The sequence below is a fragment of the Tessaracoccus massiliensis genome (genome assembly GCF_000826065.2).
Taxonomy (GTDB): Bacteria; Actinomycetota; Actinomycetes; order Propionibacteriales; family Propionibacteriaceae; genus Arachnia; species Arachnia massiliensis_A.
Genome location: NZ_LN623542.1, coordinates 340249 through 397919 on the forward strand (window position 1 = coordinate 340249; position 57671 = coordinate 397919).

At 68.9% G+C, this 57671-nt stretch carries 48 protein-coding genes and 1 pseudogene (2 of these 49 only partly in view); 26 read left to right on the forward strand and 23 right to left on the reverse strand.

What is annotated here, in order from left to right; genetic code table 11:
- The 3 genes in view from BN1186_RS08650 to wecC are tightly spaced (at most 35 nt apart) and all read left to right on the forward strand, a layout consistent with a single transcriptional unit that may run on beyond the window.
- Positions 1-564: the end of a hypothetical protein gene (locus BN1186_RS08650; protein WP_139650980.1), read on the forward strand. It extends 951 nt beyond the left edge of the window; 564 of the gene's 1515 nt are visible here — the last part of the coding sequence; its start codon lies beyond the left edge, outside the window; it ends in the stop codon at positions 562-564.
- Positions 561-2090 carry a hypothetical protein gene (locus tag BN1186_RS08655; protein ID WP_040283646.1) on the forward strand — a complete coding sequence of 510 codons (1530 nt, stop codon included), beginning with the start codon at positions 561-563 and terminating at the stop codon, positions 2088-2090. Before BN1186_RS08650 ends, BN1186_RS08655 begins: the two co-directional genes overlap by 4 nt.
- Before the next feature lie 35 nt (positions 2091-2125).
- Positions 2126-3352 (forward strand): UDP-N-acetyl-D-mannosamine dehydrogenase, encoded by a 1227-nt coding sequence (gene wecC / locus BN1186_RS08660; RefSeq protein ID WP_218975440.1) that lies wholly within the window; start codon positions 2126-2128, stop codon positions 3350-3352.
- A gap of 92 nt (positions 3353-3444) precedes the next feature.
- On the opposite strand, the gene wecB is transcribed toward wecC, so the two are convergent.
- A complete protein-coding gene (wecB, locus tag BN1186_RS08665) occupies positions 3445-4587 on the reverse strand; it encodes a non-hydrolyzing UDP-N-acetylglucosamine 2-epimerase (RefSeq protein ID WP_040283967.1) in 1143 nt (380 codons plus the stop codon).
- Positions 4588-4769: 182 nt separating this feature from the next.
- Between wecB and BN1186_RS08670 the strand changes: the two genes are divergently transcribed.
- The 8 genes from BN1186_RS08670 to BN1186_RS08705 all read left to right on the forward strand — a co-directional run bounded on the left by BN1186_RS08670 (position 4770) and on the right by BN1186_RS08705 (position 17685).
- Positions 4770-6773 (forward strand): acyltransferase family protein, encoded by a 2004-nt coding sequence (locus BN1186_RS08670; RefSeq protein WP_040283648.1) that lies wholly within the window; start codon positions 4770-4772, stop codon positions 6771-6773.
- A gap of 135 nt (positions 6774-6908) precedes the next feature.
- Positions 6909-7670, forward strand: coding sequence for a hypothetical protein (locus tag BN1186_RS08675; RefSeq protein ID WP_040283649.1), 762 nt, complete (start codon positions 6909-6911; stop codon positions 7668-7670).
- A gap of 5 nt (positions 7671-7675) precedes the next feature.
- A complete protein-coding gene (locus BN1186_RS08680) occupies positions 7676-9241 on the forward strand; it encodes a CgeB family protein (RefSeq protein WP_052459967.1) in 1566 nt (521 codons plus the stop codon).
- Positions 9238-11583, forward strand: a complete 2346-nt coding sequence (locus tag BN1186_RS08685) for a CgeB family protein (RefSeq protein WP_040283650.1) — start codon at positions 9238-9240, stop codon at positions 11581-11583. The genes BN1186_RS08680 and BN1186_RS08685 overlap by 4 nt, the downstream gene beginning before the upstream one ends.
- Before the next feature lie 32 nt (positions 11584-11615).
- A complete protein-coding gene (locus BN1186_RS08690) occupies positions 11616-14588 on the forward strand; it encodes a polysaccharide pyruvyl transferase family protein (RefSeq protein WP_052459968.1) in 2973 nt (990 codons plus the stop codon).
- Between the two features lie 246 nt (positions 14589-14834).
- Positions 14835-15053 carry a WhiB family transcriptional regulator gene (locus BN1186_RS08695; RefSeq protein ID WP_052459969.1) on the forward strand — a complete coding sequence of 73 codons (219 nt, stop codon included), beginning with the start codon at positions 14835-14837 and terminating at the stop codon, positions 15051-15053.
- A gap of 114 nt (positions 15054-15167) precedes the next feature.
- Complete coding sequence (locus tag BN1186_RS08700; protein WP_052459970.1) at positions 15168-15374, forward strand: winged helix-turn-helix domain-containing protein; 207 nt, start codon at positions 15168-15170, stop codon at positions 15372-15374.
- A gap of 145 nt (positions 15375-15519) precedes the next feature.
- Complete coding sequence (locus BN1186_RS08705) at positions 15520-17685, forward strand: glycosyltransferase family protein (protein WP_052459971.1); 2166 nt, start codon at positions 15520-15522, stop codon at positions 17683-17685.
- A 1-nt stretch (position 17686) separates the two neighbouring features.
- On the opposite strand, the gene BN1186_RS08710 is transcribed toward BN1186_RS08705, so the two are convergent.
- Positions 17687-18493 (reverse strand): Cof-type HAD-IIB family hydrolase, encoded by an 807-nt coding sequence (locus tag BN1186_RS08710; protein WP_040283651.1) that lies wholly within the window; start codon positions 18491-18493, stop codon positions 17687-17689.
- A gap of 143 nt (positions 18494-18636) precedes the next feature.
- Positions 18637-19905 (reverse strand): serine--tRNA ligase, encoded by a 1269-nt coding sequence (gene serS, locus BN1186_RS08715; RefSeq protein WP_040283652.1) that lies wholly within the window; start codon positions 19903-19905, stop codon positions 18637-18639.
- A 256-nt stretch (positions 19906-20161) separates the two neighbouring features.
- On the opposite strand from serS, the gene BN1186_RS16270 reads away from it, so the two are divergent.
- Genes BN1186_RS16270 through BN1186_RS08725 form a run of 3 tightly spaced genes read left to right on the forward strand, consistent with a single transcriptional unit; the run spans position 20162 to position 22471 of the window.
- Complete coding sequence (locus tag BN1186_RS16270) at positions 20162-20296, forward strand: hypothetical protein (RefSeq protein WP_281278455.1); 135 nt, start codon at positions 20162-20164, stop codon at positions 20294-20296.
- A gap of 52 nt (positions 20297-20348) precedes the next feature.
- Entirely contained in the window at positions 20349-21539 is a 1191-nt protein-coding gene (locus tag BN1186_RS08720; protein WP_040283653.1) for an MFS transporter, read from the forward strand.
- 2 nt (positions 21540-21541) lie between these two features.
- Positions 21542-22471, forward strand: coding sequence for a diacylglycerol/lipid kinase family protein (locus BN1186_RS08725; protein WP_052459973.1), 930 nt, complete (start codon positions 21542-21544; stop codon positions 22469-22471).
- Here the strand turns inward: BN1186_RS08725 and pheA are convergent.
- Positions 22417-23331 carry a prephenate dehydratase gene (pheA, locus tag BN1186_RS08730; RefSeq protein ID WP_040283654.1) on the reverse strand — a complete coding sequence of 305 codons (915 nt, stop codon included), beginning with the start codon at positions 23329-23331 and terminating at the stop codon, positions 22417-22419. The genes BN1186_RS08725 and pheA overlap by 55 nt on opposite strands.
- 79 nt (positions 23332-23410) lie before the next feature.
- Here pheA and BN1186_RS08735 point away from each other — a divergent pair, with 79 nt between their 5' ends.
- Positions 23411-24718, forward strand: a complete 1308-nt coding sequence (locus tag BN1186_RS08735) for a S8 family peptidase (RefSeq protein WP_040283655.1) — start codon at positions 23411-23413, stop codon at positions 24716-24718.
- A gap of 54 nt (positions 24719-24772) precedes the next feature.
- On the opposite strand, the gene eccCa is transcribed toward BN1186_RS08735, so the two are convergent.
- Positions 24773-28801 carry a type VII secretion protein EccCa gene (eccCa, locus tag BN1186_RS08740; RefSeq protein ID WP_246043278.1) on the reverse strand — a complete coding sequence of 1343 codons (4029 nt, stop codon included), beginning with the start codon at positions 28799-28801 and terminating at the stop codon, positions 24773-24775.
- A 118-nt stretch (positions 28802-28919) separates the two neighbouring features.
- Between eccCa and eccD the strand changes: the two genes are divergently transcribed.
- The gene (gene eccD / locus BN1186_RS08745; protein WP_040283657.1) at positions 28920-30350 is read left to right on the forward strand and encodes a type VII secretion integral membrane protein EccD; all 1431 of its coding nucleotides are present in this window, start codon (positions 28920-28922) and stop codon (positions 30348-30350) included.
- 88 nt (positions 30351-30438) lie between these two features.
- Here the strand turns inward: eccD and BN1186_RS08750 are convergent, their stop codons facing one another.
- Both BN1186_RS08750 and eccE read right to left on the reverse strand, forming a co-directional pair.
- A complete protein-coding gene (locus BN1186_RS08750) occupies positions 30439-31107 on the reverse strand; it encodes a hypothetical protein (RefSeq protein WP_040283658.1) in 669 nt (222 codons plus the stop codon).
- Positions 31104-32276 carry a type VII secretion protein EccE gene (gene eccE, locus BN1186_RS08755; protein WP_040283659.1) on the reverse strand — a complete coding sequence of 391 codons (1173 nt, stop codon included), beginning with the start codon at positions 32274-32276 and terminating at the stop codon, positions 31104-31106. Before eccE ends, BN1186_RS08750 begins: the two co-directional genes overlap by 4 nt.
- A gap of 126 nt (positions 32277-32402) precedes the next feature.
- Between eccE and eccB the strand changes: the two genes are divergently transcribed.
- The 3 genes from eccB to BN1186_RS08770 all read left to right on the forward strand — a co-directional run bounded on the left by eccB (position 32403) and on the right by BN1186_RS08770 (position 34613).
- Entirely contained in the window at positions 32403-33800 is a 1398-nt protein-coding gene (gene eccB / locus BN1186_RS08760; protein WP_040283660.1) for a type VII secretion protein EccB, read from the forward strand.
- 174 nt (positions 33801-33974) lie between these two features.
- On the forward strand, positions 33975-34283 hold the full coding sequence (locus BN1186_RS08765; protein ID WP_082031203.1) for a WXG100 family type VII secretion target: 309 nt from the start codon (positions 33975-33977) through the stop codon (positions 34281-34283).
- Between the two features lie 36 nt (positions 34284-34319).
- Positions 34320-34613 carry a WXG100 family type VII secretion target gene (locus tag BN1186_RS08770; protein WP_052459974.1) on the forward strand — a complete coding sequence of 98 codons (294 nt, stop codon included), beginning with the start codon at positions 34320-34322 and terminating at the stop codon, positions 34611-34613.
- Between the two features lie 128 nt (positions 34614-34741).
- Here the strand turns inward: BN1186_RS08770 and BN1186_RS08775 are convergent, their stop codons facing one another.
- The 4 genes from BN1186_RS08775 to aat are packed head-to-tail and all read right to left on the reverse strand — an operon-like array spanning position 34742 to position 37851.
- Entirely contained in the window at positions 34742-35089 is a 348-nt protein-coding gene (locus BN1186_RS08775; protein WP_082031205.1) for a DUF1206 domain-containing protein, read from the reverse strand.
- Positions 35064-36239 (reverse strand): alpha-amylase family protein, encoded by a 1176-nt coding sequence (locus tag BN1186_RS08780; protein WP_040283662.1) that lies wholly within the window; start codon positions 36237-36239, stop codon positions 35064-35066. Before BN1186_RS08780 ends, BN1186_RS08775 begins: the two co-directional genes overlap by 26 nt.
- A gap of 6 nt (positions 36240-36245) precedes the next feature.
- Positions 36246-37109: a DNA-formamidopyrimidine glycosylase family protein gene (locus tag BN1186_RS08785; protein WP_040283663.1), complete on the reverse strand. Its 864-nt coding sequence runs from the start codon at positions 37107-37109 to the stop codon at positions 36246-36248.
- Positions 37102-37851, reverse strand: coding sequence for a leucyl/phenylalanyl-tRNA--protein transferase (gene aat, locus BN1186_RS08790; RefSeq protein ID WP_074436980.1), 750 nt, complete (start codon positions 37849-37851; stop codon positions 37102-37104). The genes BN1186_RS08785 and aat overlap by 8 nt, the downstream gene beginning before the upstream one ends.
- Before the next feature lie 138 nt (positions 37852-37989).
- Between aat and BN1186_RS08795 the strand changes: the two genes are divergently transcribed.
- A complete protein-coding gene (locus tag BN1186_RS08795; protein WP_052459976.1) occupies positions 37990-38670 on the forward strand; it encodes an EcsC family protein in 681 nt (226 codons plus the stop codon).
- Positions 38671-38674: 4 nt separating this feature from the next.
- Here BN1186_RS08795 and alr read toward each other — a convergent pair whose 3' ends face one another.
- Both alr and BN1186_RS16045 read right to left on the reverse strand, forming a co-directional pair.
- Positions 38675-39361 carry an alanine racemase gene (alr, locus tag BN1186_RS08800; protein ID WP_052459977.1) on the reverse strand — a complete coding sequence of 229 codons (687 nt, stop codon included), beginning with the start codon at positions 39359-39361 and terminating at the stop codon, positions 38675-38677.
- Positions 39362-39447: 86 nt separating this feature from the next.
- Positions 39448-39618 (reverse strand): annotated as a pseudogene (locus tag BN1186_RS16045) (alanine racemase); the annotation flags it as partial.
- Positions 39619-39709: 91 nt separating this feature from the next.
- On the opposite strand from BN1186_RS16045, the gene BN1186_RS08805 reads away from it, so the two are divergent.
- The gene (locus BN1186_RS08805) at positions 39710-40558 is read left to right on the forward strand and encodes a DUF4282 domain-containing protein (RefSeq protein ID WP_052459978.1); all 849 of its coding nucleotides are present in this window, start codon (positions 39710-39712) and stop codon (positions 40556-40558) included.
- A 541-nt stretch (positions 40559-41099) separates the two neighbouring features.
- Here the strand turns inward: BN1186_RS08805 and BN1186_RS08810 are convergent.
- Genes BN1186_RS08810 through pdhA form a run of 3 tightly spaced genes read right to left on the reverse strand, consistent with a single transcriptional unit; the run spans position 41100 to position 44755 of the window.
- A complete protein-coding gene (locus BN1186_RS08810; protein ID WP_040283664.1) occupies positions 41100-42683 on the reverse strand; it encodes a dihydrolipoamide acetyltransferase family protein in 1584 nt (527 codons plus the stop codon).
- A gap of 6 nt (positions 42684-42689) precedes the next feature.
- A complete protein-coding gene (locus BN1186_RS08815; RefSeq protein WP_040283665.1) occupies positions 42690-43667 on the reverse strand; it encodes an alpha-ketoacid dehydrogenase subunit beta in 978 nt (325 codons plus the stop codon).
- Positions 43664-44755, reverse strand: a complete 1092-nt coding sequence (gene pdhA / locus BN1186_RS08820; protein ID WP_342777358.1) for a pyruvate dehydrogenase (acetyl-transferring) E1 component subunit alpha — start codon at positions 44753-44755, stop codon at positions 43664-43666. The genes BN1186_RS08815 and pdhA overlap by 4 nt, the downstream gene beginning before the upstream one ends.
- A 271-nt stretch (positions 44756-45026) precedes the next feature.
- On the opposite strand from pdhA, the gene BN1186_RS08825 reads away from it, so the two are divergent.
- A complete protein-coding gene (locus tag BN1186_RS08825) occupies positions 45027-47471 on the forward strand; it encodes a bifunctional metallophosphatase/5'-nucleotidase (RefSeq protein WP_052459979.1) in 2445 nt (814 codons plus the stop codon).
- A gap of 160 nt (positions 47472-47631) precedes the next feature.
- Here BN1186_RS08825 and argF read toward each other — a convergent pair whose 3' ends face one another.
- Positions 47632-48624 carry an ornithine carbamoyltransferase gene (gene argF, locus BN1186_RS08830; protein ID WP_040283667.1) on the reverse strand — a complete coding sequence of 331 codons (993 nt, stop codon included), beginning with the start codon at positions 48622-48624 and terminating at the stop codon, positions 47632-47634.
- Positions 48625-48846: 222 nt separating this feature from the next.
- Positions 48847-49302 (reverse strand): low molecular weight protein-tyrosine-phosphatase, encoded by a 456-nt coding sequence (locus BN1186_RS08835; RefSeq protein WP_040283668.1) that lies wholly within the window; start codon positions 49300-49302, stop codon positions 48847-48849.
- A gap of 93 nt (positions 49303-49395) precedes the next feature.
- On the opposite strand from BN1186_RS08835, the gene BN1186_RS08840 reads away from it, so the two are divergent.
- The 4 genes from BN1186_RS08840 (at position 49396) to BN1186_RS08855 (ending at position 52523) form a co-directional block, all read left to right on the forward strand.
- Positions 49396-50082, forward strand: a complete 687-nt coding sequence (locus BN1186_RS08840; protein ID WP_040283669.1) for a response regulator transcription factor — start codon at positions 49396-49398, stop codon at positions 50080-50082.
- The gene (locus BN1186_RS08845; protein WP_040283670.1) at positions 50079-51497 is read left to right on the forward strand and encodes an ATP-binding protein; all 1419 of its coding nucleotides are present in this window, start codon (positions 50079-50081) and stop codon (positions 51495-51497) included. The genes BN1186_RS08840 and BN1186_RS08845 overlap by 4 nt, the downstream gene beginning before the upstream one ends.
- Before the next feature lie 184 nt (positions 51498-51681).
- Complete coding sequence (locus BN1186_RS08850) at positions 51682-52218, forward strand: AzlC family ABC transporter permease (RefSeq protein ID WP_052459980.1); 537 nt, start codon at positions 51682-51684, stop codon at positions 52216-52218.
- Positions 52215-52523: an AzlD domain-containing protein gene (locus BN1186_RS08855; protein ID WP_040283671.1), complete on the forward strand. Its 309-nt coding sequence runs from the start codon at positions 52215-52217 to the stop codon at positions 52521-52523. Before BN1186_RS08850 ends, BN1186_RS08855 begins: the two co-directional genes overlap by 4 nt.
- A gap of 18 nt (positions 52524-52541) precedes the next feature.
- Here BN1186_RS08855 and BN1186_RS08860 read toward each other — a convergent pair whose 3' ends face one another.
- The 5 genes in view from BN1186_RS08860 to BN1186_RS08880 are tightly spaced (each overlapping or abutting the next) and all read right to left on the reverse strand, a layout consistent with a single transcriptional unit that may run on beyond the window.
- Positions 52542-53759 carry a CbiX/SirB N-terminal domain-containing protein gene (locus tag BN1186_RS08860; protein WP_040283672.1) on the reverse strand — a complete coding sequence of 406 codons (1218 nt, stop codon included), beginning with the start codon at positions 53757-53759 and terminating at the stop codon, positions 52542-52544.
- The gene (gene cobJ, locus BN1186_RS08865; RefSeq protein ID WP_052459981.1) at positions 53756-56158 is read right to left on the reverse strand and encodes a precorrin-3B C(17)-methyltransferase; all 2403 of its coding nucleotides are present in this window, start codon (positions 56156-56158) and stop codon (positions 53756-53758) included. Before cobJ ends, BN1186_RS08860 begins: the two co-directional genes overlap by 4 nt.
- Entirely contained in the window at positions 56155-56985 is an 831-nt protein-coding gene (gene cobM / locus BN1186_RS08870) for a precorrin-4 C(11)-methyltransferase (protein ID WP_040283673.1), read from the reverse strand. Before cobM ends, cobJ begins: the two co-directional genes overlap by 4 nt.
- A complete protein-coding gene (gene cobI, locus BN1186_RS08875) occupies positions 56982-57659 on the reverse strand; it encodes a precorrin-2 C(20)-methyltransferase (RefSeq protein ID WP_040283674.1) in 678 nt (225 codons plus the stop codon). The genes cobM and cobI overlap by 4 nt, the downstream gene beginning before the upstream one ends.
- Positions 57656-57671 carry the final stretch of a cobyric acid synthase gene (locus BN1186_RS08880; protein ID WP_040283675.1) on the reverse strand. Its footprint extends 1445 nt past the window's final position, so the window shows 16 of its 1461 coding nt (coding positions 1446-1461); its start codon lies beyond the right edge, outside the window; its stop codon occupies positions 57656-57658. The genes cobI and BN1186_RS08880 overlap by 4 nt, the downstream gene beginning before the upstream one ends.

Genomic DNA, 57671 nt, shown 5'->3' on the forward strand with positions numbered 1-57671 from the left:
TACGAGCTCGTGCCTACCGAGTACACGGTCGACGACAGCAAGCTCAACCTCGCGTACTTCGGCGAGTTCTACGCCACCCGCGGCATCGGCGACGTGACCTCCGCCATCCGGCTGCTTCCGGACGAACTGCGCTCCCAGATCCACCTCCACGTGTTCACCAACTTCGTCCCGGCCGGCCACGGCGGGCGCCGCCCCGCGCACATGACCGAGGCCGCCTACAACGAGCTGGTCAACCGGGCGGTGCAGGGTGTGGGGGCCGACGGCATCGAGGACCAGGTCTTCATCAACCCGGCGCGCCCGTTCCTGGAGTTCCTCAACCTCACGCAGCGCTTCGACTATCTCATCGTCTGCGACGCACTCACTGCGGGCCACCACGAGCGCAACCCCTACCTCCCCTCCAAGTGGAGCGACTACGCCAACTCCGCGGCCGGCACCTGGGCGCTGGTGGAGGAGGGCTCGATGCTCAGCACCAAGCCCGCCTCCGCCATGAGCCCCGTGGGCGACCCCGAGGCCGCGGCCATCGTCCTCAGGCAACTGCTCGCGAAGCGGGAGGCGCGCCCATGAGCCGCGAACTCGGCGCCCAGTTGCGCGACCTCTGCCGCGACGGTGACCTCGTCGCCGCCAAGGCGCTCCTCGAGGCCTCCGCCGACGAACTGCTCACCGCCCAGCAGGACCCCGCCGCCGACGGCGCCCGTCTGGTGCTGGACCATGCGTCGTACCTGCGCGGCTGGGCGACGCTGCAGCTGCGGCTGGGACGCATCGTCGGGTCCGGGCCGGCCGCCCTCACCAGGCCCACGCCCGACCTCCTGCTCGTCTCTCACCCCGGCACAGACGTGCTGCGGCACTGGGTGGGTACTGCCGCGCGCATCACCCACCTGACGGTGGAGCAGTTCCGGGCTGAACTCGACGGCGAAGCCGACCCCAGCGCAGACCTCAGCGATGCCCTCGGCCTGCCGCTCGACCGCTATGCGGACCAGGCCATCGAGGCGATCACTGCGCAGGCGATCCAGCTGGGCGCGCCGTTGATCGTGGTGCAGGGCCGCCCCTGGCTCGCGGTCGCCGCCTCGGCCGCGGCCCATCGTCTGGGTCTGCCGCTCTGGTGGGATCTGCGGGGCGACGCCGTCGCGCTGAGCCAGATCCATGACGGGCGCCCCTACTCGGCACCGGTCCCCTCCCCGCCGGCCGACGCCGCCTTCCGCGCCGCCGCCTCCACCGCCCGCTTGGTGCTCGACGGCACCCAGGTGGCATACCTGCGGTCCCACCCCGAGCTCCGCGACCGCCTGCTGGCGATCAGCACGGGTCCGCACGGCACCGTGCCCACCCAGCCGAACGTCTGGGCGGCGTGGCGCGCCGTGCAGGACGGTCAGCTCGCCTCGGCCCCGCGCCGCCACTACGTCGGCGGGCTGCGCGCCGCCTCATCGGTGCCCTCGGTGCCCCGCATCGCGGTGCTCGGTACCTTCGACGGGTTCCCGCACTCCGACGTCGTGCTGAACCCCGCCGAGATCGTGCCGGAGGAGGTCGACGCCTTGGTGATCGACGCGCGGACGCCCGGGCTGTGGGATGAGGCGAAGGAGCGGGCCATCCAGGCCCGCACCGCCCACCTGCCGATCGTGGCGATCGGCCTGCCGGAGCCGGCGGAACGGCCGTTCGCCGACATCGTGGCCACCATCGGCCCCATCCCTCGCGAGGCACGCACCAGCGGGCACCAGCCGCAGTGGGGCTTCGCCGCGATCAGCGACAACCCGACGGGCTACCGCATCGCCCTCAGGGCCGCGTCGCTGGCCGTCGGGGCCGCGGCCTTCGCGCCCCGTCCGGCGGAACCGCCACGGCTCGAAGCTCTGGGCTTCAGCGCTCCCCGACCGCAGCTCACCGTCGTCATCGAAGAAGGCGAGCGCGCCGGGCACCAGATGACCCTCGACGACCTTGCCCGACAGACGCTGCACCGCTCCCTGTTCGAGTGCGTCGTGACGGAGCCTGGCTCGCCCCTCCAACAGCAGGGCCCAGCCGTCGTGAAGGTGGAAGCGGGTGCCCGGTTAGCCCCTGACTTCCTGCTCAGCCGCTGGCTGAGCGGCCCGGAAACCGTGGTGTAAAGTCCACTTCTGCTGATCTACGGAAGGCTATGAGCATGTTCTCGCACGTATGCGTGGTGGGGTTGGGGTACATCGGACTGCCCACCGCAGCGATCCTGGCGGCCCAGGGGATCAGGGTCACAGGTGTCGACGTCAACGAACGATCCGTCGCCGAGATCAACCAGGGCCACGTGCCGTTCGTGGAGCCGGATCTCGAGGCCTTCGTGGTGAGCGCCGTCAACCGCGAGCTCCTCACCGCCCAGACTGAGCCCGCGCCCGCTGATGCGTTCATCGTGGCGGTTCCCACCCCGTTCCACGCGGACAAGTCCGCAGACCTCTCCTACATCGAGGCCGCCACCCGCGCGATCGCCCCCCACCTGACGGGCAACGAACTGCTGGTGCTCGAGTCCACCTCCCCGCCCGGGGCCACGGAGTTCATGGCGGACGTGGTCTTCCAGGAGCGCCCGGAACTGAAGGACGCGGACCTCAAGTTCGCGCACTGCCCGGAGCGCGTGCTCCCCGGCCGCGTCATGACCGAACTGGTGGAGAACGACCGGATCGTCGGCGGGCTCACCCCTGAGGCAGCCGAGGCCGCGGCCGAGCTGTACCGCACGTTCTGCAAGGGCGAGATCCTCCTCACCGATGCGAAGACCGCTGAGATGGCCAAGCTGGTCGAGAACAGCTTCCGCGATGTCAACATCGCCTTCGCCAACGAGTTGTCGATCATCTGCGACAAGCTGGGCATCAACGTGTGGGAGCTCATCGAGTTGGCCAACCACCACCCGCGCGTCAACATTCTGCAGCCCGGCCCCGGCGTCGGCGGCCACTGCATCGCGGTGGATCCGTGGTTCATCGTTTCCGCCGTACCCGACGAGGCGCGCCTCATCCGCAGCGCGCGCACCATCAACGACGCTAAGCCCCAGTGGGTCATCGACCAGGTCAAGGCGGCCGCCTACGGGCTGGACCAGCCCGCCGTCGCGCTGATGGGCCTGGCGTTCAAGCCGAACATCGACGACCTGCGGGAGTCGCCGGCGCTGTCCATCGCGGCGCAGCTGGCCGACGAGATGCCCACGGCCCGGCTCCTGGCTGTCGAGCCCCACATCGAGGAGCTGCCGAAGGCGCTCGCGGGCCGCAGCAACGTGGCCTTCACCCAGACGGAGGACGCCATCGCCACCGCGGACATCGTGGTGGTTCTGGTTGATCACGACGCGTTCAAGCAGCTCGACCCCGAGCTCTTGGAGGGCAAGGCCCTCGTCGACACGCGCGGCCTCTTCCGCGCCTGATCGGTCCCTGAGCCAGCCGCCCCACGGCTGGCCGAAGGGCCCTCAACGTAGAAGCTGAGCCACCCAGGTGCCGCTGCCTCAGCCCCTGACCGTCAGCCCTCGAACTCGTCGATCCGCTGACCGACGCCCAGGAGCTCGGCAATCGCGGCGACGCTGCGCTCTGCTGCGCGCCCGTCGCCGTAGGGGTTGACCGCGTTACTCATGGCCGCGTACGCCTCCGCATCGTCGAGCAGGCGGCTGGCCTCGTCGACGATGGTCTGCCTGGCGGTGCCGATCAGCTTGACGGTGCCTGCGGTGACCGCCTCAGGCCGCTCAGTGTTCTCCCGCAGCACCAGCACCGGCTTGCCGAACGACGGCGCCTCCTCCTGCACGCCACCCGAATCAGTCAGCACGAGCTTGGCCCACTTCTGGGCATGGACGAACTCGGGGTAGTCAAGAGGCTCGACGATCACCACGTTCGGGAAGTCCTTGATGGCGGGGAAGATCACCTCGCGCACTGTGGGGTTCTTGTGCGCGGGGAAGACGAACAGCGTCTCCGGGTAGCGCGCGGCGAGTTCGGCCACGGCTGCGGCGATGTCCGCCATCGGCTCGCCCCAGTTCTCCCGACGGTGGGTGGTGAGGAGCACCATGTCGCGCCCGGCTGCGGCCTCGTCACGCAGCCGTTGGTCGCTGAACTCCACCGGCTTCTCCGCGGTCCAGTTGAGGGCGTCGATGACGGTGTTGCCCACCACGGCGACGATGCCGGGGTCGATGCCCTCGGCCAGCAGGTTGTCGCGCGACATCGTCGTGGGGGCCAGATGCAGCGCCGTCACCTGGCCGGCGAGGCGGCGGTTGGCCTCCTCCGGGAACGGCGAGTAGATGTTGCCGGAGCGCAGACCTGCCTCCAGATGGACGACGGGGATCTCCTTGTAGAAGCAGGTGATGGCACCCATCGCGACGGTGGTGGTGTCTCCCTGGACGACCACGGCGTCCGGCCGGTGCTCGTCAAGCACCTGTGGGAGGCGCTCCATGATCCGGGCCGACAACTCGGTGAGGCTCTGCCCCGGCTTCATGACGTCGAGGTCCGCATCCGGCTCCACGACGAACCACTTGTTGACCTGGTCGAGCATCTCCCGGTGCTGGCCGGTGCTCACGACGACGGGAGTCAGCGCGTCGGACTCCTCGAGCGCCTTGATGAGAGGGGCCACCTTGATGGCTTCCGGGCGGGTTCCGTAGAGGACCATGACCTTCTTCACGCGCACTCACCTTTCCTGGTTCCCGCGCCTTCGAGCGGCACGCTTTCTCGTGCGCAGTCTAGCCAGTGGCCCACCGTTCTCACGGATGCCACACCTGCCCGCGTTTCCCGCTCTGTGCACGCATCGGTTATCCTGTCGGCCGCTGTGCGCCCAGCGCAACATCGTAGAGAGCGGGGGGCCCTTTGTCTGTCATTGCTGAGGCACGACGTGCCCAGGCTGCTGCCGACGAGCCGAAGAAGCAGTACCTGTACGGGGTGCAGGGCCTGAGAACTGTCGCCGCCCTGATGGTGGCCGTCTATCACATCTGGTTCAACCGGGTCTCGGGTGGCGTCGACGTGTTCTTCGTGGTGGCGGGATTCTTCGCAGCGGGCTCGCTGCTGAAGATCACCACGCGCCCGTCGACGCAGGGCCGGCTCGGCGCCGCCGGCCAGTATCTGCTGCGGACCGCACGACGGGTCATCCCCTCCGCAGCGGTGGTCATCGTCGGCACTGTCGTGGCGGGTGTCCTCTTCCTGCCGAGGTCTCTGTGGCAGCCGACCTTCGCGCACGGGTGGGCCAGCCTCCTGTACGTCGAGAACTGGTATCTCATCCAGGCTGGTCATGACTATCTGCAGCAGGGCATGGCCGCCTCCCCCTTCCAGCAGTTCTGGGCGCTGGGCATCCAGGTGCAGAGTTACGTGCTGTTCGTGGCGGTGGCTCTGCTGGCGGCAGCCGCAACCCGCTTCCTGCGCGGTTCTGTGCAGAGGGGGCTCTTCCTGGCCTCCGCCCTCATCCTGGGCGCCTCGCTGTGGTGGTCCGTCACCATGACCGCTGAGGCACAGCCCGTGGCCTACTTCCATCTGGGTACCCGTTTCTGGGAGTTCCTGGCGGGGGTGCTGCTGGCGCTGGTGGTCACCAACCCGCGCGCCCCCAGGGCTGTCATGGCAGCCGTGGGCTGGGCGGGGCTCGTCGCAATGCTCCTGTTCGCCGCCGTGGCTGACCCCTCGTCACAACTGCCTGGCTTCCTCGCGCTGGTGCCGATCCTGGCTGGTGCCGCCATCATCGTTTCTGCCCAAGCTGGCGTTGACCCCTTCATCCTGCGCTGGCGCCCGCTGGTGTGGTTCGCGGATTCCTCCTTCGCGTTCTATCTCTGGCACTGGCCGGTCCTGGTGTATTACAAGTGGCAGTTCCGCGAAACGGTCGGGCCGCTGTCCGGCATCGCCATCATCGTCGTGTCGGCGGGCCTCGCCATCGCCACCACCTGGCTGGTCGAGAAGCCGGTGCGGCGCTGGCCGCTCCTGCAAAAGCGCCCGATGCTGTCCATCCTCGTCTCGGTGGCTCTCATGATGCCACCGGCACTGTCTCTGGCCGCATGGGAGAAGCTCGACGAGTGGCAGACCCAGGACGATCTGGCCGCGGTCGCGGCCGTCTTGGAGACCGGCACCGCTCCCTCCGGTGGGCTCGTTCCCTCCACCGCTGTCGCAGCCCTCGACAAGGCCGAGGCGTACTACAACGGTTGCCACACCCCCGGGCACTCCGCGGAGGTGAAAGCGTGCGAGGGGGGCGACCTCAGCGCCAGCACAACGGTGGCGATCGCCGGGGGATCCCACGAGGCCCAGTGGATCGATTCGCTCGCCCGCTTCGGCGAAGAGAGCGGCTTCCGCCTCGTCTCCATGACGAAGAGCGGCTGCCCCTTCGGCGATGTCGCCGATGCCGGTTTGAATGTGACCCCCTCCTGCGTGGAGTGGCAGGAGAGCATGCAGGACAAGCTCATCGAGCTCCAACCGGACCTGCTGGTCGTCATGGCCACGCGCAACGTCCAGGGCCGGGAGGAGTTCCCGGCCTGGAAGACCAGCGCCATCGAACGCCTCACCCAGGCAGGCGTGCCGGTGCTCGGTGTGCGCGACAACGCCATCGTCTCCCATCGGGTTCCTGAATGCATCGATCAGAAGGGCGTGGCAGCGTGCGGCTTCCCGCGGGCCAGCCTCTACCTGCCCGTGGAGCAACTCGATGTGCCGTTCATACCTGGGTTCACCTTCGTCGATCCGGTCGACGACTACTGCGACGCGACGTGGTGCCCAGTAGCCCGCGGTGGATTGCTGATGTTCTACGACGATTCCCACTTCACCAAGACCTGGACCCTGCTGCGCGGCGACACCATTCGTGATGCGGTCTGGCTGCAGATCTCATCGTCTGCCGAGAACTGAACTCCACGACGTGGCCCACCGGCGCGCGCGGCGCCTGCGGTACTATGACGCAGATCTACGCAAAGGACGAGACTGTTGACAGGCCCATCCCCCCAGACGGTGAAGCCCGGTAGGGGCAGCAGGCTCAGGCGGCGGATGGGCGCGCTACGGCGCAATCCTCGCCCCTACGTCCAACTCCTGCTGCCCGGGTTGCTGCTCCTGGCTGGCTGGGTCGCCCTCATCGCCGGGGCAGAGTTCGTCGGGCTCGGCTTGATGATCACCGCTGGGGTTGCCTCAAGCCTCCTGGTGTGGAACCGCAGCCGTGTGCTGCAACGTCGCCTCGACAAGGTCACCAGGTCCTCGGCCGCGGGCTATCAGCGACTGCTCGCAGCTTCGTCCGCCGCCCCGCTCTCCGTCGCCGCGGAGCAACCGCCACCGGCAGCAGCTGCGCCAACGCCGGACCCGAGTGGTGCCGGGCTCACCCGGGCTGACTTCGCGTTGGCCGCTGGGCTGCCGCCTGGTGTGGCTGATGCGATGGCGCTTGCAGCGCCCCAGCCGGAGCAGCACGCGCTCCTGGCAACACCGTCGAGTCACCTGATGCCTAGCCGGGCATGGGCCGCTGAGCATCACCACGCACAGTGGCTGACCATCACCGAGACCACGATGGAGAAGGCGCGCCGCTCGGCGCCCTATCTCGATACGGTGCTGCTTGTGGATCCACAGGATGAGCGCCCCTACGAAGCTGCCTTGGACCAGAGTTTCTTCTGGTGGCTGCCCCCTTCGTGTCGCGTACTCCTGGTGGCGGCGGATCCCGCAGACTTCGCCGCGAGGCTCGCCTCAACGCACCAGGTGCAACTGGGACTCGTGCAGGCCAGCGCCCTGTGCTCCGAAGCCGTCGTTCTGCGCCCGAAGGAGTGAGCCCAGTGTCCAACCCCGAACTGGCTGCAGCCATCCGCGGGATCCGGGTGGCGGCTCCACCGCCCCCGCCCAGCTTCGACACGCCGGCCGTCATGACGGTGCTCGACGACTTTTCTGAACAGTGCTTCCGAGACGTCGGCTTCTCTCTGTGGCCTGTGCAGCCCAACCCTGAGCCAGTCGATTTCGAGAGCATCAACCCGGCCTTCCTTCTGGTCGAATCCGCATGGAACGGCAACAGGGGCGCATGGCGCTACCAGGTCACCGGCAGCAAGGGACCGGGTCCGTGGCTGCGCAAGCTCGTCGAATCGGCCAATGCGCGTGGCATCCCCACGGTCTTCTGGAACAAGGAGGACCCTCCGCACTTCGAAGAGTTCAAGGCCGCCGCGGGGCTGTTCGACGTCATCTTCACGACGGAAGCCTCACTGATCGACCGGTACCGGGAACTCGCGCCGGACGCGAAGGTGGATCTACTTCAGTTCGCCGCCTCGACGGCTCTGCACCGCCCGACACGGGTTGACAACTTCCGGACCGGTGATGTCTGCTTCGCGGGGCAGTACTTCCGGCACAAGTTTCCTGAGCGCCGCGAGCAGATGGACTTCCTGTTCGCCGCCGCGGCCGAGCACGATTTCTCGATCTACAGCCGCATGCTGGGCGGGGATCCCAACTACGCCTTCCCTGAGCAGTACGAGAAGTTCATCGTCGGCTCGCTGCCCTATGCCGAGATGGTGGAGGAGTACCGCCGTCACAAGGTCTTCCTCAACGTGAACTCCGTGCCCAGTTCAGAATCGATGTGCGCCCGCAGGATCTTTGAACTCACCTCGGCCAAGACGATCGTGTTGAGTTCCTTCACCCCTGCCATCCGCAACGTCTACCCCGCAGATGAGGTACCGCTGGTCACCACCACCGAGGAGGCCTCCCAGGTGCTGCTTGACCTCATGAGCAATCCCACAGAGCGCGAAGCCATGGCCCACCGTGCCTGGCGGCGCACCGCCGGCGCCCACACTTACGCACACCGGATGCGTCAGATCACAGAGGCCGTCGGTCTGCCCTCCGAGGAGCGGGTGGAGGCCATTGCGCTGCTCACGCCCCCGGGTCTGCCCGGCGAGGCCCTTGAGGCTCTCGCAGCAGAACTGGTCACCCAGCAGTTCCTCCCAACGTTCCGGGCAGTATGGCTGCTGGAGCCGAGCGACGCAGGCAGGCTCAGCCCGGACACCCACAGGGCACTGCAACGGGCCAGCATCGCCGTCGACACCTCCGCCTCACCCACCTGGTGGGCGGCGTGGCACCCTGCTGTGACCCATGACGGGCACTACCTCCAGGATCTGGCCCTGTACGCATCGCGGTACTGCGACGGCGCAGCGTGGGCGGATCCGGCAGGGACGGCGAAGCAACGCGAAGAGACGTTCACCGACGAGGCCTCCAACGCCACCTGGCTGGCACGCGACGGTCATGCGGCCACGCACAGGCTCCGGCCATCCGCGCTGGAGCGTGCCCTCTCCACGGTGACAGCGCCGGATCTGTACCTGACGTCCGGCATCGGGGTACGCATGCGCGAGGGGATGAACCGATGAGAATCGCAATCTACGACGGCATCCTCGAGACCCACGTTGCTTCGTCCCTCGAACGGGCCCTGATCCGCCGTGGGCACACCGTGCTCAACACCGGCAAGATCGGGCACGGTTTCGAGTTCCCCCGGGCCGGAGCAGACATCAGCCATCTGGAAGCCGCGGTCGGTCAGGTGCTTGCCTTCCAGCCTGACGTGGTGCTGGTGATGCGCCCCGCGTCTCTTCCCCCGCAGTTGATCACCCGCTTCAAGAAGCGTGGCGTCCCGCTGGCCGTGTGGCTCTCCGATGATCCGGTGCTGTTCCACCTGACCTATGCTCCCCTGCTCGAGGAGTACGACTACGTCCTGCACTGCGGCACGGAACGGGTGCTGCAGCATTACGAGGATTTCTTCGGCCGTCCCACCGGGGTCAACTTCCCCTTCTGGACGGATCATGAGGCGTTCCCCTACGTGTGGGGCAAGGAGGAACCCGAATCGGATGTGTTGTTCCTCGGCAACGTGCACGATGCGGTGCGCCGCCGTCGCTACTTCGCGATCGGGCAGATGGCCGCAGACGTGCGGGTGCACGGCAACACCGGCGCCGACTATCTCGGCCTGGCCGGCGGCTATCTCGATTCAGACGCAGAGGTGGTCAGCGCCGGCGCTGCCGCACGGACTGCGCTGAACATCCCTCAGTTCTTCAAGGATCACCGTGGTCTGCCGACGTGGTTCCCAGGCCTCGACGAGTTGGGCTTCTTCGAGTATCCCAGCCGCGTCGTCCAGTACATCGCCATGGGCCTGCCCGTCATCAGCATCATCCCCGGTGTCGAGAAGTTCGACTCGCTGCCGGAAATGCTGGTCGTGCCTGATCTGGCAGCCGCTGACGCAGCCGTCGCAGAGCTGCTTTCGGGAGACCTCGCCACTCTCAGCCGGGCGGTGGAAACGCGGTTCAGCCGCCATTACAGCGCAGAAGCCCGCGCCATCGCCTTCGAGTCCTTCCTCGCCGACGATTCGTGGCGCAGTCTGGACGCCCATGAGCGCAACATGTGGTTCACCCAGTTCGATGGGAGTGCCCCCACCGGAACCGCCCGGGCGCGGGAGTCTGTCGCGGTGGAAACCTCGCCGACACAGATCCTCGTGGTGGGCACCGGCTTCGACCGTCCCACCTCGAGGGCGGCCGTCACCCTACGGGCGTTGAACAACCTCGGCCATCAAGCCCGCCCCTATGACCCTGAGCACGGGGGCGCCGTCGACGGTACTGCGGGCATCGTCTGTTGCGGCACCCAACTGGCGGACAAACTGCCGGAGGCGCCAGGCAACCCGTGGGCAGTCTTGATCCACGAAAGCGCTCATCAACCCCGCGACGTCGCCGTGCCTCTGACCAGATTCGACGCCATCGGTGTGGCTGACGCCTCCCTGGCCGCCAAGCTGAGTGCGGCGGGCCACCGAAACGTCCTCTTCTGCCCACCGGCTGTCGATGCAGACTTCCTGAAGCACTGCGCGGCCGCCACCCCCAGCGCGATCGTCCAGACACACACCAGTTCCGCCGCCGACCAGCTGTTCGCTCCCGCATTCACCGCCGACGTCACCGATCCCGGGATGCGCCGACAGACATTCGAGAGCCTACGAGAGCTCGATCTGCCGGAGTTGGCCGACTCGCTGCGCTCCCACGTGGGCCTCATCGGCCTGCGGGGTAACCGCACCGCACCTGTCATCGATGAGATCACGCCCTTCGCTGCGGTGGCGGCCGACGTGGTTGTGCTGCCTCGCATCGCCCCCTGCGAGCTCATCGCACCGTACGGCGACATCGCGGTCCAGGTGCGCGAGCGCGGCGAACTCGCGGTGAAACTCAGGCGCCTCGGCACCTCCGCCACTGCGCTGGCGGAGTTCTCGGAAGCCGACAAGAGCGTGCTGCACGCGGAGCCCACTCTGCGCGCTCTGCTCAGCCAGGCGACGCACCGCAGGCAACCTACCGGGCGGCCCGGGCGATACCCCACCGGCCTTCCGTACCTCAGAATGGCCACCCGCCCCGTCGAAGCCGATGAGCCCGTCGGCACCACCATTCTGCGTGTGCTGGAGCTACAGGTGAGCGTCAGTTCGGGGGATCACAGCGATCACCTGCTGCGGATCTACCACGAGTCGGAAGTCATCCTGGAGGCGCCTGCCCGCCCGGAGCTCACCGTCGTGGTGCAGGCGGGCGCCGGTCAACATCTCGGCCGGATCATGGCCGATCTGCTGTATGTGGGACCACCCACCATCTCTCCCGCTTCGGAACTGGGCGTCCTGACAGGTAGAGCCCGCAGCCTCACAAGCATTCCCGGCGCGGGGGCCCGATCCTCCAGCACGCGGGCCTGGATCCTCACCGGCTGATCCAGCTGCACTCCTTCGCGAAAGGCACTCAGATGGCTTCTCAAGCTAGCCCCACCCGGATCGCGCTGCTCATCGGGGGCACCGCCCAGGACGCGGAGCGGGCCGCGGCCGTCGAACGGTGGCTCGTTTCGCGTGGGGCCGACGTCCTGACGTTGAGCGACGGCCAGCAGGACCTGCTGCACGACGACGTGCCGAGCCCTGTCCCGGCGGTCTTCCGCCCCGAGGCGGTCGTAGCATGTCAGGCCACCGAGCCCACCGGCGTGCAGGTGCCGGTCCTGCATCTCCCAGACGGGGACGACGAAGACATCGCCCACGCGCTCAACTCCTTCGCCGCCGGATCGCACACCGGGCCCCTGCGCACGGTCCTGGTCTCGGGGTACTTCGGCGCCCACAACCGTGGCGACGACGTTATCGTCACCGCGTTGCTGGCCGAACTCTCCCGGGCAGACGACACGCGCATCGTCCTGGCCACTCCAGAAGCGGCTGCTGCCACACGGGCCTACGGCCTCCCCGCCATCGACAGGCTCGACGCCGTGACGTGCAACAGGTGGGCCTCCATCGCCTCTGTCGTGCTCCTCGGCCCGGGAGGCCTGTGGGACGACTACTCCATCGCAACCGTCGGCGGGTTCGCCGGCACCATCTCCGGCGCACCCCGTTCCCCTGCGCACCTGGTACAGCTACCGCTCCTGGTGCGCGGTCACGGCGGAAGATTCCTCGGCGTCGGCTTGGGCGCAGGCCCGCTGCGGGACCAGGACTCCCAGGCGGCGGTCAGGCTCGCGCTGGAGTTGGCAGATTCGGTGGGGGTGCGCGACGTGGAATCCCGAGAACTGCTGGCTTCGCTGCTGCCCGAGGCAGCGGACCGCCTCGTGCTCTCCCCGGACCTTGCATGGTCCGCGCCGATGCCGGCCGCCGACGTCCGCCCACCCTGGGTCCCCGATGGCCCCTACCTCGCCATCAACCTTCGTCCATGGGAGGACGACAGCACGCAACACCGTCTGTGGGACACGGCCGTCGACTTCGCTGCTCAGCGCGGCCTGGGCGTGGTGGCGGTCCCTATGCAGCCTGTCGACCAGACTTTGATGGAACCCTGGCTGAAGTCTGCTGCCGATGAGGGGCACCCCGTCTCCCTGATGCCCACGACGGCTGACCATGCGGAGTTCATCTCGACTCTGAGGGGCGCAGAGGCAGTCGTCGCGATGCGTCTGCACACCAACCTGCTGGCGCACTGCGTGGGCACGCCTGCGGTGGGCCTGTCCTACCACCCGAAGGTGGCCAGCCACTTCGCAGACCTGCAGCGAAGCGAGTTCTCCCTGCCTCTGACTGTCTCCTCCGAAACCCTCACCGCCCGGGTCGAGTCCGCTGTCGATCATGGCCTGCCCGCCGCGCTGCAGGCCTTGGTGGAGGAGCGCCGAAGCCTGGCTGCCGCCGAACTGACGCGCATCAGGGAGGCCGTGGAATCGTTGCCAGCCAAGGAGCCTGGGTCAACCTTCCGATCCGGACGAGACGAGAAGCCCACTGAAAAGTCCCAGCCTGCCTGGCTGAGCCCTGCAAGGGTCACCGGCTTCAACACCTCGCGGCCGGGCGGAGAGGTCCCCATCGTCCACACTCTGAGCCCGACCCGCTTGACGTTCGGGCCGGCGGCCCGAACCCACGGCGTCGGCGATAGCGCCGAGGCCGTCTTCGAGCTGGCGGTGACCGCAGGCGCCGGATTCAGGGCGACGGTGCAACTCCAATCGCTCTGCCCTCAGATCCCCGAGTTGGAGGGCAACTTCACTGTTGAGGTGCTCGTCGGATCGGACGTCCGCTACTCCTCAGACATCGCCAGTTGGTCCCCCCGCACCGAGGTGGTGCTGACCGGTTGGTCGCCCACGGGCCTGGTGACCCTGCGGGTTCGGGTCCGCGCGCTCCGGAACACCCAGGACCTCGGGTGGGACACCAACGCGCAGATCAGGGTGTTCCGGGCGGACCTCGCCCCCTGGGGCGGCTCCCGCTCCCTGTCATCGACGACCAACCCCCTCGCCTCCACCGCCGGGCCTGTCGCCTGGAGCGAGGACGCGCCCCAGCCTGAAGCGGCACCCGTCGCCGCGGCGGCTCCCCCGAACCCGGCCAAGCCCGTGCTGGCACGCCCCCGCCACATCGACGGGTCGAAGCACAGGATCTCACACCACTCCAGCGTGGGTCGCTTCTTGGATCTTGACGAGATCTCACCCGGCTTCAACGTCATCCAGGACGGCGGCATCCCCATCGATGTGCAGATCAGCGACCGCGGCCATTCTACGACCGTGGTGACCTTCCACGCTGCAGCCCCGCCTGATGTCACACTCCCCTTCCTGGTCGGACAGGACGTCACCCGAGATCTCCCGGTCAACCGCATCTACGTCAGTGACCCGACTCTCGCCCTCAGCCCCAGGCTCAATCTGGGCTGGTTCGCCGGTTCGATGACACAGCGGTTCCAGCCCGCCTTCACCGCCATCCTCAGGAAGATCCTCTCGCTGCGGCCGGAGGTGGAGCGCGTCGTCTTCTTCGGCCCCAGCGGAGGCGGCTTGGCCAGCCTCTACTTCGCGGCGCAGTTCCCGGGTTCCTTCGCCGTGGCGCTCAACCCTCAGACGTCCATCGCCCGGTACCTCCCGGCGGCGGTGGAGAGGTATGCGGAAGTGGCCTTCGGCATCACGGGTCGGGACCCGATCGGGCAACTGCCCGTGGACGTGGTGCACGACCTGACCGGCCTGTACTCACGGCCTGTTGACGCCACCGTCCTCTACGCCCAGAACCTGACCGATGACCGCCACGTGTCCCAGCATGCCGTTCCCTTCTTCGACCGGCTCCACCCCGCCAACCGGGCGTGGTGGTTGGGCTCCCATGGCTGGGGCGAGGGTCATGTGGCCCCGCCAATCTCCCTGACCACGGAGATCCTCCGGGCGGTGACGGCAGCTGAGCCAGCGGCTGAAGCCGAGCAGTTGGGTTTCCGGCGGGTGCACAACTCCCAGTCGTTGAACCTCCCGTGAGTTAGGTTAGGAATGAATATGAGTGAAGATTCGACCACTGCTTGCTGAACAGCAGATGAACTGCCTAGTCAGATAGGTCTCACCGCCGTTGCCTAGGAGCGATTCTGAGCACAGGTACTCAGCCGCCCCGTGCGGTGTACCCAGATAAGTCGGGTAGTTCTCCCCATGATTTCGGCCCCCGCGAACAACGTCTTTCAGCCACTCTTGATGTAGCACTCCACAAGGGGATCTACGGAAGGGCTGACAATGACCGCAACCACCACCGCCTGCGTCGCTTACTCGAACGTGTTTCTGCACCCGCTCCTCGACGACACCACCCCCGCCTCGCGGGGCGAGCGCCGCGAGCAGCAGATGCTGCGCACCCAGGCCGAAAAGATGTGCGCCGGTTGCCCGCTGATGGCCCAGTGCCTGACCGACGCAGTGGCCAAGTTCGATGTCGCCGGCTTCGTGGCGGGCACCACCTAGCGTCAGCGCCAGGAGATCCGCGCCCGGCTCGGCATCACCGTCGCCCCCGAGGACTTCGACACCTTCGCCGGCGTCAACTCCGGCCGCCAGTTCGACCGCTACGAGATCCACCGGATGCGTTCAGCCAACCCGGATCAGCCGCTGAGCGTCATCGCCGCAAAGGTCGGCTGCTCCGTCTCCACCGTGAAGCGCCACCTGCGCCGCATCGAGGCCGAGGGCGGCATCGGCCGCCCGGAGGTCAAGAGGGACGTCTCGCCGGCCCTGATCGTGGCGGTCGCCAACGAGGTCAAGAGCGGCACCCGCAGGGTGACCGCCGCCTGATCCCCCGCCACATCAGATCTTCCTGATCACAACGGGCCGCTCTTCCCCCGGAGCGGCCCGTTGTCACGTCCGGGATCGGTACAGTTCGCCTGTGCCCACACCAGCGATACCCGACCTCGACACCCAACGGGCCCTCCTCAGACAGGTGCAGTTTGAAGAGCCCCACAAGAACCGGATCCTCTTCCTCGGAAACTTCGTTGAAGGGCCCACCGGAATCGTCAGTTGCCTGGCCCGCTCGCTGGAGAGCCTGGGCCACACAGTCTTCCGCTTGGACACCGTCGGCAATCCGCCGTTCCTGAAGAACCCCACTGGAGTATCCGGCGGAATGGGGCCCATCTACCCCGATCTCGACGCGCTGGGCACGATCCTTGACGTCTTCCGCCCCGAAGTCATCCTGACCTGCGCCGGCGGATTGGTGTGGGAAGACGATGATGTTGAACGCCTCAAGGACCGGGGGATCCTGACCATGGGGCTGACGCTGTCAGATCCCGACACGCAACCGACGATCGTCGATCACGTCGGCAGGTTCGACATCCACACCACCAACGCGACGCTCGCACTCGAACGATATTTCGAGAGAGGAATCACCAACACGACGTTCATGCCGTTCGGCGTGGATCACCAGTTCGCGACCCGGAGCGTGGCACCCCACCCTGAGTATCTGGCTGACGCCATCTGCATCGGCCATGCGACCGCACGCCCGGAGCGCCATGAACTCATGGGGCTGCTGGCCGACCGGTTCAAAGTGCGCGTGTACGGCCAGGGGTGGGAACTACCCGGGGCACGCCCCGTCGGCGGCGACGAACTACTGACGGCATCCGCCAGCGGCACCTTCCACATCAACTTCCCCCTCACCCGCAAAGGGTTCCAGAACGTCAAGTGCGGGGTGTTCGAGTCCGTGGCTCTGGGGGGCATCGTCTGCACCGAGCAGTTCGACGAGCTGGGCAGCCTCTTCCGCTACGGCGAGGAGGTGATCGGCTACACGGGCGGTGAACACCTGGCGACGCAGCTGGAGGAACTCCTGTCCAATCCGGCCCGCCTTGAGCAGATGAGGCGGCGCGCCTACCACAGGCTGGCCTCAGAGCACCTCTACGAACACAGGATGCTCGCCCTCTTCCAACACGCCCGCGAGCGCGTCGAGTCCGACCCGTCCCTGGCCCATGCCCACCGCTTCGCATCCGCCGTCCATGATCGCCCTCGCCATGTTCTGCTCTCCGGATGGGGCCCGGCCACTGCGGATGTGTCCGCACGAGAATCCCTGGCTCAGCAGGTTGAGGGGGCTGCGCCCGACACCGTGGTCCGGGTAGGGAGCACTGAGCCGGCCGCGGATCAGTTCGCCCTCGGGCGTCCCACCTTTGATGCAGGCGACCCCTACGACACGGAACGCGCCGTCGCCAGTGCGGGTGCGGTCATCCTGAGCACCGGCCTGCTCCTGGCTGACACGAACCCGCGAAGTCTCGGCAGCGGATTGGCCTACGCCGTGGACGGGCAACCAGGGCCGACGACCAACGCGCTGCAGGTCTCACTCCTCGCCAGGGGGCACGGCGTGCCGCTTCACCTGATCACAGACGGCGCGGGCAGGCCGAGCACAGCACCAGGCCAGCGTGCCATGGGCCTGATCTCCGGGCTGGCCACGTCGCACTCTCAGCACGCGGAAGCGCCCGGCTCCCTCGACGACCTCCTCCGGGCGATACGGGACCTCGGCACGTATCCGCCCGACGAAGGGTCAATGATCACCGCGCCTCCCACCGATCCCGTGCCCGCGTGGTCCCGCTCCGGCTGGCGGGAGGTCGAAGCGCTGGACCTGTCCGTGCTGCAGGCCCACGGTCGCGGTGTCGATCCCGCTCAGCCAGTCGCAGTCCACACCCATCACACGGTGGAAGGCGAGTTCGTGATGAACTTCAGGGCGAGCGCCCCGCGCCGAGGCGACGTCGTCGCCACCTGCCTTCCTGACAGCGCATGGGAAGGCACCGCACGCAAGATCGAGCTGCGGCTGGAGAACCGCTACGCAGAACGCCCCGAGTTGGCAGGGCGGCTCGCCTGGGAAGTGGGCATCGGAGACGGGACCTTGATCCGGCAGGACATCACCACCTGGCGGGAACCGGTCCACGCATGGTTGACGCTGCCTGCCGAGGTAGCCACCTCCCAGGTTGAACTCAGGGTTCGTACCCTCCGCGATTGTGAGGCCTGGGGGTGGGGGCCGGCTTCAGCGCTGCGTGTGATCGCTGTCAGGGTGATGCCCATCACGCGGACGTGCAGCGAGGTGCTCGCAGCGGTATCGAGCCCCACTGCCGAGGTCGAGGGAACCTAGCTCAGGCGGCGCCTTCGGCCTCCAACGCGGGGAACCAGAGGTTCAACTCGTCGACGGTGCCGAGATCGGCGAAGTTGCCCGTGACCACGTCTGCGGCGGCCTTCACCTCGTCGGGTGCGTCGCCCATCGCGACGCCGCGGCCGGCCCATTCGAGCATCTCGATGTCGTTGCGGCCGTCGCCGATCGCCAGCACGTTCTTGCGGTCGATGCCCAACTCGCGGCAGACCATGTCGAGCCCGAAGGCCTTGTCGATGCCCTTGGGCGCGATGTCGAGCCACGCCGACCAGCCCACGAAGTAGGCCACCTCCTGCAGGCCCAGCTTGCCGACCATCTCACTGAAGGCTTCTTCTGTGGTCTCCGGGTCGCGCACGATCACACGGGAGACGTGCTCCTCAGCCAGGTCCTCGACGGGGACGACCGCGACCTCGCCCAGCAGTTCGTCCGGCGGGAACTCGCGGTTCACACGCCAGTGCAGGCCGTCCTGCACAGCGATGCGCGCGTTGGGGGCGATCTCGGAGACCTGCCGCACCACGTCGGACGGGTCGAAGCGCGTCTCGTGGCGGATCTCCAACTCGGGGTAGGTCACCACCATCGCCCCGTTGGCGGAGACGTGCCAGCCCTCCGGCAGGCCGAGGTGATCGGCGATCGGCTTGGTGGCCAGCCACGAGCGGCCCGTCGACAGCACGACGGTGGCACCGGCGTCGACCGCGCGACTCACGGCCGCGCGGATCTCCTCCGGCATGACACCGAACGCGTCGACAAGCGTGCCGTCGATGTCGAGCGCAACGAGTTCTGGAGTGAAGTCCATGGCGTTTCCTCTCTTCCCTGCCCTCAGGGACGCATGGTTACGTGACGTAATTCGCACTCCAGCATGCCACCGCCGGGTGAACCAACGGTGGACGGCATCGAAACAGCGGGTGAGCATGGATAGTCGAGTAGCGATTGACAGGCTCAGGGAACGAGGACCTCGCGGCCGCCGAGGAACGGGCGCAGCGCCTCCGGCACATGGATGGAACCGTCGGCCTGCTGGTGGTTCTCCAGCAGCATGATGATGATGCGGGTCATGGCGCACAGCGTGCCGTTGAGCGTGGCGACGGGGCGCACGCCGTCCTCGAACCGCCCGCGGATGCCGAGGCGACGGGCCTGGAACTCGGTGCAGTTCGACGTGGAGGTCACCTCGCGGTAGCGGTTCTGCGTGGGCAGCCAGGCGTAGCAGTCGAACTTGCGGGCCGCGCTGAGGCCGAGGTCGCCCGAGGCCACGTCGAGCACCTGGAACGGCACCTCGAGCGCCTGCAGGAAGTCCTTCTCGTAGCCGAGGAGCTTCTGGTGCCAGTCCTCCGCATCCGCCGGGTCGCAGTGGACGAACATCTCCACCTTGTCGAACCAGTGCACGCGGAAGATGCCGCGGGTGTCCTTACCGTGCGAGCCGGCCTCGCGTCGGAAACACGGGGAGTAGGCGACATACTGGCGCGGCAGCGTGCCCGCATCGAGGATCTCGTCGGAGTGGTAGGCGGCCAGCGCCACCTCCGAGGTGCCCACGAGGTACAGGTCATCTGCCGGCAGGTGGTAGACGTCCTGCGCGGCCTGGCCGAGGAAGCCGGTACCCTCCATCGCCGCGGGGCGCACCAGCGCCGGCGGGATCATCGGGGTGAAGCCCCACTCGGCGGCCTTCGTCATGGCCAGGTTCAGCAGTGCAATCTCCAACTGGGCACCCACGCCGGTCAGCACGTAGAAGCGGGAACCGGAGATCTTCGCGCCGCGCTCCATGTCGATGGCGCCGTGCAGCTCGCCGAGCTCGAGGTGGTCCTTCGGCTCGAACCCCTCGGCCGCGAAGTCGCGCGGGGTGCCGATGGTCTCGAGCACCACACCGTCGTCCTCGCCGCCCTCGGGCACGCCGTCGAGGACGAGGTTGCCCACCTGCTTCATCAGTTCATCGAAGCGTTCCCCCGCCGCGTCCGCATCCGCCTGGAGCTGCTTCACATCGGCGGCCAGCTGCTTGGTGCGGCTGAGAAGGGCGGCCTTCTCGTCGCCCTTTGCCCGCGCAACGTCCTTGCCGATCGACTTCTGCTCGGCCCGGAGCTGCTCGTAGGAGGCGATCGACGAGCGGCGCAACTCGTCGGCCGCGAGCAGCTCGTCGACGAGTTCGACAGAGTCGCCGCGGAGCGCCTGCGAGCGGCGGACGCGGTCAGGATCTGCACGGAGCACCTTGGGATCAATCATGCGCCCCACTCTAGCGAGACGGCGTGCGCTGAGCCGCGTCGGGCGGTGGCGCGGATCAGGGGCGGCAAGCCCGTCCACGTCGTGCCCAACGCGAAGGCCAACTCCACGGCCGTCTACTTCGACGACGAGGGCACGGCGCACTCGTTGACCAGCGAGGCGCTCCTGGCGAAGGAACTCCACGGTCTGCGCACGGTGAAGTCCAAGGCGCCGCACCACGGCGTCGTCGTGCGACGACGCGCTCCCCGACACCATCGAGGTGACCACCGACGACGGCGAGGTCAGGCCACCGTCGAATGCGGAACTGCACGGCGACCTGTTCGCCGACAGGGTCACTAGCGCCGATGTGAAGGGCGAGCCCGGCTCCATCGCCGTGACCAACGCCACCCCCTGATCAAGGGGCCGGGGATAGTGTTGCCTCACATCAAGCTCGGGACGGAGGATCATTGGCGACACTAGCCAAGCGCAGGCAGCCGGTGCCGGCGGAGATCTGGGTGCTCGTCGCAGCGGCATTCCTGATCGCCCTGGGCTTCGGCATCGTGGCGCCGATCCTGCCCCAGTTCGCCCAGTCCTTCGACGTGGGCGTCATGGCCGCCTCCGCCATCGTGTCGGTGTTCGCCTTCGTCCGCCTGATCTTCGCGCCGGCCGGCGGCGCGCTCATCGGGAAGTTCGGCGAGCGGCGGATCTACCTGTGGGGCCTGGCGATCGTCGGCCTGTCCAGTGCACTGAGCGGCCTCGCCCCCGATTACTGGACGCTCCTGCTGTTCCGCGGCCTGGGCGGCATGGGCTCGGTCATGTTCACAGTCTCCTCCATGGGCCTGCTGGTGCGCCTCTCCCCGCCCGCACAGCGGGGGCGCACCGCGTCGCTGTACGGCTCGGCATTCCTGCTGGGCAACATCTTCGGCCCCATCCTCGGCTCCGCGCTGCAGGGTCTGGGCCTGCGCATCCCGTTCTTCATCTACGCCGCCGCCGTGTTCGCCTCGGTGCTGGTGGTGATGGTCTCCCTGCGCCGCGACACCGGCGCGCCCGCCGCCACCGGCCAGGCCCAGCCCAAGATGACGCTGCAGGAGGCCCTGGCGATGCCCTACTACCGGGCGTTGCTGATCACCGGCTTCGCGCATGGCTGGTCCAACTTCGGCGTCCGCATCGCCCTGCTCCCGCTGATGGCGGCGTCGGTGCCGGCGATCGGTGCGCAGTCCGCGGGCATCGCTCTGACGCTGTTCGCGCTGGGCAACGCCGTCACTCAGCAGGCCACCGGGCGCCTCATCGACAGGCTGGGCCGGCGCCCGTTCCTCGTCGCCGGGCTGGGCCTGTCCGCGATGGTGACGCTGCCGTTCGGGTGGGCGGACAACCCCTGGTGGTTCTTCGCGCTCTCCCTCGCGGCCGGCGCGGGCGCTGCGTTCATCGCGCCCGCGTCGCAGGCGCTGTTGGCCGATCTCATCGGCTCCAACCGCAACGGCGGCCAGGCGCTGTCCACCTATTCCATGGCCACGGACCTGGGCTCCATCGCCGGCACGCTGCTGGCCGGCGCCATCGCCGACGCGCTGGGCTTCGGCTGGGCCTTCGCCGCCACCGCGTTCGTGCTGGCCGCCGCCATGGTGCCGTGGTTCTTCGTCAAGCGACGCCGGCGGGCCTGAGCATGCGCACCGCGGTAGTGGTCAACCCGGCGAGGGTGCACCGCGCAGCACGCTTCCGCGCCCTGGTCGACGGCGCACTCACCGCCCGCGGGTTACCGCCGGCCCGGTACCTGCCCACCACCGTCACCGATCCCGGAGCCGGCCAGGCGGAGGCCGCGCTCGACAGCGGGGCCGAGCGCGTCCTGGTCGCCGGCGGCGACGGCACCGTGCGGATGGTGCTGGGCGCGCTCCGCGACACCGGCGTCCCCGTCGGCCTGATCCCCGCGGGCACCGGCAACCTGTTGGCCCGCAACCTCAGGCTGCCGCTGCGCCTGCGCCCCGCCGTCGAGAACGCGCTCGACGGCGCGCCCCGGCGGCTCGACCTCATCCGCTACACCGATCTGGACGCCGACGCCCAGGGGTACGCGGCGGTCATGGCAGGCGTCGGCGCCGATGCCGCCGTGATCGCGGACGCCTCGCAGCGGCTCAAGTGCTTCGGCCGCCTCGGCTACGTGCTGGCCGGGCTGCGCCACTTCCGGGCGCGCCCCGTACCCACCAGGGTCGCGGTGGACGGCGACGCGCTCGCCCGCGACGCCTCCCTCGTGGCAGTGGGCAACCTGGGCGAACTCACCCGCGGCGTGCCGCTGTTCCCCCACGCCGCGGGCTCCGACGGCCTGCTGGACGTGCTGGTCGCCTCACCGCGCCACGCCGGCGACGTGCTGCGCATGGTGGCCGGCGTGCTGCTGCGCACCCGCAGCGAGCCGCGGGTGGACCGGCGCACGGGTCGCGACATCGTCATCCACAGCGCCCGGCCGGTGCCGTGCCAGGCCGACGGCGACGCGCTGGGCGACGTCAGCGCGCTGCGGCTGGAGGTGGTCTCTGGAGCGGCGCAGGTGGTTCAGCCGGCGTCGGGCACGCCGAGTCCGTCGACCCAGGAGGCCGCGGCCTCGTAGGAGTCGTCGGTGAAACCGTCGCCGATCTTCGGGCGGGCCTGATCCGCGCGGGGATAGGACCCCAGGAAGTGGACCCGCGGGCAGACGCGGTGCAGGCCGGCGAGCGCCTCCGCGACGCGCCGGTCGTGCAGGTGGCCCTCCACGTCGATGGAGAAGCAGTAGGAGCCCAGCGTGGTCTTCGTGGGCCGCGACTCGATGCGCGTGAGGTTCACGCCCCGCACCGCGAACTGTTCGAGGATCTCCAGCAGCGCACCCGAGTGGTCCTCGCGCATGTACGCCACCAGGGTGGTCTTGTCAGCGCCCGTGCGCTCCGGGACGGCGCCGGCCCTGCCCACCTCGACGAAGCGGGTCACCGCACCGGGATTGTCCTCGATGGCGTAGGCGAGTTCCGTCAGGCCGTAGGTCTCCCCCGCCACGCGGGCGCACACGGCCGCGTCGTAGTGCGACTCCGGGCGCGCGACCTCCGCGGCCGCACCCGCCGTCGATCCGGCCTCGGTGACAGTGGCCCGGGGCACCATCTCGGCCAACCAGTAGCGGCACTGCGCGGCGGCGTGCCCGTGGGTGAGCACCTCGCGCACATCCTCCAACCGCGTGCCCTCGCGCACGTAGAGCCCGAACTCGACGGCCACGACGATCTCGCCGCGGATCGCGAGCGGCTCGCCGGCGATGAGCTCGTCGAGCGTGGCCGAGACCCCGCCCTCCACCGAGTTCTCGATGGGGACGACGGCGCCGCTGATCTCGCCGCGGCGCACGGCCTCGAGGGCCTCACGCACGCTGGAGAACGCGACGGCGTCCTCATCGGTGATCGTGCGCAACGCCTGATGGGTGAACGTCCCCGCGGGACCGAAGTATCCGAGCACGGATCCATCATGACACCTGGGGCGGCCTCCGCTCTGCGGGCACTCGGTCGATGGACCCGGACGCGACTAATCTGTGGCCATGAAGCGAAACCTCTGGCGCAGCACCGCGGGCATGCTGGCGGTGGGCCTGCTGCTGAACACCACCGCGGCGGGCGCGTTCGCGGAGGAGGGCCCCGTGGGCATCGGCGAGGCGTTCGCCGCCACCCGCTGCGAGGCACGCCAGGCCACGCAGCAGGCCCAGATGCTCGATGCGTGGCACCTGGACCGCCTCCACATGGAGGACGTGTGGCAGTTGGCCACCGGCGAGGGAGTCACCGTCGCCGTGATCGACACGGGCGTCAGCACGGCGGGGAGCCTCTACTTCGGCAACCGGGTGGAGGCCTACGATTTCGTGGGCATCTCTGAGGATGAGCGCAACAAGCAGGCGAAGGTGGACTGCATGCACGGCACGTTCGTCACGTCCCTGCTGGCCGCCGGCCGGCGCGACGACGGCGGCGCGGTGCATTCGCTGACCAACTTCGCCGGCATCGCCCCAGGCGTCAAGGTGCTGGCCTACCGCGCGTTGGCCAACTCCACCGTCGAGGCGAAGGAGGGCGAGCAGCCTCCGCCGCCGGCATCGCTGATCCCGGTGGTGCACTCCATTGACGCCGCCATCGAGGCGGAGGTCGACATCATCAACCTCTCGCTGGTCGTGCAGAGCGACGCCCCGGATTTCGATGACTTCGAAAACGCCGTCTACCGGGCCCAGGAGCGGGGCATCATCATCGTCGCCGCCGCGGGCAACAACACGGACAATATCGGCGCCCTGTTCCCCGCCTCGTTCCCCGGAGTGATCACCGTGGGGATGAGCACCGACGCGGAGGCGGCCCATCCCATGAGCTACGCCTGGTCGCCGGTCACCGTGGGCGCGCCCGGGGCCCAGGTCGTCGGGTTGGCGCCCTCCATGCCTGACCGCGAGGCGACCACCGCCAACCAGGCCTTCCACCAGGACACCGGGACCTCGTTCGCCGCGCCCATCGTCAGCGGCGTGATCGCCCTGATGCTGGAGTACGACGCGAAGCTGGGCCGCGAGCGCGCCACCCCCGAGCAGATCATCGCCCGGCTGAAGGCGACGGCTGACCCGCCGCCGGCCACCGCTCCTGACCCCCAGCTCGGCTGGGGCATCGTCAACCCTATGCGCGCCCTGATGGACACCCGCCCGGCGCCCATGGCGAGCGAGGCCGCGGAGTTCACGCCGCCGCCCGCACCGCCGCCCGAGCCTGAGCCCGTCGACGCCCGCATGCCGGCGCTGGGGCTCGGCGTCGCCGTCGGTAGCGTGCTGGTGGTGGGCATCGGCCTGGTCGCGGCTATCGCGATCCCCGCGGCCACCCGCCGCCCCGGTCCCTGAGCGTCGCTGGCGTCTGGTCCCTGAGCGTCGCGCCGGGCGACGCTCAGGGACCCGTCACTCCTCCGTCTTCGGCAGGTGGGCGGTCTGGATGAGGCCCTTGAACGTGCGGGTGATCAGCGTGCCGCGGCCGGCAGGCATCGGCGTGCCGGTGACGTCGCCGTAGAGCTTGCCCTCGTCCTTGTTGCCGCTCATGACCAGCGCCGGGTTGACCGAGTCCTTCATCTTGGTGATGAGCGGATCGCCGAACACGGCGCGGCTGACTCCGCCGAAGGCGCGGGTCATGATGATGTGCAGGCCGATGTCGCCGGCCTGGTTGATCAGGTCCGAGAACACGGCCATCGGGTTGCCAGACTGCGTGGCCACCAGCTCGTAGTCGTCGACGATGATGAACACCTCGGAGCCGGTCCACCAGGAGCGGTCGCGCAGCTGCTGCTGCGTCACATCCGGGCCTGGGAGGCGGGCCCGCACGGCCTCCGCCGTCTGCTGCAGCATGGGCGTTGCGGCAGATGCGGACGGGTAGTAGCCGATGAGATGTTCGGTCTCCACCTCGCCCAGCAGGGAACGGCGGTAGTCGACGATCATGATCTTGGCTTCCTTCGGCGTGAACCGCGTGGTGATGCCCTTCAGGATCAGGCGCAGTAGGTTCGACTTGCCGGATTCGGGCGCGCCGAACGCGACGAAGTGCGGCTCGGTCATCGTCTCGAAGAACACCGGCGACAGCTCGAGCTCGTCGATGGCGTACGGGATGCGACGGTCCTGCGTGTCGTGCGTGATCGCCGGCAGCTCGGTGATGTCCAGGCTCTCCGGCAGCATGCGCACCTCGGCGGCGCGCGGCCCCTTCCACGCCCGGTTGACCGCCTCGATGAAGTTCCTCTGACCGGCGGAGACGTCGTCGGCGTTCTCCACACCGTCGACGCGGGGCAGGCCGACGAGGGCGTGCAGCCCGCCTGCGGTGATGGAGCGGCCGGGGCGGCCCGCGGGGATGGCGCCCTGGAGTTTCCGGTCGATCTCCGAGTCGAACGCGTCACCGAGCTTCAGCTCGATGCGGGACTGGAGTGCGTCCTTCGTGGCCGCGCGGATCTCCATCCACTTCGAGGCGCTGACCCACACGTGGATGCCGAAGCCGAGGCCACCGTTGGCGAGGGTCTGGATCTGCGGTTCGAGGTTCTCGAACTCGCTCTTGAGGGTGGCCCAGCCGTCGATGATGAGGAACACGTCGGTGGGAAACCGGTCCGCAGGGATGCTGCCGTCGCGGCGGCCCTGGCGGTACGTGGTCATCGAGTCGATGCCCAACTCGGCGAACTGGACTTCCCGCGCGGAGCGCAGCGACATCACTTCGGCCACCGTGCGCCGCACCCGGTCGACGTCGAGGCGGCCGGTGACCGAGCCGATGTGGGCGAGGTCGCGCATGGAGGTGAGGGCGCCGCCACCGAAGTCGAGGATGTAGAAGCCCACCTCCTGCGGCGTGTGGGTCAGCGCCAGGCCTGCGATGCCGGCGCGCAGCGCCATCGACTTGCCGGACTGCGGACCGCCGGCGACGCCGAGGTTACCGCCGGAGCCGGCGAAGTCGATCCACCACGGGTCGCGGCGCTGCTGCCGCGGCTTGTCGATGAGGCCGACGGGGGCCTTGAGCGTGGAATGCACCTTCGGGTCCGCGGCCTGCAACCCTCGGCCCTCCGTCTCGGCGAGCCCGCCGAGCAGCTGATCCATGGTGGGCGGATCGTCGAGAGGCGGCAGCCACACCTTGTGGGCGGGCCAGCCGTGGCCCTGCAGCCTGCCCACGGAGATCGTCAGCAGGGTCTCGTCCTCGTCCTGATCCTCGTCCTCCACCTCTGGGGCCTCTTCGACGACGGGCTCGTCTCCCGCGGCAGGCTCAGGCTCAGGTTCCGGCTCGGGCGGCAGGACGGGCATGACGTAATCGGCGGTGAACTCCAGCACCGGCGGGGTCCAGGTCTTGGGTTCGATGACCAGGTCGTCGAGCGGGCTGTGCTGCTGCGGCGCCACCGGCTCCGAGGTGCCGTGCCACGGGCCGGAGACGTAGGCCGCCTTGAAGCGGGTCATACCGGTGGTGTCGTACTTGAGGTAGCCGTTGCCGGGCGGCGTCGGCAGTTCGTAGGCGTCCGGCACACCGATCACGGTGCGCGACTCCGCGGGCGAGAAGGTACGCAGCGCGATGCGGTAGCTGAGGAAGGTGTCCAGGCCGCGCAGCTTGTTCTCCTCGAGTCGCTGCGAGGCGAGCAACTGGTGCACGGCGATGGAGCGGCCCACGCGGCCGATCTGCACGAACAGGTCGATGAACTCCGGGCGGGCGGACAGCAGCTCGGAGAACTCGTCGACCACGATGAACAGGCTGGGCATCGGCGGGATGTCGGCGCCGTTCTGGCGGGCGGTCTCGTAGTCCTCCCAGTTCTTGAAGTTGCCCGCGGCGCGCAGCACCTCCATGCGTCGGTCTAGCTCGCCGCCGATGGCGTCCTGCATGCGGTCGACGAGGCCGAGCTCGCCCTCGAGGTTGGTGATGACGGCCGAGACGTGCGGCAGGTGCTCCAGGCCGAGGAACGTGGCGCCGCCCTTGAAGTCGACCAGGATGAAGTTGAGCTGCTCCGTCGAGTGCGTCATCGCCAGGCCCAGCACCAGGGTGCGCAGGAACTCGGACTTACCGGAACCGGTGGCGCCGATGCAGATGCCGTGGGGGCCCATGCCGCCCTGCGCGGACTCCTTGATGTCGAGCTCGACGGGGCTGCCGTCGTCGGCGGTGCCGAAGGGGATGCGCAGATGCTGCCGCAGCGGGCGGGGTCGCCAGGCGACCCTGGGGTCGAGCGTCAAAGGGTCGCCCACGCCGAGCATCGCCGGGTAGTCCTTCGGCGGCTCGAAGACCACCTCGGCCGGCCCGCCGTCCTCCTCCTCCGCCCCGGCGGCCAGTTCGGGCATGCGGTACGGCGACATCGCGCGCGCCAGCATCTCGCAGTAGACCACCGGCACCTCGTCCGGACGGCCGAACGGGGTCTGGGCGTGGGGGGTGCGGGTGGTGCGGCGGTGCAGCACGATGGTCTCATCACGCACCTCGAACACCGCCACGCCCAGTTCGAGCGCGCGCGGCAGTTCCCTGTTGCCGGTGACCTCGATGGTCACGGCCTTGGTGTTGGGCGTGACGAACTGCTGCGGCGAGACGCCCTCGACGCCGTCGGAGACGATCACGGCCAGCGACGGCGGGTTGTCGCTGCCCTGCGCCGAGGTCGCCATCTGGGACAGCTCCCCGGCTGCGGTGGCGAACATGCGCACCGGGCCCACGCCGTCCTCCTCGGTGGGGTGCTGCAGGTGCGGCAGCCACTTGACCCATTCCCACGACGCCTGCTGGGCCTGGGTGGCGGCCACCATCAGCGACACGTCGGTGGGCGCGTGCCAGGCCACGAGCTGCGCCACCATGGAGCGGGCCAGCGCGCGGCAGGCCTCCTCGTCGCCCACCAACTGGATGGCGCGGAAACCCCGCAGGTCCACCGCCAGCGGCACGGACTGGATCACGCGGTGCGTGCGGATGAAGCGACGCAGCGCGCCCGTGGTCAGCGGCTCGAGGTCCTCGATCGGCTGGGACTCCGGCGGCGTGATCCGCTTGGCGGACTGCTGGCGCCCCACGGAGACGCGGACGGAGCCGAAGTCCTCAGCATCGGGGCGGCGCTCCCACATGCGCATGCCGCCCACGACCGTCCACAGCGTGTCGGGGGCGGGGTGGCGGTAGGCGACGGATTCGCGCTGCTCGTCGGCCGTCTTCGCGAAGTTCTTGCGCACCTGGGCCAGGTAGCGGAAGTAGTCGCGACGGTTGGCGTCGAGCTGGGCGGACTGGTCGTCGTTCTGGCGGCCCACCTGGGAGAGCATCATGCCCATCATGGACACGGCGTACAGGCCGCCGATGACGCCGCCCAACGCGCCGCGGCCACCGCCGCCACCGCCCATGTTCATCATCATCAGACCCATGGCCAGGCCGCCGGCCACCATCGGCAGCATGCGCAGCAGGTTGCCGAAGGGTTTGGACGCCGCCGGGGGTGGGATCTCCGGCGGCGATTCGAGCAGCAGGTCCCCGCGTGGCATCGCCGGAGGCGAGACCCGCTTCGGCCTGTGGAACAAGATGTGGCCCATGAGCGCCTAACTTAACCGACAACCGGGGCAGGCGACACAGTTGCGCCCTTCGCCGGTTAAGGTATCGGTCGTGAGTACACAGGCCGAGGAAGATCTCTCGCGCGTCACTGTCATTTCGAGCAGCCGTCGCGTCGATCTCGCGCTGCCCGGATCCGTGTCGCTCAGCGAGCTGCTGCCCAGCATTCTGCGCTTCTCCGGGCTGGAGGCGAACAACCCCACCGACGCGGTCAACGCCTGGGTGCTGCAACGCTTCGGCTCAGACCCGTTCGACCTGTACACCCCCGTCAACAAGCTCGGTATCCGCGACGGCGAGACGCTCCACCTGAGGCAGCGGGAGAACGCCATCCCCGACGCAGCGTTCGATGATGTCGTCGACGCCGTGGCCGGCGCCACCAACTCCCGCCCCAGCTGGCAGGCGAAGCACTCGCAGCGCCTGGGCCTCACCCTGATGCTGCTGGCGCTGATCGGCATGCCGCTGCTGATCATCCTGGGGCAGCCGCCGATCGACATCAACAAGGCCCGCTTCGACCCATCGCTGCGCATCCCGATGGGGCTCGCCGTCGGCGTCACCGGCTTCCTCAGCTTCGCCGCCGCCATCGGCTCCATCGCCCTGGCCCGCGCCGCCCGCGAGAAGCAGACGGCCGCGGCTCTGGCCTGGGGCAGCGTCGCGTTGGCGGGCATCACCGGCTGGTTCCTGCCCGATCCCATCTCAGATCTGGTGCCGCTGCCGGTGCGCATCATCATGGCCGCCAGCTTCGTCCTGATCACGGCGGCAGCCTGCGCGCTCGCTGCCCGCGTCCACCCCATGCACCTGTTCAGCACGGCACTGGCCGCGCTCCTCGTGGTGGCCGGGTCCAGTTTCATGCTGCTGTTCCCCGACAGCGACGTGGAGGTCGCCGCCATCGCGTTGACGATCATCTCGTTCCTGACCACCTACCTGCCGACGCTGTCCTACCGCATCGCGGGCATCGCCCTGCCCAACCTCCCCACCACCTCGGAGGGGATCCTGGCCGACGAGACCCCGGTGCAGTCCGATATCGTCAAGCGCGCGCTCTTCGCCGACCGCCTGCTGGGCGCCATGCTCTCGGCGCTGTCCGCGGTCGCGGTGCTGGGCGCCTTCGTGGTGATCACCCAGAGCACGCTCTGGTCGACGATGCTGGTGCTGTGCATCGGGTTCGCCTTCCTGCTGCGGGCCCGCGCCTTCGTCGGCTTCACCCAGCGCCTGGCGCTGATGCTGGGCGGCGCGATCATCGTCGTGCTCGGCCTCCTGGCCATCGCGTCGAGCCAGGTGGGCTCGCTCGCAGGCATGGTGATCCTCTTCGTGGCCGCGCTGCTGCTGACCTACATCTTCGCCCACTACTCCGCCGCCCTCTACAACCGCATCCTCGCCCCCACCTGGGGTCGCTGGGGTGACGTCCTCGAGTGGCTCGCGATCATCGGCATCATCCCCGCCCTGCTGGGCGTGTTGAACCTGTACTCGTACTTCAGCTCGCTCCTCTGACCCCATGTGGTCCCTGAGCGTGCCCCGCGACGAAGGAGCCGGGCACGACGAAGGGCCCCCGCAGCCTGTCTGCTGGCGCAACCACCGGTCAGCGGCCGTTCTGGAACAGCATGCGGTACTCCGTCGGCGAGGGTGGGACCCGGACCTTGACGACGCGGCGGACACTGGCCAGCACGACCTCAGACTCCTCGAGCTCCGAGACGGCCCTGACCTGGCCGCTCTGCAGCGCGTAGGCGCGGCGGAGGTTCTCGCCGGACTTCGCGTCGAGCGGGGAGAGCATCGATATCTCGCAGGCTCTGAGGTCGCCCACGGACTTCGGCGAGGAGGGGTCGCCGACGATCGCCACGGCCTGCCACGGGCCCAGGCGGGCGTTGGTGCCCACCGCGCCCGCCTCGTCGATGATCAGGCTGGGGCGGAAGGCGCGACCCTGGCCGGGGATGTTCTCCGGCGTCTTCAGGATGTCGATGGTGCCGCCGCAGGCGCGGACCGTGTCGGCCAGCACGAGCCAGCGACGGTGGTCCTCCGCGACGACGGACAGGTGGGCGCCCAGGCACATGGCCCGGAACGCCACGAGCCACTTGAGGTACTCCGGGACCGCCAGGTAGAGGCGGGTGGGCTCCGGGCGGAACAGCCGCATCGTCACCGGGCCGCCGGGGCCGACACCGAGTAGCAGGCCGGAGGGCCCCGTCGACATCGTGGGGATCTGCTGCTCGGTGACCTTCTCCGGGGCGAGGGCCTGGAACGTGATTTCGGTCACTGGTCAATCCGCCTTCCGAGGGGAACAGTGGCGAGCATCCCCGGCACCTGGGTGCCGCCGAGGGGGCCGAGCTTCACCGCGCCGCTCAGCGCGGAGACGACGTACTCGTCGGCCGCGACGGCCTGCTCAACGTTGGGAGTCACCAGCCTCACGGCGCCCTGCGGTGGGCGGCCGGGGCTGACGGTGAACGACGTCACGGCCATCATGGCGGGGGCTTTGGACACGACGTCGAGCAGCCGCTGGTAGGCGGCGCTGGGGCTGGCGCCGAAGCTGTGCACGGCGCGGGTCTCGTGCACGAGCCCGTCGTTGAACCACGCCTTCCATTCCTCCCGGGTGCGGGGCGCCGTCGGGTCCGGGGAGGCGCCGGTGACCAGGGCGATCACGTCGGAGATCTCGAGGGGGTCCAGCGGGGCCGTGACCATCCCGTGGCGCTTCAGCAGCGCCTGCGCGCGGTGCAATCCGAAGCGCAGGGTGGCGAACACGCCGGTCTGGCCGTCGCCGCGTCGGCCCACCGCTTCGAGGCAGAGGCGTGGGTCCAGCCGGAGCGCCACCCAGGTGCGGCGCAGCGCCGGCGGGGGGTTCTCGCCGAGGATCTCGCGGTAGGCGCCCAGGGCGGGCGAGCCTTCCGGCAGCATGCCGCCCGAGGGTGCAGGCACCGTGAGCGTGACCACCTGGACGCCGGCGAACACCACGTCGTCCTGCCGGGTGAGCGCGCCGAGGGCGTTGAGGTCGAGTTCCGCCCCGCGGTCCGTGAAGAGCGTGTGATCCGCGGTGACCTCGAGGATGCCGGACCACGAGGTGCCGTCCGCGGTGACGCCGATGTCGCCGTCGTGGGCGTCCTTGATCTGGGTGAGCGCGAGGTGGGGTAGCCACTGCGCCAGCGGCACCAGATCCGACGCGTGGTCCGGGTGCTCGACGCGCTGCCGGGAGCGCCTGCGGAACGCGGAGCCGAGCTTGAGCGTGGCGGGGATCGTCCGGCCGTTGACCGGGACGCTCAGCAGGATGGCGACCAGCAGCACGACGCCGGCCGCGACGTAGGCCCACACCTCCTGCTGCACCACCAGCAGCGCGATAGCCACCAGCACGATCTGCCAGGCGACCACCATCGGCAGGTATCGCGTCGAACGCGCGCGGCGTTGCAGCGCCAACCCGTCGGTCTTTCGCAGCATCTGTCCACCTCCGGTGGCCCACTCTAGGGCGTGCAGCGGTCCAGTCGCGGCCAGTTGTGGCCCTCTGTGCTCCTTGAGACGGCTACAGTTGCGCTCGACCCACAGCCGGACAGACGCAGGACACCCATGGCGACTCGCAAGGACCTCCTGAAGGCGCACGCCTTCACCTCGCGCCGCATGTTAGCGGCGTTCGTCGATCGTGACCCCGAGGACCCGACGCCGCCACTGCGCCGCGTCGGCACCGCCACCTTCGTCTCCGTCCTGTTGGGAGTGGTCCTGCTGGCCGGCACTGCGCTCATCGGGCTGCTGCGCGGCGGGGTCAGCAACGATTCGTGGACGGACCAGGACAACGTCATCCTCAACGACACCCAGTCCGGGCAACTGTTCGCGCACACGAACAAGCAGGTCATCCCCGTCACCGACGTGGCCACCGCCCGGCTCCTGGCCGCGGGCGACGCGCCGGAGGGCCCGCCGCGGGTGATCGACGTGAAGACGGAGGCGCTCGTGGGCGCCGAGATGCAGCCCCGCCAGGGCATCCCGGGAGCCCCGCCGCAGCTTCCCGCGGCTGGGGACCTGGCGACGTTCCCGCTGCGCCTGTGCTCCACGGAGCCCACCGGCCGGGGTCGCTACCTGACGCTCCAGTTCGGCGCCACCGAGCCGTCGAGCATGGACTACTCCTTCATCGCGCGCGCCAGCGAGGGCACCCAGTACCTGATCTCCGGGGGCCGCAGCCATGAACTGTACGCGCCGCGCGGCAGCACCAGCCCCGTGTCCTTCGAGGTGCCCGTCATCGAACCGGGCAACTCGTGGATCTACGCCATCCCCCTGGGGCAGCCGATCAACCCTCCCGAGATCCCCGGCTACGGAGACACCGCCACGAAGGCCTACCAGGGCAAGACCATCGGCGAGGTGGTGGCGGTCACGGGCAGCGACCCGGTGCGCCACTACGTCCAGCTCAATAACGGCATGGCCACCATCTCCTACCTCGAGGCCAAGCTGCTCTACCACGAGCAGGGACGCGACTTCACCCAGGAGGTGGGCTCCATCTCTGAGCAGGACCTCTCCGGCTACCTCATCGACGGGCTCGAATCCATTACGGCACCGGGCATCCCCATGTACGCCCCGGTTGCCCCGCCCGGTTTCGACACCGGCACCAACGCTTCCGTCTGCGCCACGTACACCGCCGATGATCCTGACCGCGTTTCTGTGTCGATGGGGCAGACAACCCCCACGATCGATCAGCGTCAGATGGGCCCGCCGACGGGTAAGTACATCGACCACATCGACCTGCCAGCCCTCAAGGGCGCCCTGCTGCGCAACGCGGATTCCGCCAAGGAAGAGGCGGTGGCCACGCTGCTGCTCAACGGTCGCAGCTACCCCATCCCCACCATGGCGGCACGCCAGGCGCTGGGATACGGCGACGTCGCCCCCATGCCGGTCACCGGGGGCCTGTTGAACCTGCTGCGCTCCGGCCTGCCCAGCGGAGTGGCGCTCTCCCGCGAGTACGTCACCACCCAGGAGTGAGTTCCTGCTCCCATGACCGCCTAGTCCGCGTAGGTACTCCTACTCGTTTGTGCCGGGAGGGGTGGGAAGTGACCTCCCTTACGCATAGTGTTTCTCATGACACCACAGCAGCCACGAGGAAATCCAAGTGGCTCGAGCAGAGCCACAGTGGCTCAACGTCGAAGGGAATGAATCATGGGCGACAAGTCCGTAGACCGCGCTGCAATGCAGAAGGCAACGCAGCAGATCGAGACCAAGCACCAGCAGATCCACCGCCTGCAGACCCGACTCCAGGGCCAGATGGGCGACCTCGCCAGCCGCTGGCACGGTAACGCATCGAACGCGTTCCAGAACGGCTACCGCGCGTTCGACACCGAGTTCGAGAAGGTCAAGGCCGGCCTCGACACCATCCACGGCCAGCTGGTCGAGACCCTGCGCGAGTACGGCGTGCGTGAGGAAGAGAACCAGTCCACCGCCAACCAGATCGCCGGCCTCATCGGCTGACGCCGCTGAGATCAAAGAAAGACCAGGAGAGATTCCATGAGCGACTCAACCATCTACTCTGTCTCCGGCCTCCAGGAGGGCATTTCCAACCTCTCGGCCGCACACAAGGAACTCACGCAGCTCCTTGAGGACCTGAAGGGCGAGCTCTCGTCCTCCCTCGGCAGCTGGGAAGACAACGCCCGCACCGCCTACGTCGAAGTGCAGCGTCAGTGGGACCAGTCGGCGAAGAAGCAGCAGGAGATCGTGCAGCAGATGCCCGTCCTCCTCGGCAACATCGCCGATGGCTACAACTCCACGGAGAAGCGCAACGCAGGCATCTGGGGTCAGTGATCCAGAAGCATTGAGAAGGGGCCCGGCTTTCGCCGGGCCCCTTCTTCTGTGTCTGTTTGGCTGGGGTGAAGTGCTGATTCCCGCGACTCCTGAGCCAGCGCCGCCCGGCTCAGGAAACGCACGGGCGGTCAGCGGCCGCGCTTGCGTGCCAGCGCGCGGGCGCGGGCGAAGCAGAAGATGCCGTAGGTGATCAGCCCGGCGCCCACGATGATGAGCAGAAAGGTCCCGTAGGGCAGCTCGGTCAGCTTCTTGAGGGCGCCGTCCAGGCCGCCGGCCTCCTCCGGGTCGTTGGTGATGACCGCCACGACGAACAGGATGCCCACGATGCCCACGGCGATGCCCTTGGCGATGTAGCCGGCCATGCCGAAGGCCGTGAATATGCGGCGGGCCTGGCCCGAGACGTCGACGTCTTCGAGGAAGGTCTTGCGGACGCCCTTGGCCACATCGTAGTCAGGGCGCGTTGAGGTGTTCCCCATCTCCGGAGATGTCGACGGCGGGCCGGGCCAGGTTGAGGTTGACGGTCAGCCAGTGGTCACCGTCGTGCACCCGGTAGCGGAGGGCCTCATTGCTCTTGTCGAGCACCTCGACGACGGCGCGGACCAGCCACGGGTGGCGGCGGCGCAGCGCGATGGCCGCCTGATAGTGCCGCAGCACGTCCGCCCCGAGCGACGACAGCTCTGCGGGCGTCTCCGGCAGGGGTGGACGCACCTCGTCGTCGCCGTGCCAGGCCTCGGTCTTGGTGCCGGTGAAGCCCTGCTCGTCGCCGTAGTAGATGCTGGGGGCGCCGGGCAGCGTCATCAGCAGGTACGGGGCCACGGCCACGGCCTGCGGCACCTGCGTGGCGAACCGGGTCACGTCGTGGTTGCCGAGGAAGGTGTTGGGGATGAAGCGCTGCGTGAACTCCGCGTGCCGCTCGATGGCGTGCGCTAGTTCCCAGCCGTTGACGTCCTTGAACGAGCTCCAGATCCCCTTCCACAGCTCGTACTGCGTCACGGTGGTGAGCGTGGACTCCTCGATGAAGCGCGGGTAGTCGCCGTGGATCACCTCGCCGATGAACACCGCATCTGGGAACTCGGCGCGGACCCGCTCCGCCGCGGCGCGCCAGAAGGAGGTGGGTACGGCGTAGGCGACATCGAGCCGCCAGCCGGCGATGCCCCGGCGCAGCCAGTGCAGCATCACATCGACGACGAGGTTGAGCACCTCCGGGTTGTCGTGGTCGAGTTCCACCAGATCCCCGTGGCCCTCCCAGGAGCGTGGCTGGTCCCCGTCGCGGCGCAGCAGTTCCGGCCGCTCGGCGACGAGGGGGTGGTGGCGGGAGACGTGGTTGAAAACGCCGTCGAGGATCACGTGCATCCCCCGGGCGTGCGCCTGCTCGATGAGGTGGCCGACATCCTCGTCCGTGCCCAGGCGCGGGTCGATGCGGTAGTGATCGAGCGTGTCGTACCCGTGGGAGGCGGAGGCGAAAATGGGCCCCAGCAGCAGCCCGTTGCAGCCCAATTCGACGGCGTAATCCAGCCAGTTGGCGAGCCTGCGCAGCCGGGGCTGCGGCTCACCGTGTTCCGTGCGGATGGGAGCGCCGGCGGCGCCGAGGGGGTAGACGTGCCACCAGATGGCGTGTTCGAGCATGGTTCCTCACTTCAGCAGTTTGGACAGCCGCCGGTCTGCCAGCGGTTTGCCTCCAGTCTGGCACCCCGGGCAATACTGCAGCGACGAGTCTGCGAACGACACCTCCGCAATGGTGGCCCCGCACACCTCGCATGCCTCTCCCGTGCGGCCGTGCACCCGCATGCCCGCCCGCTTCGCGTCCTTGAGTTCCCCGATGGGCGTGCCGACGGCGGCGTCCACCGCGCCCTGCAGGACGGCACGCACCTGCTCGAACAGCGCGTCGGCCTCCTCCGGGGTCAGGGAGTTGGCCGCCTTGAAGGGGCTCAGCTTCGCGGCGTGGAGGATCTCGTCGGAGTAGGCGTTGCCGATGCCTGCGAGGATCTTCTGGTCCCGCAGCACCCCCTTCAGCTGCGCCCGCCCCGCCTGCTCCAGCACGCCGCGGAAATCCGCGACGGTGAAGCCCTCCGCGAGCGGATCCGGGCCGAGCGCCTGGATGCCTGGCACCTCCCGAGGATCCTCCACCACGTAGATGGCCAGGCCCTTCTGCGTGCCCGCCTCCGTGAGGCTGAAGCCCGAGCCGTCGTCGAGCACGACGCGCAGCGCGAGCCCGGACCTACCGCGGCGGGCGGGCACCGGCGGCGCCTCGTCGTGCCACGTGACCCACCCGGCGCGGGCGAGGTGGAAGATGAGGTGGACGCCCTGGGCGTCGATGTCGACGAACTTGCCGTGCCGCGACACTGAGCTGACCTCCAGCCCGGCCAGCGCGTCGAGCGGCACCTTGAACGTCTTGAGCGCGGCGAAGCTGACCAGGTGTCCCTCCGCGATGATGCGGCCGCTGAGCTTCGCGTCGAGTGCCGCAGCGACGGCGGCGACTTCAGGCAGTTCAGGCACGGCGTTGTCCTCTCAACCGCAACGGGGCCCTGGCCCCGTCGTTGTAGGCCTTTATCAGTTCCTCCCCCGTGAGGGGGCCCAGATTCGTCCACTCCAGCTCCGGGTACGCCAACGCGACGCTCAGCTTCCGCAGATACTCCTCACGGTCGATCTCGTAGGCGCCCAGCGAGCCGAGGTGCTCGGTGAGCCACTGCACGTCGAGCAGCCCGACGCCCACCTGCCGTAGCTGCACGATGAGCCTGATCAGCGCCACCTTGGAGGCGTCCCGGCCCCGCTCGGAGTCATGGAACATCGACTCGCCAGCGAACAACCCGCCCAGGTGCAGGCCGTAGAGCCCGCCGACGAGGGCTCCGTCGTCGTCCCAGACCTCGACGGTGTGCACCCACCCCGCCTCATGAAGATGGAGGTACGCCTCGAGGACCCGCTCGTCGATCCAGCCGTGCGGGCGGGTGGGATCCGCGCAGCGGGTGAGCACGCCGTCGGGATCCACATCGACGGTGGTGGTGTAGCGCTTGGCGCTCTTGCGGAGGGAGCGGGTGAGGTGCAGGCCCTCCACCGGCAGGACGCCGCGGCGCATGGGGGACCACCACCCCATCTCCGCGGTGCTGCTCTGCTGCAGCGGCATGGGGAACACTCCGCAGCGGTAGGCCTCCAGCGCGAGGGCAGGGCTGAACTCATCGGACCACCCGATGAGATCCTGGCCCGGCCACTCTTCCGGCCGGCCGAACGTGATGCCCAGCATGCCTCCAGTCTTGCAGGTGCCGCCGACGGTTTCGACGACGGTGATCCTCCGGTGGCCCCCCGGTTCATCCCTGGTTGGGGCGGCGAACCCTCGACCTGGCTGGGGTGGCGTGGCAAGCTGAAGGGGTAAGGAGGCGCCATGACGCAACCCACTGACGCCGTCGCAGTCGCCGAAGGGCTGACCGCGGATGTCTTCCACGAGGTGCTGGACCTGGCCATCAAGGGCAAAGGGAAGCTACCGGGCGCCAAACACGCCGCCAAGCAGCTACTGCTGCGGCACAACGACGCCGAGGCCGCGATCCGCAGCATGGTCAACAGCCACATCGCCATGGCGGGCGGGCAGGGTTTCGCCACCAACTGGGGCGGCTTCTTCGTCTCGCTGCTGACCATCCCCGCGAACCTCGCCGCCGCGTCGTTCCTGCAGGCCCGCGTCGTCGCCGGCATCGCGCACCTGCGCGGCTACGAACTCGATGACCCCCGCGTGCGCACCGCGATCCTCATGATCATGCTGGGCCCCGGCGGCAACGCCGAGCTGTTGGAGAAGGGCGCCCTGCCGTCGTCGGCCGCCATGGTGGCCACCGCGCCGGTCTTCGACGCGAAGCTCGACGGCCAGGTGTCGAAGGCGCTGCTCGACCGCGCGATGAACTCCATGACCGGCAAGCGCCTCGGCGTGTGGGTGGGCAAGCGCATCCCGTTCGTCGGCGGAGGCGTGGGCGCCGCCGTGGACGGCTGGGCCACCCGCTCCATCGCGATGCACGCCCTGGAACAGTTACCGAGTCGCCGCCCGAAGCTGGGCCGAGGCGTCGTCGAGACGGCGTAGCCCCTCAGGGGCCGTATACGCGGGGGACGCGGGCGGCGATCAGGCAGGTCACCTCGTAGGTGATGGTGCCCATCAGGTCTGCCAGTTCCTCCACGCCGATGCGTTCCTGCCCGCTGGTGCCCATCAGCACCACCTCGTCGCCCACCTGCACAGACGGCTCGTCCGGGCCCAGGTCCAGCATGGTCTGATCCATGCAGACCCGCCCGGCGATGGGGTACGAGCGGCCGCCGATCAGCATCCGGCCGCGCGACGACAGCAGGCGCGAGTAGCCGTCTCCGTAGCCGACGGCGACCGTGGCGACCCACGTGTCCCGCGGCGCCGTCCAGGTGCGGCCGTAGCCCACCGTCTCCCCCGCGGCGACCCGCTTGACGAAGCTGACCCGCGACGTCCACGTGCCCACGTCGCGCAGCGGGCGTGACGGCGGGGTCTTCGCGTCGGGGTAGGAGCCGTAGATCATGATGCCGGGACGCACCATGGTGCTGCGCCCGAGGCTGTGGCCGAGGACTGCGCCGGAGTTGGCCGCATGCACCCACTCCACCGGGCCGACGGCGTTCTCGATCTCAGCGACCACGCCGTCGAAGCGCTCCAGTTGGGCGCTGGTGAAATCGGCGCCGTCAGCGACATCGCTGACCGGCAGGTGCGTGAAGATGCCGCCCAGCCGCAGGCTGCCCGCCTCTTGCCTCTTATACACACCTTCCGAGCCCCCGAGACCGTACTAGGCGTCACGCCGCCGGCCCGCAATTGCTCGGCCTCGGAGGTGAGCGCGATCCCCAGCCACTCTGCCGAGCCGCGCTCCTGGATGCTCTTCGCGACGGTGACCAGCCCGTGCCCGTAGGCGTTCGCCTTGACGGCGGCGAGCACTGCCCGGCCACCCGCGAGGTCGCGTGCGGTGCCCAGGTTTGCGTGGATCGCGTCGAGGTCGACGCGGAACGTGGTGGGAGAGGCCATGGCCCAACTATTGCGCACGTAGCTGACACGTCGCGCTCGGCCCGTGGTGATGTCCACGCGTCTGAGCCGCGGGCGTGGCAGACTTCACTACATGTCTAACAACCAGTGGAACACCGGCCAGAACCCCGAGTGGGCTCCCCAGCAGCCGGAAGGCGCAGCCCCGGAGCAGCAGGGCCAGCAGCAGCAGGAATGGGGCCAGCAGACGGACTGGACCCAGCAGGGTCAGACCTCCGCCACCGAGTGGGGCCAGCCCCAGCCGCAGACCAGCGCACAGGACTGGCAGGGCGCACAGGCTCAGCCCCAGCCGAGCGCTGGCGACTGGCAGCAGGCCCAGCCCCAGCAGAGTGCGCAGGACTGGCAGGCCGCCCAGTCCCAGGGTTCCGCAGACTGGAACCAGGCGCAGCCGCAGCCCAGCGCGCAGGATTGGGGCCAGGCGCAGCAGGCCCAGTCGTGGGACCAGGGTCAGCAGGGCCAGCAGCAGTGGGGCCAGCAGGGCCAGCAGGGCCAGTCCTGGGATCAGAACCAGCAGTGGAACCAGCAGCAGGGCGGTTACGCGAACACCACCGGCGGCTACTCCGGCGCCCCGCAGCAGTGGAACCAGCAGGCTGAGAAGAAGCCCAGCCCGTTCGACTTCTCCTTCAAGCGTCAGGCGCTCCCCGGCGCGGCGGGCACGATCTTCCTGATCGGCACCATCGGCTTGGCCGTGTGGTGGCTGTTCCACTTCATCGGTGTCTTCTCGTTCACCGCGGGCCTCAGCGGCGGCGTGCCCATCCCGATGCTGCTCGAGCGCCTCCTCGGCGGCGCCGCACTCGCCGTGTTCGGCATCATGCTGCTGCGCGCCATCCTCGAGGTTGGCGTCGCCGTGACCGGCCTGCTGAACAAGCCGGACCCGGCCTCCGCCAAGGACGACGACAAGCCGGCGGAGGACACCGCCGTCTGATCCGGCGCCCGGTCCAGGAGCGTCGCCCTGCGAGCTCGTGTCCTGAGCCAGGCGCCTGCGAGGAACGAGCAGCGCGTCTGGTCGAAGGATGCGAGCCAGGCGACGACGAAGGGCGCCCGCAGCGTGTCTGTAGTCAGCCTCAGCGTCAAGGAGTGGCCGGGGGCGGGGGATGCAAGTACGCGCGCCGAGCCCGGACCCCACCCAGGTAGTTGTTGCCCGGCAACGCCGGCCATCTTCGGAGTACCCCGCCCCCGGACACGACGGCACCAACCGTGCCAACGGTTTCGGCAACAACCCCCCACACCACCTCAGTGTTTGAAGCAGTGTCTGATGGGGGCCTGAGAGGGTGGGTCGGGCGTTGCCGAAGACGGTCACCCCGACCCTGGCTCAGATCGAGCACAGCGTGACCGCCTTCGGCATGGGCGGCGAAGGCCCCAGCAGACACTGCGGCACCAACCTGTGGCCCAGGTGTCAGACACGCTGCAGCGGTTTCGACACTGCTCGCTGCGCTCGCAGGCTCAACCAGCGCTGCGGGGCCAGGTCAGTAGAGGAGAGCCAGGGCGGGTTCGGCCAGGATCGAGGCGACGTCGTGCAGGAAGCGCGAGCCCTGCTCGCCGTCGATGATCCGGTGGTCGAAGGCGATCGCGAGGGTGGTCACCCAGCGCGGCTCGACCCGCTCGTCGGGGCCCTCCCCCACCACCCAGGGGCGGCGGTCGATCGACCCCATGCAGAAGATCGCCGACTCGTCACCGTTGATGATGGGCGTGCCCGCGTCGATGCCGAAGACGCCGACGTTGGTGATGGTGAACGTGCCGTGTGCGTAGTCGCCGGGCTGGAGCTTGCCCTCGCGGGAGACCTGGACCAACTGGTTGACCGCCTGGCACAGCTGCAGCAGGCTCAGCCGCTGCGCGCCCTTGATGTTGGGCACCATCAGCCCTCGCGGGGTGGCCGCGGCGATGCCGAGATTCACGTCGGCGTGGTAGACGATCTCCTGGGTGTCCTCATCCCAACTGGTGTTGAGATCCGGGTTGCGCATCAGCGCCAGGCAGATGGCCTTGGCGTAGACCAGCAGCGGCGAGACGCGCAGGCCGGTGAACTCGCGCCGGCCCTTCAACGTCTCGACGAACTCCATGGTGCCGGTCACATCGATGGTGATCCACTCGGTGACGTGCACCTTGGTGCTGACGGAACGCACCATGTTCTCAGCAGTGACTTTGCGCACGCCCTTGATGGGGACGCGGCGTTCCGAGCGGCCCTCGAACGGGTCGAACCCGCCCAGGCCCTCCGTCGGGCCGAAACCGCCACCGAAGGAGGAGCCGGTGAACGACGTACCGGCGTGGCTCTGCGTGTCGCGCGGGGCGCCCTGGAAGGAGGCCTGGTCGTTGAGGATGCGGCACTGCCTGGGCTGCTCGTCGAGGTACTGGAACGCGGCGGCGGCCTCGACGTCGCGGCGGGTGACCGTGCCGTCCGGCCCGGTGCCGACGACGGTGCTCAGGTCGACTCCGAGATCCTTCGCGTACTTGCGCACGGGCGGCTTCGCCTTGGTGTCGCCGGGGTCAGAGGCCAGCACGAGGGTGGATTCCGACGGCGCGGTGCCGGGCGACGGCAACGGGTCCCCCGTCGCCTGGGCGTGCACCGGTTCGGCGGGGTGCACCTCGTCGGCGCGGCGGCCGGGCTCGTGCTGGTCGTAGGCGGCCGACAACGCCTCGGAGGCCTCGTGGGGCTCTCGACGGGGGGCCTGGTGCCGGCGGCGGCGTCGCGTCGAGGGGGCGTCCGAGGCGCCGTAACCGACGAGGTTGGGGGTGGTGGTTTCAGCTGGTGCGTCGGCTGCGAGGGTTTCGACACGGGCTGGCTCCTTCGTCGCAGAGCGCGTCTCAACCAGCGTGGGGTCGTCGATCTCGACGATGGGGGTGCCCACCTCCACCGTCGACCCCTCGGCCACCAGCAGACCTGTGACGGTTCCCCCGTAGGGCGACGGCAACTCGACGATGGACTTGGCGGTCTCGATCTCGACGAGGATGTCGTTGACCTCGATCTCGTCGCCCTCGGCCACCCGCCAGGCGACGATCTCGGCCTCGAGGAGGCCCTCACCCGGATCCGGGAGCAGGAACTGGCGCTTCATCATGGGCTCCTAGTAGTTCAGCGACTGGTCGACGGCGTCGAGCACCCGGTCCACGGACGGGAGGTACTCCTCCTCCACGCGCGACGGCGGGTAGGGCATGTCGTAGCCCGCAACCCGCAGCACGGGCGATTCCATCACGTAGAACAGGTCCTGGTGCAGCCTGGCGGCGATCTCGGCGCCCAGGCCGAACGACAGCGGCGCCTCGTGCACCACGACGGCGCGCTTCGTGCGGCGCACTGAGCTCATGACGGTCACCCAGTCCACCGGGCTGAGTGTGCGCAGGTCCACCACCTCGAGCGACATGCCCTCCTCGGCGGCGACGGCGGCCGCGTCGAGGCAGGTCTTGACCATGGGCCCGTAGCAGAGCAGGGTCGCGTCGGTTCCGTAGCGGGTGATCGACGCCTGGTGCATGGGCTCGGGCCGCGCGGAGAAGTTCACCGTCGACTTGGTGTGGTAGCGGCGCTTGGGCTCCAGGAAGACCACCGGGTCGTCGGACTGGATGGCCTGCTGGATCATCCAGTAGGCGTCGTTGGAGTTGGCGCAGGTGACCACCTTGAGGCCGGGGGTGTGCGCGAAGTACGCCTCGGGCGATTCGGAGTGGTGCTCGATGGCGCCGATCCCGCCGCCGTAAGGGATACGGATGACCATGGGCATGGGCGTCTGGCCGCCGGTGCGCATGTGCAGTTTGGCCACCTGCGTGACGATCTGCGAGAACGCGGGGAACACGAACCCGTCGAACTGCATCTCGACGACGGGGCGGTAGCCGCGCATGCACAGGCCGACGGCGGTGCCGACGATGCCGGATTCGGCCAGCGGGGAGTCGATGACGCGGTTCTCGCCGAACTCCGCCTGCAGGTTCTCGGTGATGCGGAACACGCCGCCGAGCTTGCCAATGTCCTCGCCCGCGAGGAGCACCTTCGGGTCGGCCTGCAGCGCGCGACGCAGGCCCCGGTTGAGGGCCTTGGCCATCGTGAGGGTTTCGGTCATGCGTCCTCCCCTGCCGCGGCGTACTCGTTGTATTCGCGGCGCTGCGATTCGAGCGCGACGGAGGGCTCCGCGTAGACGGTCTCGAACAGGCGGTCCATCGTCACCGATTCCAGGGTGGAGATGGAGGCGCGCAAGTCGACGCCGAGTTGCTTGGCGTCGGCGTCAACCTGGGCGAGCCAGTCGTCGTCGATGGCGCCCTCGTTGATCAGGTAGGTGGTCAGGCGCGAGATGGGATCCCGCCCGCGCCACTCCTCCTCATCGGCTGAGGCGCGGTACTTGCTGGGGTCGTCGGAGGTGGTGTGGGCGCCCATCCGATACGTGAAGGCCTCGATGAACGTGGGCCCCTCGCCGTTCCGGGCGCGGTCCATCGCCCAGTCGGTGACCGTCTTGACGGCAAGCACGTCGTTGCCGTCGACCTGCACGCCGGGGAAGCCGAAGCCCCTCGCCCGCTCGAACAGCGGGATCCGGCTCTGCAGCGCGATGGGCTCCGAGATGGCCCACTGGTTGTTCTGGCAGAAGAACACCACGGGGGCGTTGTAGGAGGCGGCGAAGACGTAGGCCTCGTTGACGTCGCCCTGGCTGGCGGCGCCGTCGCCGTGGTAGACGATCACCGCGGCCGGATCCTCCGCGTCGGGGCCCACCACGCCGTCGAACTGCAGGCCCATGGCATAGCCGGTGGCGTGCAGGGCCTGGCAGCCGATGACGATCTGGTAGTTCTTGAACTTCTCCAGGTTGTCCCAGTTGCCGCCGTCCGTGCCGCGGAAGAGGCCCAGGAAGTTCGTGAGGGGCACGCCCATCACCAGGGCGACGGCGTGCTCGCGGTAGCTGGGGAAGACGACGTCCACGTCGCGCACCGCGTGGGCCGAGCCCACCTGGGCGGCCTCCTGGCCGAGCGACGGCGGCCAGAGGCCGAGCTCGCCGTGGCGTTGCAGGGCGGTGGCCTCTGCGTCGAAGCGGCGGGCGAGGATCATGTCGCGGAGGTACCCCTTGAGGTCCTCGTCGGTGCCGCTGAACTCGAAATCAGGGTTCTCGACGCGCTGCCCATCCGGTGTGAGCAGCTGCACCATGTCGTGGCTCTGCCCTCGCAACGCAGCCTCCTTCCGCCGACCTACGTAACCGTAACTTACGCAAGCGTAGCCAGGAATGCGTGTGACTCGGCCGAAGGGCATCTCCACAGCTGACCCGAAACTCTTGTGGGAACCTCACAATCGGGCCGATCTGGTGACTTTCCGGTAACTCTGTCATGACGTGAACGTTAACAACTGGTTATCGGCTTGACCCGCGGCCAGTTTGGCCCAAGAGTGGGCAACAACTACCACGACGGTGGTTCGTTCTAATGCCCAGCTGCATCGGAGAGACATGACGAAGAACTTCAAGCGCGCGACCGCGTCGCTCGCCGCAACCGCCCTGGTTGCGAGCGGCCTCGCGTTCGCCACCACCAACCAGGCTTCCGCCGCCGTCGGCACGTGTGAAGCCCCCACCGGCACCGTCAAGGTGTTCGGGTTCAACGACTTCCACGGCCGCATCGCCGCCGCCACCAAGCTGTTCACGCCCGTCGAGGAGGCCCGCGCGGCCGACGACGAGGTCCTGCTGATCAGCAGCGGCGACAACATCGGCGCCTCGCTGTTCGAGTCGATGGTGGCCGACGACAAGCCCACCCTCGACATCCTCAACGCCATCGGCCTCGACGTCAGCACCGTGGGCAACCACGAGTTCGACAAGGGCTGGGCGGATCTCGCCGGCCGCGTCGACGCCGGCTCCGAGTTCTCCTACCTCGGTGCCAATGTCTACGAGGCGGGCACCACCACCGTCGCCGCCCCGCTGAAGTCCTACGAGACCTTCGACAAGGGCGGCGTGACCATCGCCGTCGTGGGCGCCGTCACCGCAGACACCCCGTCGCTGGTCGACCCGTCGCAGATCACCGACATCGAGTTCGGCGACCCCGTCGAGGCCGTCAACCGCGTCACCGGCGAACTGCTGGACGGCGACCCCGCCAACGGTGAGGCCGACGTCGTCCTGGTCTCCTTCCACGAGGGTGCCGCCAGCGGATCCGCGACCGCAGCCGAGAACGCCGCGGATTCCGAGGCCTTCGCCGCCATCTACAACGATGTCGACGACCGCGTCTCGGCCATCTTCAACGGCCACACCCATCAGGTCTACAACTGGACCACCGCCGGTGGCGTGCCCGTCATCCAGGCCGGCCAGTACTCCGAGCGTCTCGCCGAGCTCGAGCTCTCCGTCGACTCCGCCAACGGCGGCGTGTGTGACACCACCGTCACCATCCACGACCAGCGCAAAGCCACCCCCGGCACCAGCGCTGCGCTGACCGAAGTGGCTGACATCGTGACCGCGGCCAACGCCTACGCCGATGAAGAGGGCACACGGGTCATCGGCCAGGCCGAGTCCGCCATCTCCACCCCCGGTAACGGCGGCTCCGGCACCCGCGACCACGAGTCGCCCATGAGCAACCTCGTGGCCCAGATGTTCTTCGAGGTGCTCGGCAACGCCGACGCGGACAACTTCATCGGCATCCAGAACCCCGGCGGCACCCGCGACTCGTTCGACGCCGGCGACATCACCTACCGCGAGGCCGCCCTCACGCTGCCCTTCGCCAACTCGCTGTTCACCACGCAGATCACCGGTGACCAGTTCAAGACCGTGCTCGAGCAGCAGTGGCAGCGCAACGCCGCCGGCGAGGTGCCCTCGCGTGCGTTCCTGGCGCTCGGCCTGTCCGACAACGTGAGCTACACCTACGACGAGTCGCTGCCCGAGGGCGAGCGCATCACGTCGATCTCCATCAACGGCGAGCCGATCGAGGGCGACAAGCTCTACACCCTGGGCTCCGGTTCCTTCCTGATCGGTGGCGGCGACAACTTCTGGGAGCTGGCCAACGGCGTCAACACCGCCGACACCGGCCGCGCCGATCTTGAGGCCTGGGTCACCTGGGTCGAGGCGCAGGACGGCCCCCTGGCCCCTGACTACTCGAAGCGCGGCGTCTCCGCCAAGCTGCCCGCCGCCAACGTCCTGGCCGAGGGTGGCGAGTCGCTGACCTTCACCTTCGGGCAGCCGCTCGAGGGTGGCGTCGCACCGCAGACGCTGGACATGTTCCTCGACGCCGAAGGCGCCAAGGTCTCCCCGCAGCTGTTCAACTCCGAGATCGTCGCCTACCTGGGCGACCTCGAGGTTGGCCGCGGCACCGTCACCGACGGCGCGGGCAGCATCGAGGTGTCCCTCGCCGACGGCACCACCGCCGCCGCTGGCGCACAGACGCTGAAGTTCGTCGTCCTCGAGTCGGGCACCGAGATCACCGTCCCGGTGACCGTCGAGCTCAAGGAAGACCCCGCGCCGGAGCCCGAGCCGAAGAAGTTCGAGCGCACCGCTCCCTACGCCCTGGCCGGGGAGCACACCCTCAACGGTCGCCAGTGGAAGACCGCCTGCGAGGCCTACTCGCAGACCGAGCGCTGCCGCACCGACATCTGGGCCACCGTGGTCAAGATCGAGAACGGCCAGTTCGTCCGTGAGACCGGTTGGGCCTTCAACAACCTGACCTACCTGCCGTTCATGACCCGCGCCGAGTGGGGCAACAACCCGCTGGCCAACAACGGCGAGTGGACTGCAGAGACGGACAAGCGTCAGTGGATGACCGAGTGCGACACCGCTCGCACCGGTGGCGACGGCTGCCGCACCTACGCGATGGTGACGGTCTACAAGGCCACCGCCAAGCCCGAGGGCGGCTACACCTTCTCGCAGAACAACGAGTGGGTGTTCAACAACATCGTGATGTTCGGCGACTACACCAAGTGATCATCACCTGAAACAGGCGGGGCCCCGGAGCAATCGCTCCGGGGCCCCTTCGTTGGTTGAGCCTGGCGCGCTCTGCGCGACAGTGTCGAAACCGCCAAGCCTGGCAGCGGCCTGTGCCCAATCTCACGGGGTTTCGACACCGCTCGCTGCGCTCGCGGGCTCAACCAGCGGCCAGGGTGGCGACGAGGACGGCCTTGATGGTGTGCATCCGGTTCTCAGCCTGGTCGAAGACGATGCTGGCGCTCGACTCGAAGACCTCGTCGGTCACCTCAACGCCCTCGAGGCCGAACTGGTCGAACAGGCTCTGCCCCACCGTCGTGTTGAGGTCGTGGAAGGCGGGCAGGCAGTGCATGAACTTCGCCTGGGGGCCCGCCTGTGCCATGAGCTCGGCGTTGACCTGGTAGCCACGCAGGAGTTCGATGCGTTCGGCCCACACCTCCTTGGGCTCGCCGAGGGAGACCCACACGTCGGTGTAGAGGAAGTCGCAGCCCTCGACGGCGGAGGTGTCGTCGGTGACCGTGACGCGGGCACCCGTGGTCTCGGCCAGGCGCCGGGCCTGGGTCACCACGTCGTCGGCGTTCTGCTGCTGCGCGGGTGCGATCATGCGCACGTCCATGCCCATCATCGCGCCGCTGATCAGCAGGGAGTTGCCCACGTTGTTGCGGGCGTCGCCGAGGAACGCGAACGTGATCTCGTGGAGCGGTTTGCGGGAGTGTTCGAGCATGGTGAGCTGATCGGCGAGCATCTGGGTGGGGTGCCAGTCGTCGGTGAGGCCGTTGTAGACCGGGACGCCGGCGTGCTCCGCGAGGGTTTCGACGGCGGCCTGGGCGGAGCCGCGGTACTCGATACCGTCGTACCAGCGGCCCAGCACGCGGGCGGTGTCGGCGGCGGATTCCTTGTGCCCGATCTGCGACCCGGCGGGATCCAGGTAGGTGGTGGTACCACCCTGGTCCGCCATCGCCACCTCGAACGCGCAGCGGGTGCGGGTGGAGGTCTTCTCGAAGAGGAGGGCCACCTGCTTGCCTCGGAGCAGCTGCTCCTCCCGGCCTTCGCGTCGGGCCGCCTTCAGGTCCGCGGAGAGCTGCAGCAGGTGCTGCCATTCGTCGGGCGTGAAGTCGAGTTCCTTGAGGAAGGAGCGGCCGAGCAGGCTCATGGGGGTCGCCTTTCGCGAAGGGGAAGCCCTCAGAATACGCGCAGCAACGGCCCCTGAGCATGGCGCGTCCAGCCGTACCGGCCCCTGAGCGTGGCGCGTCCGAGCTTGCGAGGACCGCGTCACGACGAAGGGCCCCCGCAATCATCTCTACGAATCGGGGGGTCGATGTGGATTATCCACATCGCCCCCCCGATTCGGTAGAGATAAACGAGCGGCGGGTGCTCAACCAGGGGAGACGGCGGCGTCGAGGATGGCCGGCATCGCGGCCTCGACGTCGGCGAGCGTGTCGTAGAAGCCGTCCTGGTCCCCGTACCAGGGGTCGATGAGGCTCTCACCCTTGGGCTTGTCGGGGTTGAAGTCGTTGAGCAGGTGCACGTTCGCCGTCGGGAGCAGCTTCTCGAGGCGTTCGACATGGAAGGGTTCGACGGCGACGACGAGGGCGTCGTCGAGGTCCTCGGCGGTGATCCGGCGCGCCCGGTGGTTGGCGGCGTCGTAGCCGGCCTCGGTCAGGACGCGGACGGCGCGACGGTCGATGCCGTTGCCCGCCTCCTCGCTGGAGATGCCGAAGCTCTCGATCTCGAGATCCAGTCCCCGCTCGTCGGCCATGCGGCGGGCGACGCGTTCGGCGATCGGTGAGCGGCAGATGTTGCCCCAGCAGACGAAGATCAACCTGGTCATGCGGCTCAGCCTAGGTCACCGGGCAGGCGGCGTGGCGGAACGCAGACCCAGGTAGGATGTCGAGTTGTCGGAGAGAGGTGGCAGGGTAGGGCTATGCAGATCTTGGTGGTGGACGACGATCAGGCCGTTCGTGATTCTCTGGCCCGTTCGCTGACGTACTCGGGCGACGAGGTGCAGACCGCCGCAGACGGCGTGGAGGCGCTCGCCAAGCTGGTCAGCTGGCAGCCGGACGCGATCATCATGGACGTGATGATGCCTCGGCTCGACGGGCTGGAGACCACCCGCATGCTGCGCCAGGGCGGCAACGACATCCCCATCCTCATCCTCACGGCGCGCGACGCCGTCGGAGACCGCGTGGACGGGCTCGACGCAGGCGCTGACGATTACATGGTCAAGCCGTTCGCGCTCGACGAGCTGCTTGCCCGGTTGCGCGCGTTGACGCGTCGCTCCAAGCCGGCAGCGGAATCCGAATCGAAGGTGTTGACGTTCCAGGACGTGACGCTCGACACCCAGCACCGCGAGGTCACCCGCGACGGTCAGCACATCTCGTTGACGCGCACCGAGTTCGCGCTGCTGCAGGTGTTCATGGAGAACCCGCGCCGCGTGATGGAGCGCAACACGCTGCTCAACGAGGTGTGGGGCTTCGAGTTCCCCACGACGGCGAACTCGCTCGAGGTCTACATCGGTTACCTCCGCCGCAAGACGGAGACGGGCGGGAGGTCCCGCCTCATCCACACTGTGCGCGGCATCGGCTACGTCCTGCGTGAAACTCCCCCGTGATCGGAAGCTGGTGGATCCGGCTCCGACGCGGTATCGGGCGTCTCGTCAGCGGTCAGTCGCTCCAGTGGCGGCTGGCGCTGCTGACCGGCATCTCCGTTGCGGCGTCGGTTCTCGTCGTGGGCGCCGCCTCGTACGTCACCACCCGTTGGTCGCTGCTGGATCAGATGGACCGCGAGTTGGTGCAGGTGGCGCAGAATGCTTCGAGCACGGTGTCGTTGAACGTCGCCAACCTGGGCGGCCTCTCCCCTGACGCGTTGGGTTCCTCCGGCGGGCTGCTGGGCGTGGTCTCGGCCAGGGGCACCATCAATCAGGTCTCCGGGCAGAGCGAGACCCTGACGGCCGGTCCCGAGGAGATCGCGGTGGCACGGCTGAGCGTCGGTTCGTCTGCGCGCAGCGTGGAGTTCGACGGGATGACCTACCGCCTGGTCTCTGTGCCGCTGCGGGTCGACGACGAGCACTACGCCGTGATGTACGCCCGGCCCCTCGATCCCTTGGCTGCCACCCTGGGGTCGCTGTGGATCGTGCTGCTGGTGGCGGGCATGCTCGGCATCGTGACGACGATGGCCGCGGCCCTGTGGGCGGCGCAGACTGTACTCGCGCCGGTGCGCCGTCTCTCGCGCGCGGTGAAGTCCGTCACGCAGACGGACCAGCTCAACCCCATCCGCATCTACGGCCGCGATGATCTGGGCGAGCTCACCAAGTCGTTCAACACGATGCTGCGCTCCCTGCAGCAGTCGCGGGAGCAGCAGCGCCAGCTCATCGCCGACGCAGGCCACGAGCTACGCACGCCGCTCACCTCGATGCGCACCAACGTCGAGTTGCTGTTGGCGGATGACAAGTCCGGCATGCTGCCCGAGGGTGCGCGCTCCGAGGTGCTGGGCGATGTCGCAGCCCAACTGGGAGAGTTCTCGGCGCTGGTGGGCGACCTCGTCGCTCTCACCCGAGACGACCACCTGCAGCGCCCGCACGAACTGCTCGACATGGCGGAGGTCACCGAATCGGCGCTGGCACGCGCGACCCGTCGCGGCCCCGGCATCCACTTCGACGTCGCCCTGGAGTCCACCCCGGTGATGGGGGACGCCTCCACGCTCGAGCGCGCCATCACCAACCTGCTGGACAACGCGGTGAAGTTCTCCCCGTCCAACGGCACCATCCGGGTGTTCCTGATGGACGGCACGCTCACCATCATCGACCAAGGCCCCGGCATCGAAGAGGACGACCTGCCCAACATCTTCGACCGCTTCTACCGCTCTGACAAGGCACGCAACACCCCCGGCACGGGTCTGGGCCTGTCGATCGTGGCCCACACGGTCGACGCGCACGGCGGTAGCGTGAAGGCCAGCAACGACCCCGACGGCGGCGCCCGCTTCACGATGCGCCTCCCCGTCGTCGAACTCGCCGAGCAGTACGAGTGAAGCGCCCCGTGCACGTGCGGCCCAACGAACGCCGAGGGTCCGCCGGACGTTCCCGTGTGCTGACCCCCGCGCAGAAGCGCGGGCTGTCCGTTGGCCTGGCCACCGGGCTGTACGGGATCTCGTTCGGGGCCTCGCCGTCGTTGCGGGTCTCAACGTCTGGCAGGCGTGGGCACTCAGCCTGTTGATGTTCACCGGCGGCTCGCAGTTCGCGTTCATCGGCGTGGTGGGCGGCGGTGGAGCATTGGGCGCAGCGGCGGCCGCGGCCTCATTGGTGGGCGTGCGCAACGCCATCTACGGCGTCACGGCCAACGCCCTGCTCCGGCCCCACGGCTGGCGCAAGGTCCTGGCCGCGCATGTCACGATCGACGAGTCCATCGCCGTCGCCTCCGCCTCGGAGGATCCGGCCGAGGAGAAGCGCGGCTTCTGGACCGCAGGCCTGGCGGTCTTCGTGCTCTGGAACCTGTTCACCGTGGTGGGCGCGCTGGCCGGCAACGCACTCGGCGACCCCAAGGCCTGGGGCCTCGACGGCGCCGCAGTCGCCGCGTTCCTCGGCCTGCTTTGGACGCGGTTGAAGGCGAAGGACCCCATCGTGATCGCCGTGGTCGCAGCCTTGGTGACCGTCCTCGTCGTCCCCTTCGTACCGCCCGGCATCCCGATCATCCTCGCCGCCGTCGTCTCCGTCCTCATCACCTTCGCCCAGCGCCGCAAGGAGGCCCGATGACCCTCTGGATCTGGATCCTGATCTCCTGCGCCATCGCGTTCGGCACGAAGTTCGTGGGTTACCTCCTGCCGGAGAAGTGGCTGGAGAACGAGTGGGTGCTCCCGCTCAGCCAGGGCGTCACGGTCGGCCTCCTGGCCAGCCTCGTGGCGGTGACCACGTTCGTCGACGGCCAGGAGCTTCGCCTCGACGCCCGCGTGGTCGCGCTGCTGGCGGCCGCCATCGCACTTCGGCTGAAGGCCCCGTACCTCGCGGTGGTCGTGATCGGCGCCGTCGCAGCCGCGCTGGCCCGCCTCGTCGGCCTCTGACCGGCGAGGCAATCCACGTCAGCCGCCCAGTAACTCCGCCACGACAGCGTCGCGCACGCGGGCAGACAACCGCGGGTCGCGCTGCCCCAGCACGCCGACGGTGAGGCCAGCCAGCCGTTCGGTCGCGGGCGTCCAGGACGTGCCGCCGCGGGCATCATCCGCTCGAACGCAGAAGATCCTCCGCCGCTCGCATTCGGCCGCGACCTCCGCGTTGACCTGCGGATCGTTCGTCGCGGCCAACACGTACCAGGCGTCGTCCAGCACCTCTGGCGTGAACGGAGCCTCGCTCCACGTCACCTCTCCAGCGCCCACACGACGGCGCAACTGCACGCTGAGCGTCGGGGAGACGAGGTGCACGCGAGCCCCGGCCTCGAGCAGCTTCGGCACGCGGCGATCCGCGACCCGCCCCGCTCCCACGACCACCACGTCCCGGTTCCGCAGCATCAAGCCAGCCAGGTAGGCAGGCGACCCCTCAGCCGCAGGCGACTCCCCCAGCGCCTCTCGATACCTGTCGATCACCACATCCGCCAACCTCTCGACGGGCCCGATCACGTCCGCGACCCGCACCTCGACCTCAGGGTGCCGCTCCTGCCACGCGGCCACCTGTTGGCGCATCCACGTCGAGAGCCTCCCCTCGAAGAGCAGGTTGCCCGCCACCACGATCTTCGGGTTCTCGCCGCCCACGGCCGCTAGGTCGTTCAGCACCTCCGGCAAGCCCGGGCGCGCGACCTGAGCCCATGCCGGCCAGACGCGGGCCACGTCGCCGCGCTCGTAGATCAAGCGGGCAAGCCGGGCATGATCGGCGTTCGCCTCCGCGACGGCGGCGCCTCGGCCGAGCAAGGCCACCGACACGTCCCGCGGATCCCATCCCGCGGCCGCCTGCGCAATGCGCTCACTCAAGAGGCCGAGCATGCGCGGATCGGCGCCGAGGTAGCGGGCGTAGCTGAGCTCCGCGTCGGGAAACTCCGCCGCGGCCTCGGCGATGGCCTCGGGGATGTCGACGCGCACGTGCGCGCCCGTGCCCATCATGAGCGGCACGACGATGGCCCGGTCAGCCCCGCCTCCGAGCGCCTGCCGGATCGCATCAGGGATGCTCGGCTCGTCGATCTCGACGAAGCCCAGATGCACGTCCACTACGCCGATGCGCTGGCGCACCACCTCGACGAGTTCGCGCGTCTGCCGCTGCCCGGCCGCGTCGCGGGTTCCGTGGGCGCTGATGATCAATGGGGCGTTCATAGGGTCTCCTCCGTGATGGTTCCTTCGGGGCCACGTCCATCGCCGCCCGTGCCGTCACCCAGCCACGCATAGTCGCGGGGTGTGATGAAGCGCAGCTCCCCGCCGCCCGAGGCGACGTACCTGCTGCGGCTGGAGCCGACGATGACGATGGAGTTCATGTCCACCATCTCCGGCGAGAACTCCGCCAAGGTCGACAAGGTGGCCTTCTGCTGCGGCCGTTCCGCCTGCCGCACCACGGCAACGGGCGTGCTCGGCGGGCGATGCGCACCCAGGATCTCGAGCGCCCGCGGCAGGTGGGCGCGGCGCTTCTTGGAGCGCGGGTTGTAGAGCGCAACGACGAAGTCACCCTCCGCGGCGGCCTGCAGGCGCTGCTCGATGGCCTCCCACTGGGTGTGAAGATCCGAGAGCGAGATGGTCGCATGGTCGTGACCCAGCGCCGCTCCCAGGATGCTCGACGCAGCAAGCGAGGCGGTGATGCCGGGCACCATCTCGACGTCGATGCCCATCGTGCCCTGCTCCAGCGTAGGCGAGGCCATGGCGTAGATCGACGGGTCGCCAGAACACACCAGCACGACGTTCTCGCCGCCGCGGGCCCGCTCGATCGCCTCGGCGGTGCGCGCCTCCTCGGTGCCCATCTTCTTGGCGGCGATGTCGCAGCCTGGCCGGGCGAGGTCGCGCACCTGGCGGACGTACGGGCCATAACCAATCAGGAAGGTGGCCTCACGCACCGCGCGCACGGCACGCGGGGTGAGCAGATCGCGGGCCCCGGGCCCGATGCCCACCACTGACAGCTTGCCCCGGGCGGGGAGCTCGCCGACGGCGCACGTGGCGTCAGTGCTGCGCTGCTTGGGCACGATCAACTGGGCGCCCCTCGCCATGACCGCCGCCTCCGACACACTGGGCGTACCCACGTGACTCTCGACGGTGCGGCTCGGCGTCGGCACCTCGAAGCTCGCGAGCTCCTCGGGCGGGTAGGTCGTGAGCGGCACGCCCAGCTTGGCCACCAACTGCACCAAACCCAGTTCACCGGCCTTCACATCGTGCGTGACGACGGCGGTCACGCTGTCGTGCGCCAGGCCCGCGCCGTCGAGCGTCTCGTGGAGCAGAGCCTCGAGATGCTCCCGGGAGGTGCCGGAGTTGCAACCCATCCCCACCACGAGGCTGGGCGGGTTCAGCACCACCGTGGGCACGGAGGATTCCGCGATCACCGCTTCGGCTGCGCGCTGCGATACGACGATGCGGGCCACCGGATTCTCGGCCTCCGCCGTCACGTTGCCAGGCAGCGCCGGCAGCGGCCAGGGGCGTTCCTTGATCAGAGCGACGGGGGCCTCGTCGATGATCGCCTGCGTCACCGCGGCCACGTCGCCGTGGTAGGGCCAGCCCAGCGTGTCGAGCGCCGGGAGGTTCAGGGCGTCGGTGGCCGTGGTGAGCACGGGCGTGGCGCCCAATGCGTCACCGATGCGGCGGGCGAGGTCGTTGGCGCCGCCGGCGTGGCCGCCGACGATGGGCACCGCGAACCGGCCCGCCTCGTCCACCACCACCACACCGGGGTCATGCGCCTTGTCTTGCAGCAACCCGGCGATGAGCCGGATGGTGGCGCCGGTGGCGAGGTGGGAGACGATCAGATCGCATTCGCCCCACGCGCGCGGCAGGCCCTCGGAGGCGACCCCGTCGTAGCGCCGCGACCTGATGCCCAGCGCCCTGTCGATGGCATCGGCATGGCGACGAGCCGCCTTGGAGTTGGTGATCTGCCCCACCACGGGCTCCCCTGCTTCAGCCGGCGGGCCGTCCTGAGCCACCTCGTCGGGGTGCGCGGAGAGGAAGATCGCGACGTGGGGCTCGGCGATGTCGTCGAGCGTGGCGGCCTCGGCCAGCGGCACGACGCGCACGCGCTCCTCCGGCTCGCCCAACTTCTCAGCGATGACCACCCAGCGGTCCAAGCCCTCAAGCTCGCGCGCCAGGTCAGCCGCAGAGGCAGCTCCGCTAGTCAGGACGGCGACCTTCGGGTGACGACGGACGGCGGCCAAGGCGACCCCCGGGTCTCGGCCGTGCGCGGTGACCACCTTCGCGTCGTCCCACGGGAGGCTGACGGCGGCGAAGGCCGCCGCGACGGAGGAGGGCGCCGTCACGGTGGTGAACGTGAAGCCCTCCCTGCGCAGCCGCGCGCCGATGCCGTAGAACAGCGGATCCCCGCTGGCGACGACCACCACGGTGTCATCCGCCGGCTGCGAGCGGATGGCGTCGACGGCGGCGCTCACCCCCCGCAGATGGAACGTGCGCTCCTCCGGCGCATCCAGCACGGCCAGGTGTCTGGCGGAGGCAACCACCAGATCTGCGGTGGCCACTGCGGCCCGCAGCTCTGGGGATGGAAGCCCCAGCAGGCCAAAGAGGGTGATCATTCGTCGTCCTTCCTGGTGGCGACGGCCCCGTGCGTGCGCAGTTCGGCCTGCGCCTCGGGGTCTGCCGCTCGGTATTCGTGGCGGAAGCCGGGGTGGTAGAGGTGGCTGCGGTACTCGACCGGCTCATCCGTGAGCGCCGGCCCCACCAGGACGATGGTGTGCTTCCAGAGCTTGTGCTCCTTCATCGTCTCGGAGAGGTGTTGCAGCTCGCAGCGCAGGATCAACTCGTCGGGCCAGGTGACCTGGTATCCGACGATGCAGGGGGTGGTGGGCGGATATCCGCCCGCGAGCAATTCGTCCTGGAGCGCCTTGTTGCGGGCGGCGGAGAGGTACAGCGCCATGGTGGTGCCGTGCTGCGCGAAGCCGCGGACGGTCTCCCGCTCGGGCATGGGTGTGCGGCCGCCCTCGAGGCGCGTGATCACCAGCGACTGGGCCACCTCCGGCCGGGTCAACTCCATGTCCGTGCGCGCGGCAGCGGCCGAGAACGCGGAGACGCCAGGCAATGACTCATAGGGCAGCCCAATCCTGCGGCACAGGTCCCGCTGTTCTGCGGTCGCGCCGTAGAGCGCCGGGTCGCCGGTGTGGATCCGGGCGACGAGGAGGCCCTCGTCCCGGGCGCGCTCCAGATGCGGCTGCAGGTCCTCGAGGGAGGCGGAGGCCGAGTCGATCACCAGGGCGTCCGCGCGTCGGTTGGCGATGAGATCCGGATGCACCAGCGAGGACGCCCAGATGATGATGTCAGCCTGCTCGATGATCCGGGCGCCGCGCACCGTGATCAGATCCGGCGCGCCCGGGCCCGCGCCCACGAACACGTAGCGGCCGCTCATGGCTTTCTCCGGGCCAGGACGGTGGAGAAGTAGCCGAGCTGCCCGCTCTGGGATGGGTCCGTGCTGATCCGGGAATCCTCCGTGCCGAGGTTGGATCCGACGGCGAGGTCATGGCCCGCGAAGACCTCCGCCACCATCTGGACCTGGCGCCCCGCCTTGTAGACCACGACGACGTCCGCGGCCTCGCGCGCCTCCCGCAGCCGATCGGCGCCCGCGGTGGCGGGCGCCAGAGCGAGGATCTCGTCGCCCAACACCAGCGGCCGGTTCTGTTCGGCCGCGAAGAGCTGCATGGCGGTGATGCCGGGGACGGTCTCGGACGCGACGCCGACGGGCATGAACTCGGCGACGTAGGAGAAGGTGGAGTACACGTTGGGATCCCCGATGGTGGCGAACGCGATCAGCTGGGCGCCGCTGGCGAACCGCTGCGCCACCGCCTCCGCGGCCTCGCGGCGGCTCTTTTCCCGCTCGCCAAGATCCCGGCTCATGGAGAACTCGATGCGCAGGATCTCGGCCTGCGGGGCCACCTCCCGCACGATGGTCTCGGCGCGGCCGAGCTTCGCGTCGGGGCACACCACCACGTCGGCCTCCGCGAGGATGCGGGCCGCGCGGAGGGTGACGAGCTCGGGGTCGCCCGGGCCCACCCCCACTCCCACAAGGCGTTTCTTGACGGTCACTGGGGTCTCCTT

What these genes read in the sequence shown, in the direction of transcription:
- BN1186_RS08655 (WP_040283646.1), top strand. Translation starts at nt 561, where the DNA reads ATGAGCCGCGAACTCGGCGCCCAGTTGCGCGACCTCTGCCGCGACGGT.
- wecC (WP_218975440.1), top strand. Translation starts at nt 2,126, where the DNA reads ATGTTCTCGCACGTATGCGTGGTGGGGTTGGGGTACATCGGACTGCCC.
- BN1186_RS08675 (WP_040283649.1), top strand. Translation starts at nt 6,909, where the DNA reads ATGGGCGCGCTACGGCGCAATCCTCGCCCCTACGTCCAACTCCTGCTG.
- BN1186_RS08685 (WP_040283650.1), top strand. Translation starts at nt 9,238, where the DNA reads ATGAGAATCGCAATCTACGACGGCATCCTCGAGACCCACGTTGCTTCG.
- BN1186_RS08690 (WP_052459968.1), top strand. Translation starts at nt 11,616, where the DNA reads ATGGCTTCTCAAGCTAGCCCCACCCGGATCGCGCTGCTCATCGGGGGC.
- BN1186_RS08695 (WP_052459969.1), top strand. Translation starts at nt 14,835, where the DNA reads ATGACCGCAACCACCACCGCCTGCGTCGCTTACTCGAACGTGTTTCTG.
- BN1186_RS08700 (WP_052459970.1), top strand. Translation starts at nt 15,168, where the DNA reads ATGCGTTCAGCCAACCCGGATCAGCCGCTGAGCGTCATCGCCGCAAAG.
- BN1186_RS08710 (WP_040283651.1), bottom strand. Translation starts at nt 18,493, where the DNA reads ATGGACTTCACTCCAGAACTCGTTGCGCTCGACATCGACGGCACGCTT.
- serS (WP_040283652.1), bottom strand. Translation starts at nt 19,905, where the DNA reads ATGATTGATCCCAAGGTGCTCCGTGCAGATCCTGACCGCGTCCGCCGC.
- BN1186_RS08725 (WP_052459973.1), top strand. Translation starts at nt 21,542, where the DNA reads ATGCGCACCGCGGTAGTGGTCAACCCGGCGAGGGTGCACCGCGCAGCA.
- BN1186_RS08735 (WP_040283655.1), top strand. Translation starts at nt 23,411, where the DNA reads ATGAAGCGAAACCTCTGGCGCAGCACCGCGGGCATGCTGGCGGTGGGC.
- eccCa (WP_246043278.1), bottom strand. Translation starts at nt 28,801, where the DNA reads ATGCCACGCGGGGACCTGCTGCTCGAATCGCCGCCGGAGATCCCACCC.
- eccE (WP_040283659.1), bottom strand. Translation starts at nt 32,276, where the DNA reads ATGCTGCGAAAGACCGACGGGTTGGCGCTGCAACGCCGCGCGCGTTCG.
- eccB (WP_040283660.1), top strand. Translation starts at nt 32,403, where the DNA reads ATGGCGACTCGCAAGGACCTCCTGAAGGCGCACGCCTTCACCTCGCGC.
- BN1186_RS08765 (WP_082031203.1), top strand. Translation starts at nt 33,975, where the DNA reads ATGGGCGACAAGTCCGTAGACCGCGCTGCAATGCAGAAGGCAACGCAG.
- BN1186_RS08770 (WP_052459974.1), top strand. Translation starts at nt 34,320, where the DNA reads ATGAGCGACTCAACCATCTACTCTGTCTCCGGCCTCCAGGAGGGCATT.
- BN1186_RS08775 (WP_082031205.1), bottom strand. Translation starts at nt 35,089, where the DNA reads ATGGGGAACACCTCAACGCGCCCTGACTACGATGTGGCCAAGGGCGTC.
- BN1186_RS08780 (WP_040283662.1), bottom strand. Translation starts at nt 36,239, where the DNA reads ATGCTCGAACACGCCATCTGGTGGCACGTCTACCCCCTCGGCGCCGCC.
- aat (WP_074436980.1), bottom strand. Translation starts at nt 37,851, where the DNA reads ATGCTGGGCATCACGTTCGGCCGGCCGGAAGAGTGGCCGGGCCAGGAT.
- BN1186_RS08795 (WP_052459976.1), top strand. Translation starts at nt 37,990, where the DNA reads ATGACGCAACCCACTGACGCCGTCGCAGTCGCCGAAGGGCTGACCGCG.
- BN1186_RS08805 (WP_052459978.1), top strand. Translation starts at nt 39,710, where the DNA reads ATGTCTAACAACCAGTGGAACACCGGCCAGAACCCCGAGTGGGCTCCC.
- BN1186_RS08810 (WP_040283664.1), bottom strand. Translation starts at nt 42,683, where the DNA reads ATGATGAAGCGCCAGTTCCTGCTCCCGGATCCGGGTGAGGGCCTCCTC.
- BN1186_RS08815 (WP_040283665.1), bottom strand. Translation starts at nt 43,667, where the DNA reads ATGACCGAAACCCTCACGATGGCCAAGGCCCTCAACCGGGGCCTGCGT.
- BN1186_RS08825 (WP_052459979.1), top strand. Translation starts at nt 45,027, where the DNA reads ATGACGAAGAACTTCAAGCGCGCGACCGCGTCGCTCGCCGCAACCGCC.
- argF (WP_040283667.1), bottom strand. Translation starts at nt 48,624, where the DNA reads ATGAGCCTGCTCGGCCGCTCCTTCCTCAAGGAACTCGACTTCACGCCC.
- BN1186_RS08835 (WP_040283668.1), bottom strand. Translation starts at nt 49,302, where the DNA reads ATGACCAGGTTGATCTTCGTCTGCTGGGGCAACATCTGCCGCTCACCG.
- BN1186_RS08840 (WP_040283669.1), top strand. Translation starts at nt 49,396, where the DNA reads ATGCAGATCTTGGTGGTGGACGACGATCAGGCCGTTCGTGATTCTCTG.
- BN1186_RS08850 (WP_052459980.1), top strand. Translation starts at nt 51,682, where the DNA reads ATGTTCACCGGCGGCTCGCAGTTCGCGTTCATCGGCGTGGTGGGCGGC.
- BN1186_RS08855 (WP_040283671.1), top strand. Translation starts at nt 52,215, where the DNA reads ATGACCCTCTGGATCTGGATCCTGATCTCCTGCGCCATCGCGTTCGGC.
- BN1186_RS08860 (WP_040283672.1), bottom strand. Translation starts at nt 53,759, where the DNA reads ATGAACGCCCCATTGATCATCAGCGCCCACGGAACCCGCGACGCGGCC.
- cobJ (WP_052459981.1), bottom strand. Translation starts at nt 56,158, where the DNA reads ATGATCACCCTCTTTGGCCTGCTGGGGCTTCCATCCCCAGAGCTGCGG.
- cobM (WP_040283673.1), bottom strand. Translation starts at nt 56,985, where the DNA reads ATGAGCGGCCGCTACGTGTTCGTGGGCGCGGGCCCGGGCGCGCCGGAT.